The following is a 57,671-nucleotide window of genomic DNA, read 5'->3' as shown; positions in this document are numbered from 1 at the left end:
CGAGCCGGGCGGCGGCTCGCAGTTCCGGCTGACGCTGCCGCGCACCGCGGACGAGCCGCTGCGCGGTTCCCCGATACCACTGGAGCCGGAGGACTCGCGGCGCAACCGGGAGAGCCGCGAGCGCACCGGTACGCCGCCGCTGACCGGCGGCGGACACCGGCTGGTGTCCGTACCGAACCAGCCCGGTTCGACCGAGCGCCCGCCGCTGCCCGTGCCGGCGCGGGCCCCCGTGGCTCCGCGCCCGGCCCCGGCCTCCGTCCATCCGGCGGCGCTGCCCGGCAGTGGCGCGCGCGTCGTGGCCCGCCCGGCCGGGGAGCGTCCGGGCGGCGGCGCCGATACCGAAGCGCGGGAACCCGACCAGGAGGACACGACACGTGGGCACTGACCGTCGTCTGGGCGGCCATGGACGGGCGGTGCGCATGTCCGCGCTGCTCGGCTGCGGCATCGTGGTGCTGGCCGGCTGCGGATCGATGCCGGTCACCGGGGATGTGAAGGCCGTCGACGCCTCGCAGGCGGGCGATTCCCAGGTGCAGGTGTACGCGGTGCCGCCGAGGGAGGGCGCGGAGCCGAGCGAGGTGGTCGACGGGTTCCTGGAGTCGATGACCAGCGACGACCCGGACTTCCGGACGACCCGGCAGTACCTCACCAAGGAGGCGGGCCGTGCCTGGAGGCCGAGCGAGGGCACCACGGTGCTCGCGAAGGCCCCCAACCGGAGCGGGCCCTCGCTCCACGACAAGGAACGCAAGAGCGCGGAGACCTCCTACACGCTGACCGGCGAGAAGGTGGCGTCGGTCGACGAACAGAGCTCCTACCGGCCGCTCGCGCCCACCGACTACTCCCGGACCCTGCACCTCGTCCGGGAGAACGGGGCGGACGGCAAGCGCGAGTGGCGCATCGACATCGTTCCGGACGGCCTGGTGCTCGGGCAGTCCGACTTCAAGCGGCTCTACCGCTCCGTCAACAAGTACTACTTCGCCACCGGTCTCACGGACGGGCAGTCCACGCTGGTCGCCGACCCCGTGTACGTACGGAACCGGACCGATCCCGTCACCCGGATGGACACGGCGACCCAGACGGTCCGGACCCTGCTGGAGGGACCGACGGACTGGCTGCGCCCGGTGGCCGATTCCCGTTTCCCCGCCGGTACGGCGCTGCAGAAGAGGGTCACCTCCCTGGCGCCCGACGACCAGAACGTCCTGAGGGTGCCGCTCAACAAGAAGGCCGACAAGGCCGCCCCGGCCACCTGCCGCATGATGGCCGCACAGGTCCTCTTCACCCTGCGCGATCTCACATCCGCGCGGGTCGAACGGGTGGAGCTGGAGGGCGGCCGGGGCCGGCTGTGCGCGCTGAACTCCGACGAGGCGGAGGAGTTCGCCTCCGACAACGGGTCCGGTGCGCCCGACAGCCAGTACTTCGTCGACGACAAGGGCCGGGTGCTGCGGATCCCCGGGAACTCCAAGGGCAGCGGCGACCCGGAGCCGGTGACCGGGCCGCTCGGCACCGGAGCGGTGGCGATGAGCGCCGTCGGTGTGGCCCGTGACGAGCAGAGCGCCGCCGCGGTCTCGGGGAACCAGCAGAGTCTGTATGTGTCCTCCACGGTCGCCGAGGGTGAACTGGCGCTCCCCGTGGTGACCAGCAAGGCGAAGAAGGCCGCCGACCGGCTGTCGCCGCCGAGCTGGGACGGCCGGGGCGATCTGTGGGTCGCCGACCGCGACCCCGCGAACCGCAGGCTGCTGCGGCTGGCGAAGGGCGAGGGCAAGTCGCAGGAGGTGTCCGTCCCGAACCTGGACGGCGGGCGGATCGAGGAGCTGCGGCTGTCGGCCGACGGCGTGCGGATCGCCCTTCTGCTGTCGAAGGACGGGCATACGACGCTGAAGATCGGCCGCGTCGAGCGGAGCGGGCCCGAGGACGCGCAGACGGTCTCGGTCGAGGATCTGCGGCAGGCCGCACCGCAGCTCACGGACGTGACGGCGATCTCCTGGTCGGGCCGCAGCCGCCTCGTGGTGGTCGGCAAGGAGGAGGACGGCGTCCAGCAGGTGCGTTATGTGCAGGCGGACGGCTCCACCTCGTCCTCCGGTGTGCTGCCCGGGGTGAACCAGGTGCAGGCGGTCGCCGCGGCGGACGACGAGCTGCTTCCCCTGATGGCCGAGACCGTGGACGACGGAATCGTGAAGCTCTCGCCCGGCGACAACTGGCAGACGGTGCTCAAGGGCGGCACCTCGCTCGTCTACCCCGGCTGACCGGTGACCCGGGCGGCCGGCACGCGGGCAGGCACCCGGGCGGCCGGGTTTTCCACAGGCCTGGTCCGGGGTCCGCGAGCCCGGCACAGTTGACCCATGCGGGAATGGTGGCGGGAGATCACCGGCCTGGTCCTGCCGGTGGCCTGCGCCGGCTGCGGCCTGCCCCGTACGGAGCTGTGCCGGCCGTGTGCGGCGGCGCTGGAGGGCGCGCTGCCGCGCCGGGTGCGTCCTTCGCCCGAGCCCGCCGGGCTGCCGGTGGTGCGGGCCGCCGCCCCGTACGAGAACGCGGTGCGTGCGGTGCTGCTGGCCCACAAGGAGCGAGGTGCACTAGGGCTTGCCGGAGCGCTCGGACGGGCCTTGGCGGGCGCTGTGAGGGCCGGGGAGGGCCCGCCGGGGGACGGGGGACCCCTGCTGCTCGTGCCCGTGCCGTCGGCTCGGCGGTCCACCGGGGCGCGCGGCCATGATCCGGTGCGCCGGATCGCGCTGGCGGCTGCCGGGGAGCTGCGGCGCACCGGGGTACCGGCCCGGGTGCTCTCTCTGCTGCGGCAGCGGCGTCCGGTGGCCGATCAGGCGGGGCTCGGAGCACGGCAGCGGCAGGTGAACCTGGCGGGTGCGCTGGAGGTGGTGCCCGGTGGCGGGCGGCTCCTCGCGGGCGGCCGGGTGGTGCTGGTGGACGACCTGATGACGACGGGCGCGACCCTGGCCGAAGCGGCGCGGGCCGTTCGTGCCGTACCCGGTCCCCTCGGTGCCTCCCCGTATGCCTTTCCGCGCGTCACGCCGGGTGCCGCGGCGCGTTCGATCGAGCCCGCCGGGACACGGGGAGGAACGGGCCCGGGGGCGCCGCGCGCGGCGGTTGTCTCAGCCTCTCCGGCTGCCTTCGAAATAAACTGGAACTGTTAGCAAACTTGCATCGTTGCAGGTGGTGAGAGGGTAAAAGGCACTGAACGGAGGTACGGGCGAGTAGCGGGTGCCGACATCGTGGTGGGCAGGCTATGTTCGGTTGTGAGGAATGGTGAATGCCGGACCTCGATGAATGCACCGCCAGGTTTCGGGCAGGCAACTCACCGGTAGTTCAGTGGCACGCAAGTCGGTGGGGTGGTGACCTCATCGACGGGTGAGGAGGAGGTGTACGTCACCCAGTCCGAGGCCCCGGAGATCACCGGGGCCTGGTGCAAAAGGGAGATGCTCCGCCGTCGCAGCGGAGCGATCCGGGAACGGAGTTCTGCGTGGACATCGTCGTCAAGGGCCGCAAGACCGAGGTGCCCGAGCGGTTCCGCAAGCACGTGGCCGAGAAGCTGAAGCTGGACAAGATCCAGAAGTTCGACGGCAAGGTGATCAGCCTCGACGTCGAGGTGTCCAAGGAGCCGAATCCCCGTCAGGCCGACCGTTCCGACCGGGTGGAGATCACTCTCCGCTCCCGCGGGCCGGTCATCCGGGCGGAAGCGGCAGCAGGCGACCCTTACGCAGCGCTTGACCTGGCCACCGGCAAGCTGGAGGCGCGGCTGCGCAAGCAGCACGACAAGCGCAACAGCCGTCGTGGCAGCGGCCGGTTGTCGGCCGCCGAGGTCGGCGAGGTAGTGCCGGGTGCCGCCTCGTTCAACGGGGACGGCGTCCTCGCCGGCGAGGAATCGTCACCGTCCGTGCCCACCACCAGGATCGGTTCGCTCGAGGTACAGGGCGAGGGACCGCTGGTGATGCGCGAGAAGACGCACGTCGCAGCACCGATGACGCTCGACCAGGCGCTCTACGAGATGGAGCTGGTCGGGCACGACTTCTACCTGTTCGTCGACTCGGAGAGCAAGGAGCCCAGCGTCGTCTACCGGCGACACGCCTACGACTACGGTGTCATCCACCTGAGGACCGACCCGCTCGCCGCCGATGAGGCGGGCGGCGCGGGTGGCGCGCTCGGCGGCTGACGCCGCACCCCTCGTGGTGCCCCTGGAGCGTCTGTGCGCCCCCAGGGGCACCCGCGTGAGACCTCAGGATCACCGCTCCGGCGCCCGGACATGAAAGCATGGCCGTCCCAGGCCAATCGGTGTTCCGTGAACTGCCGTTGGCGGACCGTTCGAGACTTCAGGCCGTGGCTTTCAGGGGGAGGAACGATGGCGGACACCTTCGGGCCCGTGCGCGATGTGAGTGATGCCGGCGTGCACACCGGCCCGCATGCCGGTGCGGACATGGGCGGGGGCTCCCGCAAGGAGCCCATCCGGGTCCTCGTGGTCGATGACCACGCGCTGTTCCGCAGGGGTCTGGAGATCGTCCTCGCGCACGAGGAGGACATCCAGGTCGTCGGCGAGGCCGGGGACGGGGCGGAGGCCGTCGACAAGGCGGCGGACCTGCTGCCGGACATCGTGCTGATGGATGTGCGGATGCCCAAGCGGGGCGGTATCGAGGCCTGCACCTCGATCAAGGAGGTGGCTCCCAGCGCGAAGATCATCATGCTGACGATCAGCGACGAGGAGGCCGACCTCTACGACGCGATCAAGGCGGGTGCCACGGGCTATCTCCTCAAGGAGATCTCCACCGACGAGGTGGCCACGGCCATCCGCGCGGTCGCCGACGGACAGTCCCAGATCAGCCCGTCGATGGCCTCCAAGCTCCTCACCGAGTTCAAATCGATGATTCAGCGCACCGACGAGCGCAGACTCGTTCCGGCGCCCCGGCTCACCGAGCGTGAGCTCGAAGTCCTGAAACTCGTGGCGACGGGCATGAACAACCGGGATATCGCCAAGGAGCTGTTCATTTCCGAGAACACGGTGAAGAACCACGTCCGCAATATTCTGGAGAAGCTCCAGCTGCACTCCCGGATGGAAGCCGTGGTCTATGCCATGCGGGAGAAGATCCTGGAGATCAGGTAGGAGTTCCGCGAAGCCCCCGGCCACCGGCGCGACTGTCCGGGGCCGTCGGTGGAATGTCCGCGGCCGTCAGCGGAATGCCCGCGACAGTGCCTGGGCGATTTCCGCCATGAGCGGTTCACGCAGCTCCGGGGCATCGACGCGGTCCAGCCGGACGGTGGTGCAGCCGACCCAGGACGCCGCCCCCACGAGTGCCTCCGCCATCGGCGCCACGGCCTTGCGGCCCATCAGGGACACCTGCCGGGCGATCAGCGTGCCGCCCTCGCGCGCCGGGTCGACCCGGCCCTGCAGCTTCCCGCCCGCCAGCAACGGCATCGCGAAGTAGCCGTGGACCCGCTTGGGCTTGGGGACGTACGCCTCCAGGCGGTGCGTGAAGCCGAAGATCCGCTCCGTGCGCGCACGCTCCCAGACCAGGGAGTCGAACGGTGACAGCAGCGTCGTACGGTGCCGTCCGCGCGGCTCCGAGGCCAGCGCCTCCGGGTCCGCCCAGGCAGGCTTCGCCCAGCCCTCCACCGACACCGGCACCAGCCCCGAGTCCGCCACCACGGCGTCGAACTCCTCGCCCTTGAGCCGGTGGTAGTCCGCGATGTCCGCCCGGGTGCCGACCCCCAGCGACCTGCCCGCCAGCGCCACCAGACGGCGTCTGCACTCCGTATCGGTCAGGTCGTCGTGGAGCACGGTGTCCGGGATCGCCCGCTCGGCGAGGTCGTAGACCCGCTTCCAGCCGCGCCGCTCGGTGCACACCACCTCGCCGTACATCAGGGCCCGCTCCACCGCGACCTTCGACGCCGACCAGTCCCACCACTCGCCGCCGTTCTTCGCGCCGCCCAGCTCGGTCGCCGTCAGCGGGCCCTCGGCGCGCAGCTGCTTGATCACCGTGTCGTACGCGCCGTCCGGCAGGTCGTGGTGCCAGTGCGGACGGGCGCGGTAGGCGCGGCGGCGGAACGCGAAGTGCGGCCACTCCTCGACGGGCAGGATGCACGCGGCGTGCGACCAGTACTCGAAGGCCCGCCCGCCCGACCAGTAGGCCTCCTCCACCGTGCGCCGGCCGACGGCGCCGAGACGGGCGTACGGAATGAGCTCGTGCGAGCGGGCCAGGACCGAGATCGTGTCGAGCTGTACGGCCCCGAGATGGCGCAGCACGCCGGGCACCCCGGCACGGCGGTCCGGAGCGCCGAGGAATCCCTGGGCGCGCAGCGCGATCCGGCGGGCCTGGTCGGCGGAGAGTTCGACTGCGGGGGGCGGCGTCGCGGGCGTCATGCGTCGACCCTAAGGGGCGGCACCGACAACCATGACGGGATCCGGTGATCGGCTCCGTACCACCGGTTCGGGCCGTGCGGCCGGTGGCCGGTGCCTGGCGGGCGGCGGTTCCGTCAGCGGTCCGCGGGCAGGTACGGGTGGGTGCCGGGCAGGCCCAGGTCGCTGGGCAGCAGCGCGGCGATCCAGGCGTCGCGCCGTACCCCTTTGTTCAGGAGCGCGGACCGCTGCGCGCACTCCATCCGGAATCCGGCCCGCAGCGCGGACGCGCGGGAGGGGATGTTGCCGACCTCGGCCCGCCACTCCAGCCGGTCCGCGCCGAGGGAGGTGAACGCCCAGCGGGCCGAGCCGAGCACCGCCTCGGTCACATAGCCGTGCCTGCGGTGTTCCCGGGCGATCCAGAAGCCGACCTCGTACGTGCCCGGCAGGTTGCGGCGGTCGATGCCGAGCGCGCCGACGAGCGCTCCGCCCTCCCGCAGGACCACCGCGAAGTTGTACATCGAGTCGTCCCGCCAGCCGGTCGGCGAGAGCGTCCCGGTGAAGAGCTCCGCGTCCGCGCGCCGGTAGGGGGAGGGGATGACCGTCCAGCGCTGGATGTCCGGGTCCTGGCAGGCGGCGAACACCCGGTCCGTGTCCCCGGGCCCGAAGGGTCGCAGCAGCAGGCGTTCGGTGGTGAGGGTGATCGGCTCCATGCATGGATTCTGGTGAGCCGGCCCGCGCGGCGCGAGCACTTTTGGGGCTTCCCGGCACCTTCCGTGCCTTCCGGCCGTTGTTCTGTGGGGGTGCTGCGAGGTCCACGCGACAGCAGCCCTCCCGACGCGGTGGGGTCCTCGCTTACGATGGCCGTTGCGGTGGGGCCCACCTGCCGTGCCCGCGCCAGAGTCCATTACACGACCCAGTGCCAGGCCCGACCGGCAAGGAGACCAGCCTCAGTGTCCGTCTTCAACAAGCTCATGCGTGCAGGCGAAGGCAAGATCCTGCGCAAACTGCACCGCATCGCGGACCAGGTCAGCTCCATCGAAGAGGACTTCGTCAACCTCTCCGACGCCGAGCTGCGGGCGCTCACCGACGAGTACAAGGAACGGTACGCGGACGGCGAGAGCCTGGACGACCTGCTTCCCGAAGCCTTCGCGACGGTCCGTGAGGCCGCCAAGCGTGTCCTCGGACAGCGCCACTACGACGTTCAGATGATGGGCGGAGCCGCCCTGCACCTCGGCTATGTGGCCGAGATGAAGACCGGTGAGGGCAAGACCCTCGTCGGCACCCTGCCCGCGTATCTCAACGCGCTCTCCGGCAAGGGCGTGCACCTGATCACGGTCAATGACTACCTGGCCGAGCGTGACTCCGAGATGATGGGCCGGGTGCACAAGTTCCTGGGCCTCCAGGTCGGCTGCATCATCGCCAACATGACCCCGGCGCAGCGCCGTGAGCAGTACGCCTGCGACATCACGTACGGCACGAACAACGAGTTCGGCTTCGACTACCTCCGCGACAACATGGCCTGGTCGCAGGACGAGCTCGTCCAGCGCGGTCACAACTTCGCGATCGTCGACGAGGTCGACTCGATCCTCGTCGACGAGGCCCGTACGCCGCTGATCATCTCCGGCCCCGCGGACCAGGCCACCAAGTGGTACGGCGACTTCGCCAAGCTGGTCACGCGCCTCACCCGGGGCGAGGCGGGCAACCCGTTGAAGGGGATCGAGGAGACCGGCGACTACGAGGTCGACGAGAAGAAGCGGACCGTCGCGATCCACGAGCCCGGTGTCGCGAAGGTCGAGGACTGGCTCGGCATCGAGAACCTCTACGAGTCGGTGAACACGCCCCTCGTCGGGTATCTCAACAACGCCATCAAGGCCAAGGAACTCTTCAAGAAGGACAAGGACTACGTCGTCATCGACGGCGAAGTCATGATCGTCGATGAGCACACCGGCCGTATCCTCGCCGGCCGCCGCTACAACGAGGGCATGCACCAGGCGATCGAGGCGAAGGAAGGGGTGGACATCAAGGACGAGAACCAGACCCTCGCCACGATCACCCTGCAGAACTTCTTCCGCCTCTACGGCAAGCTCTCCGGCATGACCGGTACGGCGATGACCGAGGCCGCCGAGTTCCACCAGATCTACAAGCTGGGCGTCGTGCCGATCCCGACGAACCGGCCGATGGTCCGTGCCGACCAGTCCGACCTGATCTACCGCACCGAGGTCGCCAAGTTCGCCGCGGTCGTCGACGACATCGCCGAGAAGCACGAGAAGGGCCAGCCGATCCTGGTCGGCACCACCTCGGTCGAGAAGTCCGAGTACCTCTCGCAGCAGCTCTCCAAGCGCGGGGTGCAGCACGAGGTCCTCAACGCCAAGCAGCACGACCGGGAGGCGACGATCGTCGCCCAGGCGGGCCGCAAGGGTGCGGTCACCGTCGCCACGAACATGGCCGGCCGGGGCACCGACATCAAGCTCGGCGGCAACCCGGACGACCTCGCCGAGGCCGAGCTGCGCCAGCGCGGTCTGGACCCGGTCGAGCACGTCGAGGAGTGGGCGGCCGCGCTGCCCGCCGCGCTGGAGAAGGCCGAGCAGGCCGTGAAGGCGGAGTTCGAAGAGGTCAAGGACCTCGGCGGGCTCTATGTGCTGGGCACCGAGCGGCACGAGTCGCGCCGTATCGACAACCAGCTGCGCGGTCGTTCCGGCCGTCAGGGCGACCCGGGCGAGTCCCGCTTCTACCTGTCGCTGGGCGATGACCTGATGCGCCTGTTCAAGGCCCAGATGGTCGAGCGCGTCATGTCGATGGCCAATGTGCCCGACGATGTGCCGATCGAGAACAAGATGGTCACGCGGGCCATCGCCTCGGCACAGTCGCAGGTCGAGCAGCAGAACTTCGAGACGCGCAAGAACGTCCTGAAGTACGACGAGGTGCTCAACCGGCAGCGCGAGGTCATCTACGGTGAGCGCCGCCGCGTCCTGGAGGGCGAGGACCTCCAGGACCAGATCCGTCACTTCATGGACGACACGATCGACGACTACATCCGGCAGGAGACCGCCGAGGGCTTCGCCGAGGAGTGGGACCTCGACCGGCTGTGGGGCGCCTTCAAGCAGCTCTACCCGGTGAAGGCCACCGTCGTGGAGCTGGAGCAGGCCGCCGGGGACCTGGCCGGTGTCACGGCGGAGTTCATCGCGGAGTCCGTCAAGGACGACATCCACGAGCAGTACGAGGAGCGCGAGAAGACGCTCGGCTCCGAGATCATGCGTGAGCTGGAGCGGCGCGTGGTGCTGTCCGTCCTGGACCGCAAGTGGCGCGAGCACCTCTACGAGATGGACTACCTCCAGGAGGGCATCGGCCTGCGGGCCATGGCGCAGAAGGACCCGCTGGTGGAGTACCAGCGCGAGGGCTTCGACATGTTCAACGCCATGATGGAGGGCATCAAGGAGGAGTCCGTCGGCTACCTGTTCAACCTGGAGGTCCAGGTCGAGCAGCAGGTCGAAGAGGTTCCGGTGCAGGACGGTGCCGAGCGGACCTCGCTCGCCAAGGAGGGCGAGCCCGCCGCGGCCGCCTCCCGTCCGGAGATCCGGGCCAAGGGCCTGGACGCTCCGCAGCGGCCGGACCGGCTGCACTTCTCCGCTCCCACGGTGGACGGGGAGGGCGGCGTCGTCGAGGGCGACTTCGCCAACGGTGACGGCGCGCGCTCCGAGGCGGACGGCATGACGCGTGCGGAGCGGCGCAAGGCGCAGAAGGGCGGCGGCACCGGAGGGCGTCGGCGCAAGAAGTAGCGCGGGGGCGTGGGCCGCCGGTACGGAAGTCCGTACGGCGGCCCGCGCCGCATCTCCGCGCGGTACGGCCGGGGCCGGGCACCTTGTGGTGTCCGGCCCCGGCCGTGTCCGGGGGCGACGGGTCCCGTGCGGTGCGGGGGTCCTGTGCGCGGCCGGGGGCAGGGGCAAAGGGTGCGGCACGCGGCCGTGGCGCGTGCTCAGCGGACGGCCCGGCCCGACGGTTCCAGTTCCACCGCCGCACAGCGCCAGCGGAGGTCGGTGCCCTGTTCCAGGCGGAAGGCCATGGCCCTGACCCTGTCTCCCGCCGCGATGCTCGCGAACGCCTCGACGACGCCGGTCGCGGGCTGGGCGCCGTAGCAGCGGCGTACGACCGGGCGGCTGCCCCGGGCGGCCCTCAGCGGGGTGTCCGGGGCGAGCTCGGCGAGCTGGTCGTAGGCCTCGCCGATGGTGTGGCCGAGCATCCAGTGCACCGGACGCTGGCCGCTGAGGACCGCGAGCAGGCGTTCCGCGAACCACTGGTGCGGACGCGGTGGCTGCCGGGGCCGTTGCGGGGTCCGCTGCGGCGGTACGCGGCCGGGCCTGCGCTGGTCGCGCCGGCCGGTGGGCCGCCTGTTGTCCGTGCTCATGCTCATCGCCCCCGTGAACCCGGGCCCGGCCGAATACCGGGCAGTAACTTCTGCTGGGGTCCTTCTACGGGGACGGTCGGCAGCACCGCAAGGGCCCCCGCGGCACCGCCGCGCACCCGGTGGGTTCACCCATCAGTGGCACATGCCTTGGGCCGCAAGGCCTGTGACGGGGGTGACGCACGGTTACCGGTGGACGGGCGGGGTCGATCACCGGAACCCGAAAGGGGACGTCCACGTATCCTGAAGGCGTTTCCGACTACGAAAGCGGCCTGCCATGCGCGTGTACGTCCCCCTGACCCTTTCCGGGCTCGCAGCGGCGCACCGGGCGGGCGAGGTCGGGCCCGGACCGCTGACCGCCTACGCGGTGACCCCCCAACTGCGTGAGTGGTACGTCTCCGACGACATCGAGGAGCTGGAGTACGCGGCGCTCAGCCGGGCCGCCGCCGCCTCGCTCCGGATGATCGCGGGCATGCCCGGGGAGCCCCGCCGACGGGTCGTCGTCGCCGTCGACGTACCGGACGGGCACGCGGTCGCCGACCCCGATCACAGCCTGGACGGGTCGTCCCTCGGCGAGGTGCGGATCGCCTCCGCCCTGGCGCTCGCCAAGGCGGCCGCGGTGCATGTGGACGCCGATGACGCCGAGAAGGACGTGGCGGCCGCCGCGGCGGCGCTGGGGGCGGCGGACCTCGGTGACGACGACGCGCAGTTCACCGTGGACGGCGCCGAGGACCATGAGCTGCTGTGGTTCGGCATCCAGGAGATTCCTCACCTCATCGCGTGAGTGTCCTGCCGGGCGAGTACCGTTTTTCCGTATGGGGACACAGGGGAAGAACCGTACGCATCTGGTCTGGGACTGGAACGGCACGCTGCTCGACGACATCCACGCCGTGATCCACGCGACGAACGCCGCGTTCGCCGAGGTCGAGCTGGAGCCGATCACGCTGGCGCAGTACCGCGAGATGTACTGCGTCCCGATACCCCGTTTCTACGAGCGGTTCCTGGGCCGGCTGCCCACCCGGGCCGAGTGGGAGCGGATGGACGGCAGCTTCCACCGCTACTACGCGCAGCGGCGGCCCGGCTGCGGCCTCACCGAGGGCGTCGAGGAGCTGCTCGCCCGGTGGCAGGGCGCGGGCCGCAGCCAGTCGCTGCTGAGCATGTACGGGCATGAGCAGCTGGTCCCCGTGGTCCGGGGGTACGGCATCGAGAGCCGCTTCGTACGCGTCGACGGGCGCACGGGGCCGTCCGGCGGCAGCAAGGCGCAGCACATGGAGCGGCACTTCGCGGCGCTGGACGGGATATCCCCCGAGCACTCGGTCGTCATCGGGGACGCGGTGGACGACGCCGTGGCCGCGGCGCACGTCGGTGCGCGGGCGGTGCTCTACACCGGGGGCTCGCACAGCCGGGGCAGCCTGGAGGCGGCGGGGGTGCCGGTGGTGGACAGCCTGGCGGAGGCCGTGGCGCTGGCCGAGGTGTTCACGGGCTGAGGGAAGCGCCGGGCCGGGCGGCCCGCGCCGGCTCGGCGCGGGCTTCCGGGCCGCGGCGCAGGCCGCGCCGCGGGCGGGCGTGCGGGTCGGCGGCGCGGTGTTTCCGCCTCGGTCCGCCCGGCCCCTCGGCCGCGGACGCGCCGTCCGGCTCAGCTGCCGGACGGGCTGCCGGACGTGCCGTCGGGCGATCCCGAGGTCGCGCGGAGCACCTTCAGGAACTCACGCATCCAGGCCGAGTGGTCCGGCCACGCCCTGGACGAGACGAGGGTGCCGTCCACGACCGCCTCCGCGTCCTGGAACGTGGCCCCCGCGGTCTGCATGTCCGGCTCCAGCGCGGGGTACGCGGTGACCCTGCGGCCGCTGAGGCCACCCGTCGTGGCCGTGATGAGCGGGCCGTGGCAGATCTGGGCCACCGGCCGGTCGCCGTCGAAGAACGCGCTGACGATCTTGCGCAGCTCGGCGTTGTTGCGCAGGTACTCGGGGGCCCGGCCGCCCGGGACCACCAGAGCGACGTAGGCGCTGGGGTCGACCTCGGAGAAGGCCAGATCGGCCGGCCAGGTGTAGCCCGGCTTCTCCGTGTAGGTGTCGAAGCCCGGCTCGAAGTCATGGACCACGAAACGCAGCGTCTTGCGCTCGGGGGCCGCGATGTCGACCTCGTACCCCTCCTCGCGCAGCCGCTGGTACGGGTACAGGACTTCCAGGGACTCGGCGGCGTCGCCGGTGACGAGCAGGATCTTCTGTGCCATGGCGGGGCTCCCAGGCGTCGGCGTACCGGAAGGGCGGTGGGTCCTACGGCCCGCCAGCCTGCCCCGCCGTACCGGCTTCGCCAAGAGGGCGCGCGACGCACTGTCCAGAGTGTCAAAGTTCGCGGCCTTCTTTTGTACACATACAGCCCATGACGGTTGTGGGTGCGAGGGAGATAGCCTTGTCCCGTGATCAGCGCGATATGCCTCGGGGGCAGCGAAGCCCCCGGCCTGCGCCCGGAGTGCCACCGCACCCGGGCGATCCGCGATCTCCCCGGGGAATGCGCGCGGGCCGGGGCCACGGCCGCGACCCGCTGCACCGCCCCTGGCCCGGACCCGCTGCCGAAAATGGCCAATAAGGTCCCGGACATCTCTCATAGCGGCATAGCGTCGTCCCAGACCGGATACCCCGCGTCGTGGCGTTACGCCGTCTTTTTCACCTACGTCACGCAACGGCGCGCGACAGGAGCCAGAGGACATGCAGACCAAGCTGGACGAAGCCAAGGCCGAGCTGCTCGCACGGGCCGCCGAGGTAGCTGACAACAGCCCGGGTGGTGGTGCCGGTGGGCCGGGGGGTACCCCCAGGGTGCGCGCCGCCGCGGCCGGCACCGGGGACGAGGCAGGCCAGGGCGAGCGCCCGGCCCGGGACATGCTGCTCTCCTATCTCCAGCGCTACTACCTCCACACCGCTCCGGAGGACATCAGCGGGCGGGACCCGGTCGATGTCTTCGGCGCCGCGTCCTCCCACTACCGGCTGGCCGAGAACCGTCCCCAGGGCACGGCGAACGTCCGGGTGCACACCCCGACCGTCGAGGAGAACGGCTGGACCTCCAGTCACTCCGTCGTCGAGGTCGTCACCGACGACATGCCCTTCCTGGTCGACTCCGTCACCAATGAGCTGTCCCGCCAGGGCCGCGGCATCCATGTCGTGATCCACCCGCAGGTCATCGTCCGCCGTGACCTCACCGGCAAGCTCATCGAGGTCCTCACCGAGGGCCGCGGTGTCGCGACGAACCCGCAGGGCCGCAAGAACGCCAAGGGGGCCAAGGACGACAAGGCGGAGCTGCCGCACGACGCGCTCGTCGAGTCCTGGATCCACGTCGAGATCGACCGCGAGACCGACCGCGCCGACCTGAAGCAGATCACCGCCGATCTGCTCCGTGTCCTGTCCGACGTACGGGAGACCGTCGAGGACTGGGAGAAGATGCGCGACGCCGCCCTGCGGATCGCCGACGACCTTCCCGGCGAGCCGCTGGACGACCTGGCCGACGAGGAGGTCGACGAGGCCCGCGAGCTGCTGCGCTGGCTGGCCGCCGACCACTTCACCTTCCTCGGCTACCGCGAGTACGAGCTGAGGGACTCCGACTCGCTGGCCGCCGTGCCCGGCACCGGCCTCGGCATCCTGCGCTCCGACCCGCAGCACACCGAGGACGAGGCGCACCCGGTCAGCCCGTCCTTCGACCGGCTGCCCGCCGACGCCCGCGCCAAGGCCCGTGAGCACAAGCTCCTCGTCCTGACGAAGGCCAACAGCCGGGCGACCGTCCACCGCCCCAGCTACCTCGACTACGTCGGGGTGAAGAAGTTCGACGCCGAGGGCAACGTCATCGGCGAGCGCCGCTTCCTCGGGCTGTTCTCGTCCGCCGCCTACACCGAGTCCGTGCGCCGGGTGCCCGTCATCCGCCGCAAGGTCGCCGAGGTGCTGGAGGGCGCGGGCTTCACGTACAACAGCCACGACGGCCGCGACCTGCTCCAGATCCTGGAGACCTACCCGCGCGACGAGCTCTTCCAGACGCCCGTCGACCAGCTGCGCTCCGTCGTCACGTCCGTGCTCTACCTCCAGGAGCGCCGTCGGCTGCGGCTGTACCTGCGCCAGGACGAGTACGGCCGCTACTACTCCGCGATCGTCTACCTGCCGCGCGACCGCTACACCACCGCTGTACGGCTCCGGCTGATCGACATTCTCAAGGAGGAGCTGGGCGGCACCAGCGTCGACTTCACCGCCTGGAACACCGAGTCGATCCTCTCCCGGCTCCACTTCGTCATCCGGGTGCCCCCGGGCACCGAGCTGCCGCACCTCACCGATGCCGACGCCGACCGTATCGAGGGCCGGCTCGTGGAGGCCGCCCGCTCCTGGGCCGACGGCTTCCAGGAGGCGCTGAACGCCGAATGCGGCGAGGAGCGTGCCGCCGAGCTGCTGCGCCAGTACGGGCACTCGTTCCCCGAGGGCTACAAGGCCGACCACTCGCCGCGCGCCGCCGTGGCCGACCTGGTCCACCTCGAAGCGCTCAAGCAGGACGAGAAGGACTTCGCCCTCAGCCTGTACGAGCCCGTCGGCGCAGGCCCCGGTGAGCGCCGCTTCAAGATCTACCGGACCGGCGAGCAGGTGTCCCTGTCCGCCGTCCTGCCGGCCCTTCAGCAGCTCGGCGTCGAGGTCGTCGACGAGCGGCCGTACGAGCTGCGCTGCGCCGACCGCACCCACGCCTGGATCTATGACTTCGGGCTGCGGATGCCGACGTCCACGGGCAACGGCGGCTACCTGGCCGACGACGCCCGCGACCGGTTCCAGGACGCCTTCGCCGCCGTGTGGAAGGGCGAGGCCGAGAACGACGGCTTCAACGCCCTCGTGCTCGGCGCCGGGCTGAACTGGCGGCAGGCGATGGTGCTGCGCGCCTACGCGAAGTACCTGCGCCAGGCCGGGGCGACCTTCAGCCAGGACTACATGGAGAGCACTCTCCGTACCAACGTCCACACCACCCGGCTGCTGGTCTCCCTCTTCGAGGCCCGGATGTCCCCCGAGCGCCAGCGAGCGGGTACGGAGCTGACCGACGGGCTCCTCGAAGAGCTCGAAGGGGCCCTGGACCAGGTCGCCTCGCTCGACGAGGACCGGATCCTGCGGTCCTTCCTCACCGTGATCAAGGCGACCCTGCGCACCAACTTCTTCCAGAAGGCGGACAGCGGCAGGCCGCACGCCTACGTCTCGATGAAGTTCGACCCGCAGGCCATCCCGGACCTGCCCGCGCCCCGTCCGGCGTTCGAGATCTGGGTGTACTCGCCGCGCGTCGAGGGCGTCCACCTGCGCTTCGGCAAGGTCGCCCGCGGCGGGCTGCGCTGGTCGGACCGGCGCGAGGACTTCCGTACGGAGATCCTCGGCCTGGTCAAGGCGCAGATGGTGAAGAACACCGTCATCGTGCCGGTCGGCGCCAAGGGCGGCTTCGTCGCCAAGCAGCTCCCGGACCCGGCGCTGGACCGTGACGCCTGGCTGGCCGAGGGCATCGCCTCGTACCGGACGTTCATCTCGGCACTGCTCGACATCACCGACAACATGGTGGCCGGCGAGGTCGTGCCGCCCGTCGACGTCGTCCGGCACGACGAGGCGGACACCTACCTCGTCGTCGCCGCCGACAAGGGCACCGCGAGCTTCTCCGACATCGCCAACGAGATCGCCGTCGCCTACGGTTTCTGGCTCGGCGACGCCTTCGCCTCCGGCGGCTCCGTCGGCTACGACCACAAGGGCATGGGCATCACCGCCCGCGGCGCCTGGGAGTCCGTCAAGCGCCACTTCCGCGAGCTGGGCCACGACACCCAGACCGAGGACTTCACCGTCGTCGGGGTCGGCGACATGTCCGGTGACGTCTTCGGCAACGGCATGCTGCTCTCCGAGCACATCCGGCTGGTCGCGGCCTTCGACCACCGGCACATCTTCCTCGACCCGAAGCCGGACGCCGCCACCTCGTACGCGGAGCGGCGCAGGCTGTTCGACCTGCCGCGCAGCTCCTGGGCCGACTACAGCACGGACCTGCTCTCCGCGGGCGGCGGTGTCCACCCCCGTACCGCGAAGTCGATCCCGCTCAACGCGCACATCCGCGAGGCGCTCGGCATCGACGCGGGCATCGCCAAGATGACGCCCGCCGAGCTGATGCAGACCATCCTCAAGGCCCCCGTCGACCTCGTGTGGAACGGCGGCATCGGCACGTACATCAAGGCGTCGTCGGAGTCGAACACCGACGTCGGCGACAAGGCCAACGACCCGGTCCGGGTCAACGGCGAGGACCTGCGCGCCAAGGTCGTCGGCGAGGGCGGCAACCTCGGGGCCACCCAGCTCGGCCGGATCGAGTTCGCCCGCACCGGCGGCCGGATCAACACCGACGCGATCGACAACAGCGCCGGTGTGGACACCTCCGACCACGAGGTGAACATCAAGATTCTGCTCAACGGTCTGGTCCGGGACGGCGACATGACCGTCAAGCAGCGCAACAAGCTGCTCTCCGAGATGACCGACGAGGTCGGCCGGCTGGTGCTGCGCAACAACTACGCGCAGAACACCGCGCTCGCCAACGCCACCGCCCAGTCCCCGTCCCTGCTCCACGCCCACCAGCGCTTCATGCGCAGGCTGGGCCGCGACGGGCACCTGGACCGGGCGCTGGAGTTCCTGCCGAACGACCGGCAGATCCGCGAGCTCCTCAACGGCGGCAAGGGGCTGAGCCAGCCCGAGCTGGCCGTCCTGCTCGCGTACACCAAGATCACGGCCGCCGACGAGCTGATCTCCACCAGCCTGCCGGACGACCCGCATCTGCAGAAGCTCCTGCACGCGTACTTCCCGGAGGGGCTGCACGAGCGTTTCCCCGAAGCGGTGGACGGGCACGCCCTGCGGCGCGAGATCATCACGACCGTCCTGGTCAACGACACCGTGAACACCGGCGGCTCGACCTTCCTGCACCGGCTGCGGGAGGAGACCGGCGCCTCGATCGAGGAGATCGTGCGGGCGCAGGCGGCGGCCCGGGAGATCTTCGGCCTGGCGCAGGTGTGGGACGCCGTGGAGGCGCTCGACAACCAGGTCGCGGCCGATGTCCAGACCCGTATCCGGCTCCACTCGCGCCGGCTGGTCGAGCGCGGTTCGCGCTGGCTCCTGGGCAACCGGCCGCAGCCGGTCCAGATCGCGGAGACCATCTCCTTCTTCGGGGACGGGGTCGAGCAGGTCTGGAACGAGCTGCCCAAGCTGCTCATGGGCGCCGACCTCGACTGGTACCGGTCGATCCTGGACGAACTCACCTCGGTGGGGGTCCCGGACGAACTGGCGACCCGGGTCGCCGGGTTCTCCTCCGCCTTCCCGGCGCTGGACATCGTGGCGATCGCGGAACGGACGGGCAAGGCCCCGCTGGCCGTCGCCGAGGTGTACTACGACCTCGCCGACCGGCTGCGGATCACCCAGCTGATGGACCGGATCATCGAGCTGCCGCGGGCCGACCGCTGGCAGTCCATGGCCCGCGCCTCCATCCGCGAGGACCTGTACGCCGCGCACGCCGCGCTGACGGCCGACGTGCTGGGCGTGGGCAACGGGACCTCGACGCCGGAGGAGCGGTTCAGGGCGTGGGAGGAGAAGAACGCCGCGATCCTGACCCGTTCGCGGGCCACGCTGGAGGAGATCCAGAGCTCGGACGCGTTCGACCTGGCGAACCTGTCGGTGGCGATGCGGACCATGCGGACGCTGCTGCGCACACACGCGTAGGGCCGATGCCGTAGGCGGTCGGGGACGAGTGCGGGTACCGGCTCGTCCCCGACCGCCGTACGGGCCCGGTTACTTCTTCTTGGTGAACCGCTCGTAGGCGGCCACCACCTCCTTCGCCGGACCGTCCATGCGCAGCGTTCCCGCCTCCAGCCAGAGCGCCCGGTCGCAGGTCTCGGTGATCGACTTGTTGCTGTGGCTGACCAGGAAGACCGTGCCGGCCTCCTCGCGGAGTTCCCTGATCCGGTCCTTGCTGCGGCGCCGGAATCGCGCGTCACCCGTGGACAGCGCCTCGTCGATCAGCAGCACGTCGTGGCTCTTGGCGGCGGCGATGGAGAACCGCAGGCGGGCCCCCATGCCGGAGGAGTACGTCCGCATCGGCAGGGTGATGAAGTCGCCCTTCTCGTTGATGCCGGAGAAGTCCACGATCCGGTCGTAGCGCTCGCGGATCTGCCGGCGCGTCATGCCCATCGCGAGCCCGCCGAGCACGACATTGCGCTCGCCGGTCAGATCGCTCATCAGCGCGGCGTTCACACCGAGCAGCGACGGCTGTCCCTGGGTGTGGACGTGGCCCTCGCTCGGCGGCAGCAGCCCCGCGATGGCCTTCAGGAGCGTCGACTTTCCCGATCCGTTGGAGCCGATCAGGCCGATGGCCTCACCCTTGTACGCGGCGAAGCTGACCCCCTTCACGGCGTGCACCTCGCGTACGCCGGGGTTCTGCCGGCGCGAGGTGAGCCGGCTCAGGGCCGAGGTCGCGCTGCCCCGCCCGGTACGGGCCCCGTGGACCTTGTAGGTGATGTGGACCCCGTCGACGACGACGGTGGGGACCCGGGTGTCGGGTGCGCCGGGGGTTGTGGGTGCGCCGGTCGGGCCGGGTGCGCCGGGGCCTGCGCCGGATGCTTCGCGTGCGCTGGTCGCGCTGGATGTCTCAGCCACGTCCGTACTGCTCCTCCGCCTGCCAGAAGTACACGAATCCGGCCACGCCGCACAGGAGGGCCCAGCCCGCCGCGACCGCCCAGACGTGCGGGGGCAGCTGGTCGCGGGCGAAGCTGTCGATGAGCGCGTAGCGCATCAGGTCGATGTAGACGGCCGCCGGGTTGTACTCCAGCGCCACCATCACGAAGTGCGGGACCCGGTCGCCCTTGAGCAGGCTGTCCAGGCTCCACATGACGCCCGAGGAGTACATCCACGTGCGCAGCACGAACGGGGTCAGCTGCGCGATGTCCGGGGTCTTGGCGGTGAGCCGCGCCACGGCCATCGACACGCCGGTGTTGAACACGGCCTGCAGCATCAGCGCGGGGACCGCCAGCAGCCAGGAGGGCCGCGGGTACTGGCCGAAGACGAGCAGGATCAGGAACAGCGCGCCCATCGAGAAGAGCAGCTGCTGGAGCTGTTGCAGGGCCAGCGCCACGGGCAGCGAGGCGCGCGGGAAGTGCAGGGCCCGGACCAGGCCGATGTTGCCGCTGATGGCCCGGGTGCCCGCCGTGATCGAGCTGCTGGTGAAGGTCCAGATGAAGACGCCGGTGACCAGGAACGGGACGAAGTCGGCGACGCCGTGCTTCGTGTTCATCAGGACGCCGAAGATGAAGTAGTAGACCGTCGCGTTCAGCAGCGGGGTCATGATCTGCCAGATCTGGCCGAGCTTCGCCTGGCTGTACTGCGCGGTCAGCTTGGCGGTGGCGAACGCCGTGATGAAGTGCCGGCGCCCCCAGAGCTGCCGGATGTACGCGCCCAGCGACGGCCGGGCCCCGCTGACGGTCAGCCCGTGCCGGGCGGCCAGCGCGGCCAGCTCGCCCGGGGCGTAGACGGGCGGCTGGGGGGAGGTGGGTGCGGTGGGTGCGGGTGCGGTGTCCACCGGGGGCGGTGGAGCTGCTGTCTGGCTCACCACGATCGCTTTCGACGGAGGGGGGTGAAACGTCCGGGAGGAACGTCGGACGGCGGGGCTCGGGAGGGGTGGGGAGGGGTCGGGACGACACATCCCGATCGACGGGACGGAACCGTATCGTCGCAACGCTGAGAGTAGGACGCTCCGACGTCGCAACGCAACCGTTTCGTCGTTACGGACTATCATTCGGCCATGACCACTGAACGGGGATCCCGCCGCCGCGCCCCGGCAGGCGCCGCCGTGCTGCGAGAGGACGTGACCGACGCCATCCGCGCCGCCGTCTTCGAGGAACTGGCCGCCTCGGGATTCGCCCGGATGTCCATCGAGGGCATCGCCCGGCGGGCGGGCGTCGGCAAGACCGCCGTCTACCGCCGCTGGAAGTCCAAGCTCCACCTCGTCCTGGACCTGGTCTCGGCAGTCGCGGTCCAGGGCATGCCGGCCCCGGCCACCGGTTCGCTGCACGGGGATGTGCGAGCCGTGCTCGAACTGGCCGCGTACGCGCTGCGCCACCCCCTCGCCTCGCAGGTGATCCCGGACCTGCTCGTCGAGGCGGCACGCAATCCGGAGATCTCGGACGCGATCAAGGCCGCCCTGCTCGACCCCCAGCAGGGCGTCGCCGCGGTCGTCGTCCGGGCGGCGGTGGCCCGCGGCGAACTGCCGGAGGGCAGCGATCCGGGCCGGGCCCTGGACCAGATCGTCGGTCCGCTCTACTGGCGGCTGGCCGTGGTCCGCGGTGACCTGCCCAAGGGGTATCTGGACGATCTGGCCGCGTCGGCGGTCGCCGCGCTCAAGAACACCTGATCGGCACGGACCACCTGCTCGGCACAGACCCTGATCCACGTGGGTCAGCGTGGGCGTCGCCGTCGCCGTCAGCTGTCGTCAGTCGCTGTCAGCTGTCAGATGTTGTCAGTCGTCGTCGGTGAGCAGCCGGTCCGCGACCCGGCCCGCCGCCCCGCCGTCGTCCAGGTCGCAGAAGTCGCGCCGGAAGCTCTCGTACGCGTCCGCGTGCCGGGCGGTGAGCGCCCCGGTGTCCCGCAGCGCCAGGGCGACCTCCTGTGTCGTGACGAGCAGCGGACCCGGGGCCCTGGTCTCGAAGTCCAGACAGAAACCGCGGACGGTGTCGCGGTAGTGCTCCAGGTCGTAGGTGTGGAAGAGCATCGGGCGGCCGGTGAGCGCGTAGTCGAACACCAGGCCCGCGTAGTCCGTGACCAGGACATCGGCGATCAGCAGCAGCTCGGCGGTGTCCGGGTGCCCGGAGACGTCGAGCACGGCGGGCCCCTGCGGCACGCCGCCGGTCACCCGGGGATGCCTGCGGACCAGCACCGTGTGGCCGCCGCCGAGCGACCGCGCGAGGCCGTGCGCGTCCAGCGCGGGGTCCCAGCGGTACAGGGCGGGGGAGTGCGCGGGGAGTGCGCCCGGCGCATGGGCCAGCTGGTCGCGGTACGTCGGCGCGTACAGCACCACGCGGTGTCCGTCCGGGATACCGAGGCCGCGCCTGACCCGCTCGGCGGTCTTGTCGCGGTCGGGCGAGAGGAGCAGGTCGTTCGCGGGTGAGCCGGCCTCCAGCACCTCGCCCCCGTACGCCAGTGAGCGGCGCAGCAGGGGCGTGGCGAAACGGCTGGGGGAGACCAGCACGGACCACTGGGACGAGCGGTGCGGCAGGGTGGCGAGGTCGTGATGGTCGGCGTAGAGGGTGTCCGTCAGGCCGGTGCCGAAGCGGCCGAGCGGGGTGCCGTGCCAGGTCTGGACAACGGTCTGTCCCGGGCGGCGCTCGAACCAGGCGGGCAGCTGTTCGTCGGTGACGATCCGCCGGGCCCGCGCCAGCGCCTCGTACCAGTCGGCGCTGTGCGCGAGGACCGGGCGCGCGGCGGGCGGTACGGGTGCGGCGCGCCCGGGGACGGTGCCGGTGACGTAGAGGTGCTCGGTGTCGGTGGAGCGGCGCACCAGCTCGGCGTGGACGGCACGGGGGGAGTCGCCGCCCGCGTAGAGGACGGCGTCGCGGAGCGGGAGCGTGCGCCGGTCCCGGTAGTGCGTGGTGCGCAGACGGCGCTGGCGGTACGCGCCCCGCTCGGCGGGGGCGAGGGACGGGCCGATGTACACGGTCAGCCGGTCGCCGTGCCGCCGGTCGAGCACCGGCTCTGCGTGCCGGTTCTGGTGCCGACTCCCGTTCACGGTCTCCTTCCCGCTCTCGTTCCGGTTCTCGTTCCGGTTCTCGTTCCGCTTGTCGTTCCGGAGGGGGAGACGGGCGGCGAGGGAGGCGAGGACGCGGACCGGGGTGTCGTGGAGGTACAGGTCCCACCGGCCTTCCGGGAGAGAGCCGGGGATCAGCGCGGTGAAGCGGCCCGCCCGGCGCTCCATGGGTAGGGTCACCGTCTCGCGCAGGGTCTCGTGGCGGAGCGTGAGGGAGTCACCGGTCCCGGTCCCGGTCTTGGTCCCGGTCCCGGGACCGGATTCCGCCCCCGCCGCCGTCCCTGCTGCCGCCCCCGCCCTTGCTGCCGTTCCCGTGATGCGCAGCCCGCCGCCCTCCGCCCACTCCGCCCCGTCCGCGAACGGCTGCCCGTTCACGTCCACCACCAGCTCGCCCGCCGCGTCGGCGAGGACCGGAGGCGGCAGGTCCGGGGCGGCGGCCAGCGGGGCCCGCGTTCCGTCGGCCATGACCAGCCGGGCCCGCCAGCGCACACCGGATTCCGGTTCGACCTCGATGGGGGCCAGGTGCGGGGCGGGCGGTACGGCGGCGAGTTCCGCCAGGGGAATGCGCGCCGAGAAGACCGCGCCGCCCTCCGCACCGCCCTCGACCCCGCCGTCCCCCTCGCCCCCGCCGTCCCCGCACACCACCGGACAGGTCCACTCCGCCCCGGGGCCTTCCGCCGCCCCGTCACGGGTCAGGAGCAGGGTGGCCGGGCGGGCCGCCCCGTACACCCGGCCGGTCACCTCAACGGTCCCTCCGCCTCCGTTTCCGTTTTCGCTTCCGTTGCCGTCGTGAGCCTCGGCCAGCGCGGGCACCTGCGACACGGTCAGCACGAGGCGGCCGCCCAGGTAGCCGAGCACCGCCCGCCGCCCCCCGCCCAGGTCGTGGACCAGGGGCTGCGCGGCGGCGGCGTCCACGGCGCGCACGGCCACGCGGCGGGCCACACCATGACCGGCGACCACGATCCCCACCAGCCAGCTGCCCGCCCGCAGCCGGTGCGGGTCGAGGACCATCTCGAAGCCGGAGTGGTCGTAACAGTGCGGCTCCTGCCCCGAGTCGACGGTCGCCCCGGGCATCGGGACGGACCGTACGGGCACGGTCCGCAGCCGCCGGCCTTCGGCCGAGCGCACCATCCCCACCTTGAGCGAGTGCCGCGCCGCCCCCGCCGCGAGGTTGCGGATGTACGCGTACCCGCGCAGCCGGAGCTTCCCGTCCTCGCCCCAGGACGCGTCCGACAGTCGTGCCACGGCGGGCAGATCGGTACGGGACAGCCGGGCGCTCGCGCCGTCGACACCGGGGAACACCGCCCGCCGCCGCCCCGGCGGCCCCTCGACCGCGAACGTTCCCGCGCCGTTCGTCCGCTCGAAGGCGAGGACGGCCAGCAGCTCGTCCAGCCGGCGTTCCCGTACCAGCCGCCACTTGATGCGCAGCTCCACCGGCAGCCCGTCCAGGACACCGTCCCCGGCCCGGTCCAGGAAGGCGCCCGCGTCCGCCAGGAACGCCGTGCGGTAGGCCGTGCCGCCCATCGGCAGCCCGTCCATGAAGTACACGAAGTCGTCGCGCAGACAGGACGTGTCGTACGCCCGCCGCTGCGCCGGGTCCCGGCCCGCCAGGAACGCGCTGACCTGTTCGCACGCGGCGATCCGGTCCCGTACGCCCTGCACGTCCGTACGCCGCCGGGTGATCGATCCCTCCCGCACCCGCCAGTAGTAGACATGCTCGTGCAGGACGTCGGCGGACCGGGCGAGGTGGTGCGCCGGGATCATCACCGGGGTGTCCTCGTAGAGCCTCCCCTCGGGGAAGGCGAACGAGTGCCGGTCCCAGAACGAGCGCCGGAAGACCTTGTTCCAGGCGACCCGGTCCGCGAGCAGGCGCGGATCGCGGGTGATGTGGGTACGGCGGTGGGTGCCCGTCAGCCAGCGGTACTGCCAGGCCTGCTGCCGCCCCCGCTCGTCGAGCCGCCACACATTGCCCGTCACCAGGTCGGAGCCGGTCGACTCCAGGGAGGCCAGCATCCGTTCGTAGGCGTCGTGCACGACGATGTCGTCGCTGTCGGCGAACGCCAGGTACGGGACGCCGGGAGTGGTGTGGCGGACCCCGGTGTTCCGGGCCGCGCTGAGCCCCGCGTTGGGCTGGTGCACGAAGCGGAAGCGGCTGTCCCGTGCCGCGAACTCCTCCGCGATACGGCGGCTGCCGTCCGTCGAGCCGTCATCGACGAGCACCACCTCGATCGCGTCGAGGGTCTGTCCGGCCACCGATCGCAGGCACGCCCCGAGGAAGTCCTCGACGTTGTGGACCGGGACGACGACGCTGAGGAGTGGCTTCATGCCCTGCCTCAACCGGGGTGGGGCCACCGGGTCACCGGCGCTGCCCCGAACGGGTGAATGGGGTGACCGCCGTGCGTACGGGCGCGATTACGCTCGGCTGCCATGCTGCTCAGTGTCGTCGTGGCCCTTCACCGTTCCCAGGGATATCTGAGGGCGGCCCTGGACTCCGTGTGCGGGCAGGTGGCGGGTGCGGGGGCGTGCGCGTGGGAGCTGATCGTCATCGATGACGGTTCGGCGGACGGCGGCGCGGCCATCGCCGCCGAGTACGCGCGACGCGATCCCCGGGTACGGGTGCTGGCACCGCCGGACGGGCGCCGGGGAGACGGGCGCCGGGGAGACGAGCGGCGGGGAGACGGGCGCCGGGGAGACGGACCGGGTACGGCGTCGGCCTCCACCCCCGGTACCGGTGCGGCCCGTAATGCCGGGGCGGCCGTGGCGCGGGGCCGGTATCTCCTCTTCCTGGACCCCGAGGATCTGTTGCTGCCGGGCGCGCTGGAGGCGATGGCGGAACGGCTGGACGCGCACGGGCCGGACGCGCACGGGCCGGGCTGGAAACGGTGGGACGCGGACGGGCCGGACGCGCACCGGCCGGAAGGGGAACGGTGGGACGGGGCCGGGGGCGGGTCGGACGAGGACCGGACGGCTGCACACCTGCCGGACGCACAAGGACCGCACGCGCACCAGCCGGACGCGCACGGGCCGGATGTCCTGTGCCTCGGCCATGACCGTGTCGACTGGTGGGGGGATGTCCGGCCGCCGGACGAGGCGCCCGCCCCCGGTGCCCAGCTCTTCCGCCGCGCGTTCTGGACGGCCCACCGGCTCCGCTTCCCCGACGGTCCCTACGAGGACGTTCTCCCCGTCCACCGCGCCCGTCTGCTCGCCGCCGGCTCCGGCACGCTGGACCGGCTCGACCGGCTCTGCGTCCGCCACCGCCTGCGCCGCGCCGGAACGTTCGCCACCACGCCGGGCCGCGCGCACTTCGCGGTCATCGACGCCTACACCCGCCTCCTCGCCGAGACCGGCGACGACCCCCGCGTCCACCCCCTCCGTACCGCGCATCTGCTTGCCGTCCTGGCCGACCCGGGCCGGATCCGGCCCGGCGACCGGGCGGCCTTCTTCCGGGCCGCCGGGCTGCCGGGCGGATACGCCGCCCACCGCGCCCGGCAGGCCGCCCGGACCGGCCGCGCCCGGACCCGGGACGCGTCGGCGCGGAGCAGGAAGGCGCTGCGCACCCGGGTCATGAGGGCCGCCTACCGTGCCGACCTGCACCGGCCGCTGGACCCGGACCTCGCCGTGTACGGGGCCTACTGGAACCGGGGCGTCGCCTGCAACCCGGCCGCCATCCACGCCGAGGCCCGTGCGCTCGCCCCGCACATCCGCGGCCTCTGGGTGGTCTCCTCCCGGTACCGCGACCGCGTCCCCCCGGACATCGAGTACGTCATCGAGGGCTCGCGCGCCTACTGGCGGGCCATGGCCACCGCGACGTACCTCATCAACAACTCCAGCTTCCCCGGCGGCTTCACCAAACGCCCCGGACAGCGCTACCTCCAGACCCACCACGGGACCCCGCTGAAGACCATGGGCCTGGACCAGCGGAGCTACCCGGCCCTGACCAACGGCATCAGCTTCGAGAAGATCCTCGCCCACGCCGACCAGTGGGACTTCAGCCTCTCCGCCAACCCGCACACCACCGAGATCTGGGACCGGGTCTACCCGTCCTCGTACGAGCACCTCGACCTCGGCCAGCCGCGCAACGACATCTTCTTCACCGCGACCGGGGAACGGGTCGCGACGCTGCGCGCGGACCTCGGCATCGCCCCCGGGCAGACCGCCCTGCTGTACGCCCCGACCCACCGCGACTACCGCAAGGGCTTCGTCCCGCGGCTCGACCTGGACCGGTTCACCCGTGAACTGGGGCCCCGGTACGTGGTGCTGGTGCGGGCCCACTATTTCTACGGGCGGTCGGCCGGGCTCGAAGGATCCGGCCGCGCCATCGACGTCACGGGCCACCCGAGCGTCGAGGAACTCTGCCTGGCGGCCGACGCGTTGATCACCGACTACTCCTCCCTGATGTTCGACTACGCCTGCCTGGACCGCCCGATCATCAGCTACGCCCCCGACTGGGGTGCCTACCGGGCCTCGCGCGGAACGTACTTCGACCTGCTCTCCGGGCTCCCCGGCGACACCCCGGGGGCCGTCGCCACGACCCAGGACGAACTGCTGGAGGTGGTGCGGTCGGGCGAGTGGTGCTCCCCTCGGACGGCCGCCCTGCGTACCGCGTTCCGGGAGCGGTTCTGTCCCTACGACGACGGGCACGCGGCGGAACGTGTCGTGCGGCGGTTCTTCGGCACGGGGTGAGGGGCCGGGCGGTACGGGGAAGGCCGCGCCGCACCGGGTGAACGCCCGCGCCGGGCAAGGTGAGCGGGCACGGTGAGCGGGCAAGGTGAGCGGGCAAGGTGAGTGGGCAAGGTGAATGGGCGCGCCACTCGAACGGCGCAGTGTCCGCGGCCGGTGCGACCCCTCTGCCCGGCCCCGTCGTTGTCCTCAACAGCTCGCGCACACGGCAATGTTGGGAGAACGTCCATGCACCGGTCCGCCTACGAGCAGATGGCACTCTGCATCGAGGAGTATCTGCCCACCTCGACCAGGCACCGCGTCGTCGACCTGGGCTCGCGCGTCTCCGGGCGGCAGACCCGTACCCACAAGGGGCTGCTCGCCGGGCACGACATCGACTACTTCGGGGTCGATGTGCTCGACGGACCCAACGTCGACGCCGTGATGACCCGGCCGTACCGCATCCCCGCCAAGTCCGGCAGCGCCGATGTCGTGCTGTCCGGGCAGGCCTTCGAGCACATCCCGTTCTTCTGGGCGACGATGCTGGAGATCGCCAGGGTCCTGAAGCCCGGCGGGCACGCCTTCATCACCGCCCCCTCGCGCGGGCACGTCCACGACGCCCAGGACTGCTGGCGCTACTACCCCGACGGGTTCCGTGCCCTGGCCGCCCACTCCCGGCTCGAACTCCGCGAGGCGTACACGGACTTCCCGCCGGTGAAGGGCATCTGGCACGACTACCGGGCGATCGACGGGAAGGCCGCCTACTGGGGCGACTCCGTCGGCGTCTTCCGCAAGCCGCGGCGCTATCCCCGGCTGACCATGTTCGCCGTACGGGAGCTGGCCGTCTGGTGGGCGAACCGGGTCGGCGGGGTCGAGGGCGTTCCGCTGCCCCGGACCCTGGAGGGGCGCGAGCGGTGCGGCCGTCCCGAGGAGGTCCCCGCTCCGGTGCCCGGGGAGTCCCCGGCCGCGGCCCCCGGAGGCGTACCGGCGCCGACGGCGCCCGGGGACGCTCCCGCGCAGGCCGGGGCCGGTTCCTGACCATGGGGCAACAGGGGCGAATCAATGGCAGGTTGACGAAAGATGACATGTGCCGCAAATCGCGCGTACTGTCCCGGGGCATGGCTTGGCGCAACGCCGTCAACGGCGTCCTTCAGCAGCTCACCGGATATCAGCTCAGGCGCGTGACGGTGCCCGCCGCCCGTACCGCCCCGGCGGAACCCGCCCCCGAACCCGTCGCGGCCCGTACGGAGCGGGCCCCCGGGCCGGCGGCGGAGGCGAAGCCCAAGCCGAAGCCGAAGGCGGGCGCGCAGTACCCGGCGGACTACGACGACGAGGCGAAGGAGATCATCCGTGCGGTCAAGCCGTACTCGATGACGTCTCCCGAGCGGCTCAACGCCTTCATCCTGGCGACCCGGCACATCGTCCGGCACGACATCCCCGGCGACATCGTCGAGTGCGGTGTGTGGCGCGGCGGTTCCATGCAGGCCTGCGCCAAGACCCTGATGTCGCTCGGCGAGACCGAGCGCGAGCTGTACCTCTTCGACACGTTCGAGGGCATGACCCCGCCCACGGCGGAGGACCTGCGGCGCGATGGCAGGTCGGCGCAGGAGCTGCTCGACGCCCAGGGCAAGGACCGGCCGATCTGGGCGGTGGCCTCGCTGGAGGACGTCATGGCGGGCTTCGGGACCGTCCCGTACCCGAAGAACCGTATCCACTATGTGCGGGGCAGGGTCGAGGACACCCTCCCGGCGAACGCCCCGGAGCAGATCTCGATCCTGCGCCTCGACACCGACTGGTACGCCTCCACCAGGCACGAGCTGGAGCACCTCTACTCACGGCTGGTGAGCGGGGGAGTGCTGCTGATCGACGACTACGGGTACTGGCAGGGGTCGCGGCAGGCCGTCGACGAGTTCCTGGAGAAGACCGGCGAGCGGCTGTTGCTGCTGCGCATGGACGAGGGCCGGATCGCCGTCAAGCCCTGAGCGGCGGCACCTGACGGATTCCCCGCAGGCGAGGTCGCCCGGCACCCCCGGAACGGCCGGCACCGCCGACACGAGCCCCGTTCCGTACCCGGTGCGGGGCTCGCCCGCGTCCCGGGTCACTCGAATGGCTCCCATCGGGTGACCGGTCCCGGCGCCGAAGGTTGTTACCCCGTAGACCAGTTGATGTCGTCCGACCGGAAGGATCGTGCGCAGCGATGGCACCCCGTCTCACCGTCGTCGTCCCCCTTTACAACGTCGAGGAGTATCTCGGTGCCTGCCTGACCTCGCTCGCCGCACAGACCATGGCGGACCTGGAAGTCGTCATGGTCGACGACGGATCCACCGACAACAGCGCGGGCATCGCGGGGGAGTTCGCCGAACGCGACCGGCGCTTCAGACTCGTCCGGCAGGAGAACGCCGGGCTCGGCGCCGCCCGTAACGCGGGGGTCCGTGAGGCCCATCCGGACGCGGAGTACCTGACGTTCGCCGACAGCGACGATGTCGTACCGCCCGGCGCCTACGAGCGGATGACCGCCGAACTCGCCCGGTCCGGCTCGGACTTCGCGACCGGCAACGTTCTCAGGCTGCGCGCGAACGGGGTGCTCGAACAGTCCCCGATGTTCCGCAGGCCGATGGAGAAGGCCCGTTCGGCCACCCATGTGACCCGGGACTGGATCCTGCTCGGCGACCGGATCGCCTGCAACAAGGTCTTCCGCAGGTCCTTCTGGGACGAGCACGCCTTCGCCTTCCCGACCGGTGTGCTGTACGAGGACATCGCCGTCGTCCTGCCCGCCCACTTCCTGGCCCGTTCGGTCGATGTCGTCGAGGAGCCCGTCTACCACTGGCGGGACCGCGACGGCTCGATCACCACCCGGCGCGCGGTGGCCAAGGGCATCCGCGACCGGGTCACGGCCGTGACCACCGTCAGCCGCTTCCTCGCGGAGCGGGGGCTGTCCGATGCCAAGCGGAGGTACGACGCGCACGCCCTCTCCGGCGATCTGTGGCTGTTCATCGAAGCGCTCCCCGAGGGCGACACCGAGTTCCACGAAGCCTTCCTCGCGCACGCCAACGCCTTCGCCGCCACCGTCGAACCGGCCGTCCTGGACGGGCTGCCGCTCCATCTGCGGGTCAAGTGGCAGCTCATCCGCGAACGCCGCACGGTGGAGCTCCTCGCCCTCCTCGCCGACGAGAAGACCGACCGCGACACCTTCCACGTCCGAGGTCTCCTGCGGCCCCGCGCCCAGTACCCGGCCGTCCAGGGGCCGTTGCCGCCCGCCGTCACCGCGCTGTCCGGCGCGGACCTCCCGGTGCACGCCCATCTCACCGAGGCCGTGTGGCGGGACGGGCTGCTGCACCTCACGGGGTACGCGTACGTCCGCAACGCGCCGGGCAGGTCGGCCGGGGCCGGCTGGCTCCGGTCGGGGCGGCGGCTGATCCCGCTGCGGGTGCGGTCCCTGCCCACGGACGAGGCCGCCGCCCGGTCGGGGCGCTCGCTGCACCGCTACGAGCGGTCCGGGTTCGAGGCCGTCGTCGACCCGCGCAGGCTCGCCGCCAGGGGGCCGGGCCGAGGTGGCCGCACCACATGGAAGCTGGAGTCCGTCGTCCTCGGCGGCGGACGGCCGCGCCGCGGCCCCATGCGGCTGCTCGGCAGCCCCGCCCCGCCGGCCGTCGTGCATACCGACGAGCGCACCCGGATCGTCCCCGTCCTGTCGGGCAACAAGCTGGAGCTGCGGACCGAGCGCGTCGATGCCCTCCTCACCGCGCAGAGTGCGTCCGGCGGCGCGGTGCGGCTGGAGGTGAAGGTCCTCGTGGACGACGGGCCGGCCGCGCTGCGGATCCAGGAGTGGCGCACCAAGGAGACCCGGGAGTTCCCCCTGCGGGGATCGGCGGGCTCCCGCGTCGCCGACATCCCGCTCAGCGCCTTCCGCGGCTGCGACGACGTATGGGGCGTTCAACTCGTGGGCGGCAAGCGCAGGCTGACGGTCGCCGCCCGGCCGGACGGCGCGGCGGGACGGTATCCGCTGGCCGGCGGCCGTGAGCTGTACGCCGCCGCCAACCCGTCCGGCGACCTGGTGCTCACCGACCGGGCCGTGCAGCCCGTCATCACCTCGCTCGGCCGGACCGGGACCGGGGGGATCGTCATCACGGGCGAGTACCCGGTGACGCCCGGCCGCTCCCACGAGCTGGTCCTGCGGCACGGCGGCCACCACGAGGAGGCCTCCCTCGCGGTGGTGACCGGTGCGGCGGCGGACGCCGCGGCCGCCGACGGCGGGGCCGCGGGCGCCGGGGCCGGGTCCGCCGCGTTCCGTGCCGTGCTGGCGCCCGCCGCCGTCGAGGGGCCGGGCGGCACGCTGCCGCTCGCGGAGGGGCGCTGGCACCTCTTCCTGCGCGAGCGGGGGGAGAGCGACCCGGAGCAGTACCGTCCGCTCCGGCTGCGGACCCCGCTGCACGCGGACCTTCCGCTCCACCGGGAGGCGGGCGGACGGCGCTTCACCCTCCAGCGGCGCTTCCACGACCGGCTCGTCCTGGAGTCCGGCAGCGCCCTGCCCGTCACCGAGCGCGGGGCGTACGGGCAGCGCCGCCGGCGCGAGCGGTACGCGGCGCTGCGCACCGGGGGCGCGGACCTGCTCCGCACGGTGCTGTACTCCAGCTTCGACGGGCGCCAGTACTCCGACTCGCCCCGGGCGATCCACCAGGAGCTGGCCGGGCGCGACCCCGGCATCGAACACCTGTGGGTGGTGCGCGACCAGCAGACCGCCGTACCCGCCGGGGTCCGCGCCGTGGCCCTGCACAGCGCCGAGTGGTACGAGGCCCTGGCCCGCAGCCGCTGGATCGTCACCAACACACAGCTGCCCGAGTGGTTCGAGCGGGCCGAGGGCCAGTACGTCGTCCAGACCTGGCACGGCACCCCGCTCAAGCGGATCGGCCGCGACCTCGCGGGCACCCCGAACGCCGATACGGCCTATATGGCCTCGATGCCCGCGCGCGCGGCGCAGTGGAGCGTGCTGATCTCGCCGAACAGCTTCTCCACGCCCATCCTGCGCCGCGCCTTCGGCCACACCGGGGAGGTCCTGGAGTGCGGCTACCCGCGCAACGACCTCCTGCACGCCCCCGACCGGGCGAAGGTGGCCGCCGCCGTCCGGGAGGGCCTCGCGATCCCCGACCACAAGCGCGTCATCCTGTACGCGCCCACCTGGCGCGAGGACCGCCCCCGGCAGGGCGGCCGCTACGGGCTCGACCTCCAGCTCGACCTGCGCCGGGCGCGGGAGGCGCTCGGCGACGACCATGTCCTGCTGGTGCGGCGCCACTACCTCGTCGGCGGCAGCATCCCGCAGAGCGACTTCGTCCGCGATGTCTCGCGCTACCCGGACGTCACGGAGCTGCTGCTGATCAGCGACTGCCTGGTCACCGACTACTCCTCCCTGATGTTCGACTTCGCGCGCACCGGCCGCCCGATGCTCTTCCACACCTACGACCTGGAGCACTACCGCGACACCCTGCGCGGCTTCTGCTTCGACTTCGAGAGCCGGGCGCCGGGCCCGCTGATCCCCACCTCGGCCGGTGTCGTCGCGGCCCTGCGCGACCCCGGGACCGCCACGGCGGCCCACCGGGGGGCGTACGCCCGCTTCCGCGAGGCGTTCTGCGACCTCGACGACGGCACCGCGGCGGCGCGGGTCGCCGATCTGATGCTCAAGGAGGAGCACGCGTGAGCGACTTCAGCTGTGTCGTCACCGAGGGCGGCGGAGAGGCCGCGCTGCGCACCTCCGTGGAGTCCGTGCTCGGCCAGTCCCTGCGCGCCGGCGAGGCCGTCGTGGTCCTCGCCGCGCAGGGCGACCCCGCCTCCCGCGCCACTGCCCGCGCGCTGGCCGGGAGCGCCCCGGACCGGGTCCGGGTGATCGTCGCGGGTCCGGAGGCACGTTCCACCGCGGCGCTGCGCAACGCCGGTCTGGACGCCGCCACCGGCCGCTACGTCCTGGTGCTCGGCACCGGCGAACGCCTCCAGCGGCACGCCTGCCGCAACCTGTGGGAGGCCGGCGAGCGCACCCGCGCCGATCTGGTCGCCGGGCGCTGGAGCCGGGTGACCGCGGAGGGCGGCAAGGAGCAGGAGCCGCCCTGGCAGGAGCAGTTGTACGCGCGCTCGCGTACCGTCGGCCGCTGGACCGAGGCGCCCGAACTGGCGGTCAGGGACGCCCTGGTGACCGGGTTCTGCCTGCGCCGCGAGGCCGTGGAGCGGCACGGTCTGCGCTACGCGGAGGACCTGGGCCACAGCGAGATCCTCTTCGGCCCCGTGGCCGCCGCGGCGGTCGGCCGGATCGCCCTGGTCCGCCGGCTGATCGTGTCCGGGCGCGCGGTGCCCGACCGGGGCCGGGACATCGCCGCGCTGGCCGAGGCGCACCGCAGGGCCGTGGACGTGCTGGTGGCGCAGGGCCTGCACGGGCTGCGGTCCGAGCGGGAGCGGGCCTTCGCACGGGACCATCTGGTGCCGCTGGCCCGGACGTTCCCGCGGCTGCCGGCCGCCGAGCGGGCTCGGGCCGCCGCGGCCGCCGCCGGCGCGCTCGGCGGCCCCGTCCCCCCGGACCTGCCGCCCCTCGAACGGGTCGCCGTCCAGCTGCTGGCGCGCGGCGACGCGGACGGGCTCCTCGCGGCGGCGTACGCGCTGAGCAGGCCCGGCACCGTCGCGGCCCCGCTCGCCGCGGGTGAGGACGGACGGGTGTACTGGGAGATCCCGGGCGGGGGAGGACACGGGCCCACCCGGGTCGACGTCGGCGAACTGGGCCACCAGTACCGGGAGTTCGGCGAGATCCGGCTGATGAACCGGCTCACCCGCTGCACCGGCGACGCGGGCCGGCTGCTGCTGGAGGGGCACCTCGTCCTGCCCTCGCACACCGGTCCCGATCCGGCGCGGCCCCTCACCGCCCGGCTGGAGTTCCGGGTCCGGGGCGGCACCCGCGCCTTCACCCTTCCGGTGGACGAGCTGCGGCGCGGGCCCACCGGGATCGCCTGGCGGACCCGGGCCGACCTCACCCGGGTCCTGCGGCCGGTCGGCGGGCGCGACACGGTGTGGGACGCGCGGATGACCGTGGAGGCCGGCGGCACCCGGTGCGTCAGTGATCTCTTCGCGCCGCAGGACCTCACGGACGGCGGGGCCGGTGCGGACGGCCCGGTGCGGTTCCGCGCCCGCCCCCGGCTGGGCCCGCTCGCCGGGGAGACCTGGCAGCCCTATGTCACGGTCAAGGACCACCTGGCGCTCCGGCTCCTGGCCCGCCGCCGCCCCGCCCGGGTGACGCGGCACCTGGTCCACTACGCCACCCACTTCCGCCCCGCCCGCCGGGTCAAGCTCCTTCGGCGCGCCCTGCGCGGGCGGCTGGAGCGCTACCGCTCCCGGGGATTCAAGGCCCCCTTCTACAACACCTGGCTCTGCCGTCTCCCGATGCGCAGGGGCTCCGTCGTCTTCGAGAGCCACATGGGCAAGTGCTACGGCGACAGCCCGCGCGCCGTCCACGAGGAGATCCGCCGGCAGGGGCTGCGGCTGCGCCCCGTCTGGTCGTACGAGAACACCCCGACGGGTTTCCCCGGCGACGCGCGGCTAGTGCGCCGCTGGTCGTGGCGGTACCTGTGGGCGCTCGCCCGCGCGGAGTACTGGGTCGACAACCAGGGCTTCCCGCAGCACCTGCGCAAGCCCGCCCGCACCACGTACCTCCAGACCTGGCACGGGTCCGCGTACAAGCGCATGGGCTTCGACGAGACCCGGGTGCGGATGCAGAACGCCCCGCAGCGCCACCGGCTCCAGGAGGCCGTGCACCGCTTCGACCACTTCCTCGTCCGCTCCGAGCACGATGTGCGCACCCTCGCCCACGCCTACCGGATCCCCGAGGAGCGGCTGCTGCGGACCGGCTACCCGCGCAACGACGTCCTGTTCGCGGAACGGGCGCGCGACGAGGCGGAGGGCCGGCTGCCGCGCGGGCCGCTCGCCGAAGCCCTCGGACTGCCCGACCACCGCAGGACCGTCCTGTACGCGCCCACCTTCCGGGGCGGCCCCGGGAAGTACCGCAAGCGCCGTCTGCCGCTGGACATCGCGCGGTTCGCCGAGCGCTTCGGCGACGAGTACACGCTGCTCGTGCGCGCGCACTACCTGGAGGAGGCGAAGCTGCCCGCCTGCCCGCCCGGCACCGTCCTGGACGTCTCGCACCATCACGATGTCGGCGAACTCCTCACGCTCGCCGACGTACTGATCACCGACTACTCGTCGATCATGTTCGACTTCGCCCTGCTCGACCGGCCCATCGTCCTGTTCGCCCCCGACCTCGATACGTACACGGCGACCCGGGGCAGCTACTTCGACCTGCGGAAGAAGGCGCCGGGGCCGGTGACCGGGACGCAGGAGGAGCTGTTCGCCGCGCTCGCGGAACTGAAGGAGGCCGATACGGAGTCCGGCCCGGCCCGCGCCGCCTTCGCCGCCGAGTTCGGCGGCTACGACCGGGGCGACGCGGCCCGGCAGGTCGTCGGCACCGTGTTCGCCCGGCACACCATCCGCCACCAGGAGGCCGGCCGATGAACCGCGACGTCTTCATCGTCTCCAACAGCACCGACGAACTCGGCGGAGTCACCGGCTGGATGCACCAGACGGCCCGGCTCCTGACCCGGCAGGGCCACCGGGTGCACGCCATCGGCATCCACGCCTCCGACCTGACGATGGCCCTGCCCGACCCGCCGGGCCACCCCGTCACCGCCCTGTACCCGGCCCATCCGCCGACCCCCTGGGCGCCCGAGGGCGTCCGGGACCGCTTCCGTATCCCCTCGCGGCGCCGGGAGGCGGCGCGGGCGGCCGGGAAGCGGCGTGCGGTGCGGCGGCTCTCGGAGCTCTTCCGTGCCGCGCGGCCCGGTGCCGTGGTGATCGTCACCCAGGTGTGGGCGATGGAATGGGTCGGTGAGGCCGACACCACCGGGATGCGGGTGATCGGGATGAGCCACGAGTCCTACGACTACTCCCGCGCGAGCCACCGCTACCGGTGGATCAAGAACCACTACAGCGACCTCGACCACTGGCTCGTCCTCACCGAGGAGGACGCCGACATCTGGGCGGGCGACGGCATGAACAACGTCGGCTTCATGCCCAACGCCCTGTCCCGGCTGCCCGAAGTGCCCTCCCCGCGCAGTGAGCGGACCGTGGCGAGCATCGGCAGGATCTGCGACCAGAAGGGCATCGACCTGCTCCTGGACACCTGGGCCCTGGTCGCCCCGCAACGCCCCGGCTGGCGGCTGCGGATCCACGGCGCGGGCGAGGACGAGGCGGAGATGAGGGCGCGGTGCACCGCGCTGGGGCTGGACGGCTCCGTGCACTGGATGGGCCGTACGGACGATGTCGAGAAGGCCCTCGCCGACGCCTCCGTGTTCGTGCAGTCCTCGCGCGGCGAAGGCTTCCCGCTGGCACTGCTGGAGGCGATGGCGAGCGGGGTGCCGTGTGCCGCGTTCGACTGCGCGCCCGGGGTGCGCGAGATCGTCAAGGACGGGGAGGACGGGCTGCTCGCCCCCGCCGGGGACAGCGGTGAACTCGCCGACCGGCTGCTGCGGCTGACCGGGAACCCCCGGCTGCGGGACGCGATGGGGAACCGGGCGCGGGTCAATGTGCAGCGGTTCTCCGAGACGGAGATCCTCCGGCGCTGGGAGGAGCTGTTCGCGTTCCTGGAACGGTGAGACCCGCGCGGGGTCGGGCCGTCGCGCGGTGAGCGCCGGCCCGGCGGCCCGGCGGGGACCGGGAAGTCCGGACGGCGGGCTTCCCGGTCAGCCGCTGAGGTACTGCCGGGCCGACTCCTGCGCGGGCACGGCCGGGAGCGTGGGCCGCCGCTCCTTGACCGGTACCGGCAGCGGGAGCCCGGCGCTCTCGCCCAGGAAGACCCGGCGCACCACCCGCTCGGCGGCGTACCCGTCGTCGTACGGACAGAACCTCGCCCGGAACGCCGCCCGCAGCCGCGCGGAGCGGGCGCCGCGCCACTGGTCCGTGGCGAAGACGCCGAACAGCTCGTCCTGACCGCGGGCGACGATGCCGGGCGGGAAGGCCGCCAGATCGAAGTAGGTGCCGCGGGCCGCCTCGTACGCCTCGCTGTTGTCGAGGTGCACGACGATGGGACGGTCCAGGTTGGCGTAGTCGAACATCAGCGACGAGTAGTCCGTGATCAGCGCGTCCGAGGCCAGGGCGAGCGTTTCGAGGGACGGATGGGCGCTGACGTCGATGATCCGCGGATGCGGCGTAGGGCTGCCCGCCGGGGCGGGACCGTACAGATAGTGCGAGCGGGCCAGGATCACGAAGCGCGGGCCGAGGACCTTCAGGAACCGCTCCAGGTCGAGTGCGCTCTGCTCGGTGCGCCGGTAGTCGCGGTGCGTCGGGGCGTACAGCAGGGCCGTGCTGCCGGCGGGGATGGACAGCGACTCGCGCAGCCGGGCCACCTGGGCGGCGGAGGTGCGGTGGTAGACGTCGTTGCGCGGATAGCCGTACTCCAGCGTCGTGTACGCGGACGGATAGGTCCGCTCCCACACGAGGGTGGAGTGCGGGTTCGCCGACAGGGAGAAGTCCCACTTGTCGACGTTGCGCAGCAGCTGCGCGAAGTCCGTGTCGCGGGACGCCGCCGGACGGTCCAGGAGATCGGTGCCCATGGTCTTCAGCGGGGTCCCGTGGTGGGTCTGCACCAGGATCTGGCCGCGCCGCTTCACGAGCCGCCGGTCGAAGTTGACGTTGTTCACCAGGTACTTGGAGCGGGCCAGCGCCGTCCAGTAGCCGAAGGTGCCCGGGGTGAGCCGGCGGGTGGCGGTCGGCACGGTGTGGGCGTCGGCGGGACGGCAGATCCAGGCGGTCCGCAGTCCGGGCACCAGCTCGCGGGCCTTCGCCTCGACGGCCGCCGGATTGCAGGCGTAGCCGCGGTGCCAGTACGCGGCGAACACCGCGTCCCGGGGCCGGACCGGCAGCCGCAGCTGGACGCGGTAGTGCAGCTGGAGCACGGCCCCGCGCACCGCCCGGAACACGGCCGCCGCGCCCTCCCGCGCCCTGCCGCGCAGCCGCTGCGCCGCCCACAGGGTCCGGTAGGTGCGCTGCGCGCCCAGGCGGAACAGGCCGTGCCGCAGCCGGGCGCGGTACGGGACACGGGCGCCGGGGGTGCGGTAGCGGCGGCAGTGCGCGTGGGCGCGGCGGAAGAACGCGGCGCGGCTGCGGCGCGGCAGCCTCCCGGGAGAGGTGAACAGGGTGGAGAAGTGGTCGAGCATCCGCCGGTACAGCACCGGCCGCCAGGCGGCGAGCCCGGGGCGGGCGTCGATGAACGCGAAGACGCGGTCGTACTGGTCGAAGACGTCGAAGTGCTTCTCGCTGGTGGTGGAGAGGATGTTGCCGCGGCGCCGCTGCCGGTAGGAGACGCAGACCCGGTCCAGGACCGCGATCGACCCGGCGGCCATCAGGACCGGGTAGGTCCAGGGGGTGTCCTCGTAGTAGCCGGGCGGGAAGGTGAAGCCCTCGGCCTCGATGAACTCGCGGCGGTACGCCTTGTTCCAGACGACCATCAGGACCTTGAGCAGCTCGGGCCGGTCGGTGAGCCGGAAGGAGTCGGGGCCGTTCTCGTCGAGCGGGGCGGCGTACGCGTTGCGCACCCGCTCGCCCGACCAGTACACCCGCGCGTAGTCGTAGACCAGCACATCGGGTCCGCCGGTCGCGTCGATCCGGTCGGCGACGGCCTGGAGGGACTCCGGTACGAGGGTGTCGTCGCCGTCCAGGAAGAGCAGGTAGTCGCCGCTCGCGCGGGCGATTCCCGCGTTGCGGGCCGGGCCGAGTCCGATGTTGCGGGGCAGATGGAGCGCGGTGACCCGGTGGTCCCGCCCGGCGTACTCGTCGGCGATCGGGCCGCAGCGGTCCGGCGAGCAGTCGTCGACCACGATGATCTCGTAGTCCTTGAAGGACTGGCTCAGCACGGAATCCAGGCACTCGTGCAGATACGCCTGGACCCGGTACGCGGGCACGATGACACTGAACCGGGGCACTACACATCCAGGGGTCGTTCGCGGGCTGCGGGTGGCCCGCAAACGGCCGATGGAGTGACCGGGTTACGCCGTACGTGGCATTCGAGGGAAAGAACACGCGGAAGCGGCCCGGTTCCGGGGAACCGGGCCGCTCCTGGTTGACGTACAGCAGTGCGTGCGGCGCTACTTGACGGCGCCCGCCATCACGCCGGAGACGAACTGCCGCTGGAAGGCGAAGAACACGGCCAGCGGGATCACCATCGACACGAAGGCGCCGGGCGCCAGTACGTCGATGTTGTTGCCGAACTGGCGTACCTGCTGCTGGAGCGCCACGGTGATCGGCGGCGAATCGGAGTCCGCGAAGATCAGCGCGACCAGCATGTCGTTCCACACCCACAGGAACTGGAAGATCCCGAGCGAGGCGATCGCCGGACCGCCCAGCGGCATCACGACCCGGGTGAAGAGCCGGATCTCACCCGCCCCGTCGAGCCGTGCCGCCTCCAGGAGCTCGCGGGGGATCTCCGCGAAGAAGTTCCGCAGGAGGAAGATCGCGAACGGCAGGCCGAAGGCCGTGTGGAACAGGATCACGCCGAAGGTCGTCTCGAAGATCCCGATGGTGCCGAAGAGCTCGGACACCGGGATCAGGGCGACCTGTACGGGCACCACCAGCAGCCCGACGACCAGCAGGAACCACCAGTCGCGGCCGGGGAAGTCCATCCAGGCGAAGGCGTATCCGGCGAGCGAGCCGATCACCACCACCAGGACGGTGGACGGCACGGTGATCATCACCGTGCTGAACAGGGAGTCGGTGATCGTCGAATTGTCCAGCAGGCGCTGGTAGTTGTCGAAGGTCAGCTCGGACGGCGCGGTGAAGATCTTCCACCAGCCGGTCGCCGCGATGTCGTCCGCCCCGCGCAGCGAGGAGAGCAGCAGGCCGATCGTCGGCATCAGCCAGAACAGGGCGACCAGCAGCAGGAAGACCCGCATGACGCCGCCGCCCGCGCGCGTCGCCAGCCGCGCACCGAGGGACTGATTCTTCTTCGCGGCGGTGGATGCCCCGCTCATCGGCGCCCCTCCTTCCGTATCCGGCGGATGTTGAACAGCATCACCGGGATGACCAGCAGCAACAGCAGTACCGCGATGGCGCTGCCGATGCCCAGGTCCGCGTCCGTGCCGAACGAGGACCGGTACAGCTGGAGCGCCAGTACGTTGGCGTCGTCCTGGGAGGAGCCCGGCGCGATGATGAAGACCAGGTCGAAGACCTTCAGGACGTTGATCATCAGCGTGACGAGCACCACCGCGAGGACCGGTGCGAGCATCGGGACCGTGATCCGGCGGAACACCTGCCACTCGTTGGCGCCGTCCACGCGGGCCGCTTCGAGGAGTTCGCGCGGCAGGCCGGCCAGACCCGCGGCGATCAGCACCATGGCGAACCCGGCCCACATCCATACGTAACTGCCGATGATTCCGGGCGTCACCAGGGACGGGCCGAGCCAGTCGACACCGTTGTACGGCTCCCTGAAGTTGTCGGCGGGGAGCCGGAGCTGGGCTCCGTCGGCCGAGGCGGGCAGCGTGAACACGCCGTCCGCGCCGGCGGTCGCGGAGGCGATGACCTTGCCGTCCTTGACCGCCTCGACCTTGATGCCCTTGAGGCCGAGCTCCTCGGGGTCGACGACATTGGGCTTGCCGCCGCCGCCCCGGGTGAAGTCCAGCCAGGCGGTGCCCGTGATCTGCCCGCCGGAGGCCGTGGGGGCCTTCGCGGGCTTCGCGTCGCCGGGCATCTTCGCGGGGGCCACGCCCACCAGCGGCAGCATCACCGGATCGCCCGCCCGCACGGTCTGCTTCGTGACGAAGGACCCGGCCTCACCCGCCTTCAGCGGATGCACGGGCAGCGGATGCGCCTTGGGGAAGCCGGCCGACTCGTTGAACGTGTCGTGGACACCGACCCAGACGGCGTTGGCGACGCCGCGCTCCGGGGCCTGGTCGTAGACCAGCCGGAAGATGATGCCCGCGGCGAGCATCGAGATCGCCATCGGCATGAAGACGATCAGCTTGAACGCCGTGCCCCAGCGGATCCGCTCGGTCAGCACCGCGAAGATCAGGCCCAGTGCGGTGGAGACCGTGGGGGCGAGCACGACCCAGATCGCGTTGTTCTTCACCGCCGTGCGGATGGTGCCGTCCGAGAACAGCGCCTTGTAGTTGTCGATACCGGCGAACCCGGTGCCCGCCTGGTCGAAGAACGACCGGTAGACGGAGTACACGATGGGATAGACCACCAGCGCGCCGAGCAGCACCAGCGCGGGGAGCAGGAACGCCGCGGCCAGGAGCCTGCGGGTACCGGTCACGCTCCGGCGCGGTTCGTGGGGGGAAGTGTTCGGACTCTTGTCGGCGGGGGGCGCCGCTCCGGCGCCCCCCGCGGTGGCTGTGGTCACCGCGTCAGCTCTTGTACGCCTTGGCCGCGTCGGACTCCAGTTTCGCCTGGGTCCCCGCGATGTCCTTCGGGTTCTTCAGGAAGTCCTGGAGGATCTTCCACTCACCCTTCCCGGGCGTCCCGCCGAACGACTGCGGGGCCTGGTCGGACATGTCGAAGCGGACGTCGTCACCGGCCGCGATCAGTGCCTCGGCCATCTTGCGCTGCACCTCGTTGGGGTACGCGGCCGCGTCCAGGCCCTTGTTCGGGGAGATGAACCCGCCCGCCTCGGCCCAGATCCGCGCCGCGTCCGTCGAGGCCAGCCAGGTCAGCAGCGCCTGCGCGCCCTTGCTGTCCTTCAGGGCCACGGCCGCGTCGCCACCGGTCACCACGGGGGAGTCCGCGCCGACCGCCGGGAACGGGAACACCTTGGCGTCCGTACCGATCTCGGCCTTGGTCTGCGCGATGTTGACGGAGACGAAGTCGCCCTCGAAGACCATGGCGCCCTTGGGCTGGTCGCCACCGGTGAACGTCTGGGTGACGGAGGCCGGGAACTCGGTCTGGAGGGCGCCGTCGGCGCCGCCCGTGATCAGGTTCGGCTTGCCGAAGAGCTCGGCCAGCGTGGTGAGCGCGTCCTTCACGGACGGGTCCGTCCACTTGATCTCGTGCTTGGCGAGCTGGTCGTACTTCTCCGGGCCCGCCTGGGAGAGGTAGACGTTCTCGAACCAGTCGGTGAGGGTCCAGCCGTCCGCGCCGCCCACCGAGACGGGGGTGACACCGGAGGCGGAAACGGTCTCCGCGGTGGCCAGGAAGTCCTTCCAGGACTTCGGCTCGCTCGCGCCCGCGTTCTCGAACGACTTGGCGTTGTACCAGATCAGGGACTTGTTGGCGGCCTTGAAGTAGACGCCGTACTGGGTGCCGTCCACCGCGCCGAGGTCCTGCCAGACCTTCGCGTAGTTCTTGGACAGCTGGGCCTTGGCCTCGGCGCCCACCGGCTTGGCCCACTTCTTCGCCACGGCCTGCTGGACCGCACCGACCTGCGGGATCATCGCGACGTCCGGCGGCTGGCCCCCCGCGATCTTCGTACCGAGGAAGTTCACGATCGGGTCCTGTGCCGGGACGAAGGTCACCGTCGCGCCCGTGCGCTTCTCGAACTCGTCCAGCACCTTGGTGAAGTTGGCCTGCTCCGGTCCGGTCCAGACCGCGGCGACCGAGACCTTCTCGCCGTTCAGCTTCGGCAGCGTGACGCTCGACGGGCTCTCCTTGTCCTTCCCGGAGCCGTCACCTGCCTTGTCCTTTCCGCCGCTGTCGTCTCCGCAGCCGGTCAGCGCGAGAGCGCCTACCGCGGTGAACACCAGTGCGGCCCTACGTATCCGAAGGGTTGTGCGCATTCCTGCCCCGTCTCTTTACCTACGTGCCCGGCCACGTCTCTGTGCGCGGGCTACGTCGTCCATGCCTCCAGTCCTACGCCGGGCACACGGGTGCCGCAATACCGCCCGGGGGCTCAACCCGCCTATCGTTGTGGGCTCGTGACGTCACATCAGTGCAGGAGAAGGGACGTTTCCGCCTGATCTTCAGGAAGGGAACGGGATGAGCGGAGGGAGTCGTTCAGCATTCACCGAACGGGCCGCCCGCTCCAGCGCGCTGGCGAGCAGCGCCAAGTCCGTGGGTCCATTGCCCAGTTCGCGGACGGGGCGGCGGGTGGGCGGATCGCCCATCCGGTCCCACTCCAGCGGAACGACGGTGGGGCGCAGGGTCGCCGTACGGGGAATGCGGCCGGTGACCCGGCCCCCCTGGAACGGGGTCACCCGGCCGTCCGGATGCCCCAACCTGCCACGTCCTGGCGCCGGTTCGTCCGGAGAGGGCGGCAGCACAGGCGCGTCCAGCACGATCCGCAGCCGGGCCCCGCGGGCCAGCTCCGTGTCCTCGGTGCGGTCCGGGCGGGCGGAGGTGGCGACCAGATGGACGCCGAGCCGTCCGCCGTCCCTGGCGACGGCCTCCAGCGCCCGTACGACGGAGCCCGCGGCCGGCCGGCCGGGGCTGCCGAGCGCCGGGGCGACCAGGGCGTCGAAGTCGTCGGCCAGGACGACCAGCCGGGGCAGCGGGGAGGGTCCCGGGTCCGTGGCACGCGCGGCGGCGGGCCGCAGCCGCAGGGTGCCGCTGGCCGGGGACTCCAGGTCGCCGCGCTGCTCGGCGGCGCTCGGCGGACGCTGGCCGACGAGTCGCCGGGAGGCCTCGTGCTGGGCGTGCCACTCGGCGAAGTCCATGGTGCCGAGCAGTTCCGCCCGCCGCTTCAGTTCGCCGCCCAGCGCCTGCGCGAACCCGCGCATCCGGACCGGGTCGGAGGCCATCAAGTGTGTGAAGACATGCGGCAGTTCCGTACAGGGACGCAGGCCCTCGCCGCGCTCGCCGTGCTCTCCCGCCGCCCCGTCGACCAGCAGAATGCCGAGCCGGTCGGGCCGGGCGGCGGAGGCGAGGGAGGCGGCGACGGCGCGCAGCAGCTCGGTGCGCCCGCTGCCCGCCGGTCCCTCGATCAGGAGGTGCGGCCCTTCGTCGGCGAGATCGACGCTGAGGGGCCCCCGGGGCCCGGCCCCGAGCACCAGCACCGGACGCCCGGCGTGGACGGCGGCACCCGACGCCGCCTGCGGGGTGGCCCGGGGTGCGGTCCGGGGTGCGGCGGCGGGATGGGGCGTACGTTCCGAGCCCCGGCCGGCGGTGCCGAAATACGGGGTGTGGTCCGACCCGCTGCCGGGGTACGGGGTGCGTCCCGAGCCCCGGTTGTCCGAGGCGGGGTACGGCGTGCGCCCGGAGTCCCGGTTGTCCGTGGCGGGGTAGGGGGTGCGTCCCGAGTCCCGGTTGTCCGTGGCGGGGTACGGGGTGCGCCCGGAGCCCCGTTCCTGGGGGTGGTGGTACGGGTCGGAGCCCGTGCGCTGGGCGCCCACGCGGGGGCCCGTGCTGAGGGTGCGGCCCGAGCCGGGGGTCTCCAGGTCCGACCTGGAGGGGGCCTGCGCGGCGGCGGGCCGGACCGTGGCGCCCGGCTGGTCCTCCGCCGTGGAGGCCCAGCGCGCCATCAGCGACGCCGGGGTGGCGCGGGCCAGGCCCAGCTCGTCCAGCAGGCGGGCGGAGGGCGGCAGCGCCGCGGCCGTCGGCCGGCCCGGCAGCGCGGCCGCGCCCTCGTCGCGCAGCGGCGCCAGGGCCCGTCCGAACCTCTCGGCCCAGGCGGCGGACACCGCGTCCACCGTGGCGACCGTGCCATGGCCCGCGGCCTGCCCGCCCGCGGTGCGCAGCAGCCGCAGCGCCGTCGCCACATCGCCGCTGAGCATGGCGACCGCCCCGCACTCGCGGAAGGCGATCGAGGCCTGGCAGGCGGCCTCGTAGGTCGCGGCGACGGGTGAGGTGGGCGACGCGGCAGGGGTCTCGGCCAGACAGATCAGATGGATCCCGGCCGCCGACCCCGCACCGGCCAGCCGGGCCGTGGTCTCGCGCAGCGCCGAGGAGCCGGGGTCGCCGTCGACGATCACCACCGTGTGCGGCCCCGTATGGGCGCGGGCGGCGTCGGCGACCGCGGACCGGTCCACGCTCGGCCAGCCGGGGCCGAGCGGGCCCTCGTCCAGCCGGCGGACCAGCTCCGCCGCACGGGACATGGCCTGCTCGCGGTCGTACGCGAGAAGGAGCCGGCAGTCCTGGCCGTGCGAGGGGCGCAGATGCGGCAGCCACCCCAGCCAGGCCCAGTCCCGCCGCCGCTCCTCCGCGGAGCGGGCCCGGTCCGTGCTGATCAGCACGATCTCCAGGTCGAACGGGGAGTGCAGGGCGGCGAGCTGCGCCACCGTCGAGCGGGCCAGCCCCAGCAGCCGGGCGCGCGGCCCGGCCAGGCCGAGCGAACCGGCCTCCCGCAGCCCCACGGTCACCGGCACGGCGGGCAGCTCGGCCCGGTCGGTCGTCCCCAGCCGCACCACCAGCGCTTCCGGGTGCGAGGCGGGGCGCTCCCACAGACGGGGGCCGGGGCCGAGCGCGGTCAGCAGCACGGCCGCCGGATCCGGCCAGGTCCCCTCGGGCGCGGAGGGCAGTCCGACGGAGGAGGAGGGGGAAGGGGAGGAGCCCGGGGAAGAAGAGGGGTAGGCGGAGTGCGGGCCGTACGAGCCCCGTACGGCATCCGGGGATGCCGCCCGCCGGTCCGCGCCGCCCGCGCCCGGGTCCTGCGCCGGTTCGCCCCTGCCGCCCGTGAGCCGCCGGGCCCAGGCGCCTATGCCGCCGCGCCGGGGCGCCTCGCTCTCGCCGTACCGGGCGCCGCGGGCGTGCGTGGAGTGCTGCCGCCGGAGCGCGTCCGGTCCCTCCGCGCCGTCCCGCTCCGGGTCCGGCCAGTGGCCGTCGTGCCCCGTGGGCCCGGGGTCGCCGTGGGAGGGGGCCCGGCTGTACGCGTGCCCGGAGCCGTCCGGGTCCTCCTCGCCGTGGCCGCCCGCGAAGCCGTCGGCTCCGGCGACGGGGCCCGTGTCCGGCGCGGCGGGCTCCGCCCGGGTCACCCGCAGATGCCCCTCGCCGTCCGGCGCGGTCGGCAGGGGGACGGTGCGGGACCCCGCGGCGAGCCGGAGCGTCGATTCGCCGAGCCGCAGCAGCGCGCCGGGGACCAGCGGGACAGGACGCTCGCGGACCTCCGTACCGTCCAGCGAGGTGCCGTTCGTCGAGCCGGGGTCGGCGACCGCGACCCGGCCGTCCTCGGAGACCGTCACCGTGCAGTGCAGCCGGGACACGTCCGGGTCGTCGAGCGGGACATCGGCGTCGGCGGAGCGGCCGATCAGGATCTGCCCGCCGTGCAGCAGATGGACGCCGCCCGCGTCGGGCCCGGCGACCACATGCAGCTGCGCCGGAACGGTGGCGTCCGCCGCCTCGTCCTCGCCGGGTACCTGGAGGGAGAGCACCGCGCCGTCCACGAGGGGCGGATCGCCGAGGGCGATGCGCTGTGCGTCGAGCCGCTCGTGTCCGGCGAACAGCACCACCGCTCCACCGCCCAGGGAGCCCTCGGGCCCCGAGACGGCCGCGGCCAGGCCGGAGGCGACGGCGGCGAGCGCCGTCCCGGCGGGGGCGGTGACGAGCACGTCGCAGGCGCGCGCCGGGGTCTGGCCGCTGCGCGGCGCGAGGACGGTCAGCCGGATCTGCATCGCCGTCAGCGGTCCCTTCTGCGCGGGGTGCCCGGCAGGGGAAACGCCCTGTGATGTCCCCCCACCCGGCACGGACGCGTCGTCCGGTTCAGGTCGTCACGGACCGCGAGGTTCCCGACCCCAGGGTTCCGTGCTGGAAGGCATCCTCGCACCTGCCACTGACAACACGCCCGGGGGCCACCTTCAAATGATCTTGAATGGCCGAGTGTGGTCGTAAAAACGCCTGCTTGGGTCTGGTTCGAGCTGTTCGGGGGCGTCGTCCGCCCCGCATCGGAAAGGCGTGGGGAACGGTTGTTCGGCAACCGTCGGCAACCTTCTGTCCGGTGTGTGCGTCTTCCTCCGGACACGGCCGGAATCCCGCGCGGCATCCGCCCGGCGCCCGTCGCGACGCGGCGGGAACAAGACCGGAGGACGACCGGCCGGTGGCCCGTTCGGCGGCACTAGAGTGGGCCGGAACATCCGGGCGGGCCCGGGGGACCGCAAGCACCACGATCAGCAGGGAGCGCATGACGTGCGGCCGGTAGGCAGCAAGTACCTGCTCGAGGAGCCGCTCGGACGCGGCGCCACGGGCACCGTCTGGCGAGCCCGCCAGCGGGAGACCGCGGGCGCCGAGGCGGCCGTCGCCGGCGAGCCCGGCGAGACTGTGGCGATCAAGGTCCTCAAGGAGGAGCTCGCCAATGACGCCGATGTCGTGATGCGGTTCCTGCGGGAGCGCTCCGTGCTGCTGCGGCTCACCCACGAGAACATCGTGCGCACCCGGGACCTGGTCGTCGAGGGTGATCTCCTCGCCCTGGTGATGGACCTGATCGACGGTCCCGACCTGCACCGCTACCTGCGCGAGAACGGCCCGCTGACCCCGGTCGCCGCCGCCCTGCTCACCGCCCAGATCGCGGACGCGCTCGCCGCCAGCCACGCGGACGGCGTCGTCCACCGCGACCTCAAGCCCGCCAACGTGCTGCTCGACGAGCGCGACGGCCAGATGCACCCGATGCTCACCGACTTCGGCATCGCGCGGCTCGCCGACTCCCCGGGGCTGACCCGGACCCACGAGTTCGTCGGCACCCCCGCCTATGTCGCGCCCGAGTCCGCCGAGGGCCGCCCGCAGACCTCCGCGGTGGACATCTACGGCGCGGGCATCCTGCTGTACGAGCTGGTGACCGGACGCCCGCCGTTCGCCGGGGGCACCGCTCTCGAAGTCCTGCACCGGCACCTCAGCGAGGAGCCCCGCCGCCCCGGCACCGTCCCCGCGCCCCTGTGGACGGTCATAGAGCGCTGCCTGAGCAAGGACCCCGACCGGCGGCCCAGCGCCGAGAACCTCGCCCGGGGGCTGCGTACCGTCGCCGCGGGCATCGGCGTGCACGCGAACTCGGCCCAGATCGCCGCCGCCGACGGCGTGGGCGCCCTGCTGGCCCCCGACCCGGCGCCCGCCGCGGTCCCCGGGACCCCGGGTGCGGCCGACCCCACCCAGATGCTGCCGGGCAACGTGGGCCCGTACGACCCCGCGGCGCCGACCAGCGTCATGCAGCAGACCCCGGGCCAGACCCCCGGCCAGGGCGGATACGGCCAGGGCGCGGGCGGTCAGGCCGACCCGACCGCCGTTCTGCCACCCGTACCGCAGCGCCCCGACGGCCCTCCGCAGCCCGACGGCCCGCACCCCTGGCAGTCGCAGCTCCAGGCCGCCCGGGACCGCAACGAGCAGACGCAGGTCCAGTACCTCGACCCGAGCGAGGACCCGCTGCGCCGCCGGCCCCAGCGCCAGCAGCCGCCCCAGCAGCCACCGCAGAGGCAGCAGCCGCCGCAGCACCAGCAGCGGCCTCAGCACCAGCAGTACCCGCCGCAGCAGCAGCACCCCCAGCGCTACCAGCAGCCGCAGCCGCCCCAGCAGCCGCAGCGACAGCAGTACGCGCCCCCGCAGCAGCCGCCGCCCCAGCCGCCGCCCCAGCAGCCGGCCCCGCGCCAGCCGAGGCAGCGCAGTGCCAACCCGATGCGCATCCCGGGCCTCGGCTGCCTCAAGGGCTGCCTGTTCACCGTGGTGCTGCTGGTCGTCGCGGGCTGGCTCATCTGGGAACTGACGCCGCTCCAGGACTGGGTCGCCCAGGGCAAGGGCTACTGGGAAGCGATCGGCGACGCCATCAGCGCCGTGAGCGACTGGGTCTCGAAGCTCGGCGACAGCGGCAGCGGCGGCAGCAGCGGCGGCGTCTGAGCGGCCAACTCTGTACCTTTGTCGACTTCTCCGGGCCTATTTGGTCCGGAGAAGTGAAGGTTGGCGCCATCCAGGGCACGTGACACCCCGAACGCCGCGTAACTTTGTCGACCGGGGGGTCCAACGCCAGCCGCTGAGGGAGCAGTCTTGGCACGGAATATCGGCAGCCGGTACACCGCCCACCAGATCCTGGGGCGCGGCAGCGCCGGCACGGTGTGGCTCGGCGAGGGGCCCGAGGGCCCCGTCGCCATCAAGCTGCTCCGCGAGGACCTCGCGTCCGACCAGGAGCTCGTGGGCCGCTTCGTGCAGGAGCGCACCGCCCTGCTCGGGCTCGACCATCCCCAGGTGGTCTCCGTCCGCGACCTCGTCGTGGACGGCAACGACCTGGCCCTGGTCATGACGCTCGTACGCGGAACGGATCTGCGCACCCGCCTGGACCGCGAGCGCCGCCTCGCCCCCGAGGCCGCCGTCGCGATCATCGCGGACGTCGCCGACGGGCTCGCCGCCGCGCACGCGGCCGGGGTGGTCCACCGCGACGTCAAGCCGGAGAACATCCTGCTCGACATGGAGGGGCCGCTCGGCCCCGGCGGTTCGCACCCCGCGCTGCTCACCGACTTCGGCGTCGCGAAGCTGATCGACACCCCGGGCCGCACCAAGTCCACCAAGATCATCGGCACCCCGGACTATCTGGCCCCCGAGATCGTCGAGGGCCTCCCGCCGCGCGCCGCCGTGGACATCTACGCGCTCGCGACGGTGCTGTACGAGCTGCTCGCCGGGTTCACACCCTTCGGCGGCGGCCACCCCGGTGCGGTCCTGCGCCGCCATGTCACCGAGACCGTCGTCCCGCTCCCCGGCATCCCCGAGGAGCTCTGGCAGCTCCTGGTCCAGTGCCTGGCCAAGGCCCCGGCCTCCCGGCTGCGCGCCTCGGAGCTGGCGCTGCGGCTGCGCGAGCTGCTGCCCCTGCTGTCCGGGATACCCCCGCTCGACGTGGACGAGCCGGATGCCGGGGAGGCCGAGCCGCAGTCCCCGGCCTACGACGAGCAGCAGTACACCCCGGCCGAGGAACCCCGCCGCCGCGGCGCCGTTCCGCTGGTCCCCGGCTCCTCGCCGGACTCCAACCGGGACACCCACACGAGCATGCGCGTCCCGGCCCCCGACGAACTGGCCGGCGGCCCCCTGGGCACCGCCCGCGCCCCCCGGGCGCCCGGCCGCCCCCGCCCCGGCTCGGCCCGCAACAAGTCCGCGGCGGTCCGTAAGCGCCGCATCACCCTGGGTGCCGCGGCGGTCCTCCTGTGCGCCGCCGTCGCGGTGGGCGGCTGGCTGGCGACCGGCGGCGAGGACGCGGACGCGACCCCCCAGGACACGGAGAACTCGGCTCCCGCCTCCCCCTGAGGGCCGCTGACCGGGGCCGGAGGGCGCCCGGAACCGGTCCGGGAAGCCGCCCGGAACCGATCAGGTTCCGGGCGAGGGCAAGCTTCACCCGCCCAGCCGTTACGCTGGACCCGTGGCAGTCGTCGATATTTCCGAAGAGCTGAAGTCCCTCTCCTCGACCATGGGGTCGATCGAGGCCGTCCTGGACCTGGATGCGCTGAGGGCGGACATCGCCGCGCTTGAGGAGCAGGCGGCGGCGCCGTCCCTCTGGGACGACCCGGAGGCGGCGCAGAAGATCACCAGCAAGCTTTCGCACCTCCAGGCCGAGGTCCGCAAGGCCGAGGCCCTGCGCGGCCGCATCGACGACCTCGAAGTCCTCTTCGAGCTCGCCGAGGACGAGGGCGACGCCGATGCCCTCGCCGAGGCCGAGGCCGAGCTGGAGTCGGTCCGCAAGGCGCTGGACGAGATGGAAGTCCGCACGCTCCTCTCCGGCGAGTACGACGCCCGTGAGGCCCTCGTCAACATCCGGGCCGAGGCGGGTGGCGTGGACGCCGCCGACTTCGCCGAGAAGCTCCAGCGCATGTACATCCGCTGGGCCGAGCGGCACGGCTACAAGACCGAGGTCTACGAGACGTCGTACGCGGAAGAGGCCGGCATCAAGTCGACCACCTTCGCCGTCCAGGTGCCGTACGCCTACGGCACCCTCTCCGTCGAGCAGGGCACCCACCGCCTGGTCCGGATCTCACCCTTCGACAACCAGGGCCGCCGCCAGACGTCCTTCGCGGGCGTCGAGGTGCTCCCCGTCGTCGAGCAGACCGACCACATCGAGATCGACGAGTCCGAGCTGCGCGTCGATGTGTACCGCTCCTCCGGCCCCGGCGGCCAGGGCGTCAACACCACGGACTCCGCGGTGCGCCTGACCCACCTGCCGACCGGCATCGTCGTCTCCTGCCAGAACGAGCGCTCGCAGATCCAGAACAAGGCCTCCGCGATGAACGTCCTCCAGGCGAAGCTCCTGGAGCGCCGCCGCCAGGAGGACCAGGCCAAGATGGACGCCCTCAAGGGCGACGGCGGCAACTCCTGGGGCAACCAGATGCGTTCGTACGTCCTGCACCCCTACCAGATGGTCAAGGACCTCCGTACGGAGTTCGAGATCGGCAACCCGGAGGCGGTCTTCAACGGGGAGATCGACGGCTTCCTGGAGGCCGGCATCCGCTGGCGCAAGCAGCAGGAGAAGTAACTCCGGCCGTACGTCGGTTGAGCCCGGACAGGCGACTGTCCGGGCTCAACCGCGTTCTGCCGCCGTTCGCGTGGGCCGACGGGAAGTTGCGGGGGAGTCGTGCCCAATGCGTCACAGTCGTGATTCCGAATAGCCGTCAAGAAACCCCATAACGGTGCGTATTGCACGGAACGGCCTTGACGTAATCCTTAACTCTGGCCAGGGTGCTAATGCAGCATGCGTATGTCTGGGACGGGTGTGAACCGGGGGGCGGGCGGGATGGACCACGGTATGACGTGGCCCCGCCGAGAGCGAACCCCTAGGGCCGTGGCCCCGCATATATGGCTGCTCCACTGACGAGATCGGCTACTGGGGGTAGCAACAGATGACCAAGAAGACGCGCATTCGCGTCGCGCGGATAGCCGCTGGTGCGGTTATTGCCGCGGGTGCCTCGCTGACCGCGGCCGGCGCGGCACAGGCCGTCGGCATCGGCATCGAGATCGGTGTTGACGGTGAGGACGGCGTCAGTGCCAAGGCCGCAGTGAACGGCAACGAGAACCCGGCGGGCGGTGCTGACCAGGGCGGGACGTCCGGTGAGAACCCCATCGGTGGTGCTGACGGCGGCGCTGACGGCGGCGCCGATGGTGGTGCCGATGGTGGTGCTGACGGCGGCGCCGATGGTGGTGCCGATGGCGGTGCCGATGGTGGCGCTGACGGCGGCGCCGATGGTGGTGCCGATGGCGGTGCCGATGGTGGCGCTGACGGTGGTGCGGACGGCGGCGCTGATGGCGGTGCCGATGGCGGCGCTGATGGCGGTGCCGATGGTGGCGCTGACGGTGGCGCTGATGGCGGTGCCGATGGTGGCGCTGACGGTGGCGCTGATGGCGGTGCCGATGGTGGCTCGGGCAACAACGGTGGCTCGGGCAACAACGGCGGTTCCGGTAACAACGGTGGCTCGGGCAACAATGGTGGCTCGGGCAACAATGGTGGCTCGGGCAACAACGGCGGTTCCGGCAACAATGGCGGCACCACGGACGGCGGCGGCGACAACGGCGGTTCCAGCAGCGGCACCTCCGGCGGCAGCGGCACTTCCGGCGGCAGCGGCACCTCCGGTGGCGACGGCGCCGGTACCTGCACGGTGGACCTCGACGGTGCCGAGTGCGCCGACAACACCGACACCGACAGCGTCGGCAACCAGCCGGTCGAGCAGGGCAAGGGCAAGGACGAGCTCGCCGAGACCGGTGCGGCCGAGACCACGTTCCTGCTGGTCGGCGCCGCGACGATGATCGCCGGTGGCATCGGCTTCCGTATGCTGCCGCGTCTGGTCGGCGGCGGTCGTACGGTCGCCTAAGGGCCCGTACGCGCACGGAGAAGGGCCCGGGGAGGCCGCTACGGCCTCCCCGGGCCCTTTCGCGTATCCGACCGCTCCGCGGCCCGTACGCGGGCGTATCGGCGCCCGCGGGCCGCTGCGGACAGCGGGGACCGGGTGACGGGTCAGACGGCCTGGTGCGCCAGCAGGGCGAGCGCGGCCACCAGGATCACCATCAGCGCGATCAGCATCGCCGGGTTCAGACCGGCCAGCGGCCCCTGGTCCTGCTGCTCCTGCATCTGCTGCCGCACGGCACGGCACACCCGGCAGCGCCCCTCGGCCACGGGTGCCGCGCAGTTCGCGCACACCAGTCGGTCATAGGTCATGCGCTTTCCTCCTCCCGCGCGGCGGAGCCGCTACTGCTTTCTCTCCGCACAACGCTTCCGGAAACGCAACCGTTCCCCCACCACTGTGCCAGCTCGCGCGGAATTCGGCGCGGCCCGCCGGACAAGGTCCGGCACGACCCGTTTCGTTCCGACCGGGGTTCTGCCACAAATCACCCATTGCCGGACGCCGCATGCACGCGTGAGCCCGGTTCGCGTATGGTCACGCTCACCTACTCCCGGCCGACCGTGGTGCATCCGTGATCCGATTCGACAACGTCTCCAAGACCTACCCGAAGCAGACCCGCCCGGCTCTGCGCGATGTCTCTCTCGACATCGAGAAGGGTGAGTTCGTCTTCCTGGTGGGCTCCTCCGGCTCCGGCAAGTCGACCTTCATGCGGCTGATCCTGCGCGAGGAGCGCGCCAGCACGGGCATGGTCCATGTGCTCGGCAAGGACCTCGCGCGGCTGTCCAACTGGAAGGTGCCGCAGATGCGCCGCCAGCTGGGCACGGTCTTCCAGGACTTCCGTCTCCTGCCCAACAAGACCGTCGCCGAGAACGTGGCCTTCGCGCAGGAGGTCATCGGCAAGCCGCGCGGCGAGATCCGCAAGGCGGTGCCCCAGGTCCTCGACCTCGTCGGCCTCGGCGGCAAGGAGGACCGGATGCCCGGTGAACTCTCCGGCGGTGAACAGCAGCGCGTGGCCATCGCGCGGGCCTTCGTCAACCGCCCCATGCTGCTGATCGCGGACGAGCCGACCGGCAACCTCGACCCTCAGACGTCCGTCGGCATCATGAAGCTGCTGGACCGGATCAACCGGACCGGCACCACCGTGATCATGGCGACCCACGACCAGAACATCGTCGACCAGATGCGCAAGCGCGTCATCGAGCTCGAGCAGGGCCGTCTCGTACGTGACCAGGCACGCGGCGTGTACGGCTACCAGCACTGACGAGGGCCCGGCCCTTCGAGCATCGAGTATGGAAAGGACGCCATGCGCGCCCAGTTCGTCCTGTCGGAGATCGGCGTCGGTCTTCGTCGCAACCTCACGATGACCTTCGCGGTCGTGGTCTCCGTCGCCCTCTCGCTCGCCCTGTTCGGCGGCGCGCTGCTCATGCGCGAGCAGGTCAGCACGATGAAGGACTACTGGTACGACAAGGTCAACGTCTCGATCTTCCTCTGCAACAAGAGCGACGCCAAGGACGTACCCAAGTGCGCCAAGGGTGCAGTCACTCCGCAGCAGAAGAAGGAGATCAAAGCCGATCTCGAAGAGATGGACGCCGTCGAGAAGGTCAGCTTCGAGACGGTCGACGAGGCGTACAAGCACTACCAGGAGCAGTTCGGCGACTCGCCGATGGCGGGCAACATCACGCCCGACCAGATGCAGGAGTCGTTCCGGGTCAAGCTCGACGACCCGAAGAAGTACAAGGTCGTCGCCACCGCCTTCGCGGGGCGCGACGGGGTGCAGTCCGTCCAGGACCAGAGAAGCATCCTGGACAACCTCTTCGGGCTGATGAACGGCATGAACGTCGTCGCGATATACGTGATGGTGCTGATGCTGGTCATCGCGCTGATCCTGATCGTGAACACCGTCCGGGTCTCGGCGTTCAGCCGCAGACGTGAGACGGGCATCATGCGGCTCGTGGGCGCTTCCGGCTTCTACATCCAGATGCCGTTCATCATGGAGGCGGCCGTCGCCGGACTGATCGGGGGCCTGCTCGCCTGCGCCATGCTGCTCGGCGGCCGGTACTTCCTGATCGACGGCGGACTGGCGCTCAAGGACAAGCTGAACCTGATCGACTTCATCGGCTGGGACGCGGTCCTCACCAAGCTGCCGCTCGTCCTCGCGATCGGGCTTCTGATGCCCGCCGTGGCCGCGCTCTTCGCGCTCCGCAAGTACCTCAAGGTGTGACATGCGCCCCCTGTGGCGCACGGCCGATCGGCCGTGCGCCACAGGGGGCTTGTCCTAGACTCGTCCGCATGCCGGGCCCCACGCACCGCTTCGGGCCCCGCGGTCTCTGCCGCGGGGCGGCCCTGACATTGGTCTTCGGGTGCGTCCTCGCCACGGCGGCGGCCACCGGCTCACTGCCCCACGACCCGGAGGCGGGAGGGGACATCCAGGCCCGCGCCATCGCCTCCACCGTGGCCCCCGTGGACCGGGCCGAGATCGAGGACGCCGCCGCCGAGGCCGAGGCCGACGGGAAGTCCGGCACGGAGGCGGCCGAGGAGGTCGTCAGCCGCAGCGGTGACCGATGGGGCGCGGTCTACGACGAGCGGGAGTACGAGGAGTTCGAGCAGGCCCTCGACGGTTCGTACACCGGCATCGGCCTCTCCGCCCGGCGCACCTCCGGCGGCAGTGTCGCCGTGGCCCGGGTGCAGAGCGGGGGCCCCGCGGACCGCGCCGGCATCCGCGCGGGGGACCTGCTGCGCACGGTCGACGGCGGTCGGGTCGACCGGCGGCCCGTCGCCGAGGTCGTCGCCCTGCTGCGCGGCGACGGCACGGGAGCGGCCGAGGGCAGCACGGTGGTTCTCGGGCTCGAACGGGGCGGGCGCGCCTGGACCGAGACCCTGGGCCGGGCCCGGCTCACCACCGAGGCGGTCACCGTCCGGCGGCTGGGCGACGAGCCCTCCGCGGCGGTCATGGTCAAGGTCGCCGCCTTCACCAAGGGAGCCGGGGCCGAGGTCCGGGACGCGGTGCGCGCGGCGCCGGGCGACGCCGGCATCCTGCTGGACCTGCGCGCCAACTCCGGCGGCCTGGTCACCGAGGCCGCCGTCGCGGCCTCCGCCTTCCTGGACGGCGGCCTGGTCGCCACCTACGACGTGCGCGGTGAACAGCGCGCCCTGTACGCCGAGTCCGGCGGCGACACGGACCGGCCCGTCGTGGTCCTCGTCGACGGCGGCACGATGAGCGCGGCGGAGCTGCTGACCGGTGCCCTCCAGGACCGGGGCCGCGCCGTCACCGTCGGATCGCCCACCTTCGGCAAGGGTTCCGTGCAGATGCCCAGCAAGCTCCCGGGCGGTTCCGTGGCCGAGCTGACCGTCGGGCACTACCGCACCCCGGCCGGGCGCAGCGTCGACGGCACGGGCATCACACCCGACCTCGTGGTCGACGCCGGTGCCCAGGAACGGGCCGAAACGGTATTGAGTGGCCTCGGGGGTGGGTCGTAGTGCGAAAATGACCGCACTATGGCCAAGGAAAAAGACACCGGGCGCAAGATGATCGCGCAGAACAAGAAGGCGCGGCACGACTACCACATCCTCGACACCTATGAGTGCGGGCTCGTCCTCATGGGCACCGAGGTCAAGTCCCTGCGGATGGGCCGGGCCTCGCTGGTGGACGGGTTCGTCCAGATCGACGGCCACGAGGCGTGGCTGCACAACATCCACGTCCCCGAGTACGTGCAGGGCACGTGGACCAACCACGCGGCCAAGCGCAAGCGCAAGCTGCTGCTGCACCGTGCCGAGATCGACAAGCTGGAGTCGAAGTCGCAGGAGACGGGCCACACCATCGTGCCGCTCGCGCTGTACTTCAAGGACGGCCGGGTGAAGGTCGAGATCGCGCTGGCGAAGGGCAAGAAGGAGTTCGACAAGCGTCAGACGCTGCGCGAGAAGCAGGACACGAGGGAGACGAACCGTGCGATCGCGGCGGCGCGCAGGCGTCAGCGGAGTGCCTGAGCAGGAATACGCTGGCATCGCCCGGCGTTGGTCACGTACGATGGGCCGTGCACCTCACAGCGGGTGCACGTTTGAAAAATCAACATGGGGATGATCGGTTTCGACAGCGGATGTCGAAGCAGGGGAAGCGAGTCGAGGAAGCGGCAATGATCTCGTAAACCATATGTCGCAAACAATAATCGCCAATTCCAAGCGCGATTCCTCCGCCTTCGCCCTCGCTGCCTAATTAGCAGCTAGCGAAGACTCTGCGGAGTGTCAGCCCGGGGGTGATCCCGACCCGGATCCTGGCATCAACTAGGGATCTAAACTTCTCGGCCCGGTCACGGGGCCGAGAAGGAAATCAAACAGTGACTGAGCCTGTCGGAGGCTTGTTCGTGTGACCTCCGGGGCTGAGAAAAGCGCAGCGAACTGCACTCGGAGAAGCCCTGGTTCTGCACCGTTGGACGCGGGTTCGATTCCCGCCATCTCCACCACCCCATGTAAGCCTCCGCCCCGCGAGTTCACTCGCGGGGCGGAGGCTTTTTCGCTGCCGGAATCCGGCTGCCGCACGCCGTTCGGCGTGGGCGGCCGCCGTGCTGCACGACCTGAACCAGGCGGCGCGCTACGGCACCCATGTCATCGCCATGAAGGACGGCTAAGGGCTGTCCCGCCAGGGATGACGGGACAGCCCTTAGAGCTCGTAACACGATCTTGTTGAAGTGTGCTGGTGGGGCGTAACCGGTGTGACGATTCGGCCGTTCGTGAGGGTGTGGGTACTCGACCGTGG

At 71.9% G+C, this 57,671-nt stretch carries 37 protein-coding genes, 1 other RNA gene and 1 pseudogene (1 of these 39 running past the window's edge); 26 read left to right on the top strand and 13 right to left on the bottom strand.

Translation table 11 applies throughout. The features are described from left to right. The 5 genes from mtrB to ACIGJO_RS34400 form a co-directional block, all read left to right on the top strand. Positions 1-385 carry the 3' portion of an MtrAB system histidine kinase MtrB gene (mtrB, locus tag ACIGJO_RS34420; protein ID WP_399965100.1) on the top strand. The gene continues 1,652 nt to the left of window position 1, outside the view, so only the last 385 of its 2,037 coding nucleotides appear in the window; its start codon lies beyond the left edge, outside the window; its stop codon occupies positions 383-385. A 34-nt stretch (positions 386-419) separates the two neighbouring features. Then, positions 420-2,240, top strand: a complete 1,821-nt coding sequence (locus tag ACIGJO_RS34415; protein ID WP_399965117.1) for an LpqB family beta-propeller domain-containing protein — start codon at positions 420-422, stop codon at positions 2,238-2,240. Between the two features lie 96 nt (positions 2,241-2,336). After that, entirely contained in the window at positions 2,337-3,140 is an 804-nt protein-coding gene (locus ACIGJO_RS34410) for a ComF family protein (protein WP_399965098.1), read from the top strand. A gap of 326 nt (positions 3,141-3,466) precedes the next feature. After that, entirely contained in the window at positions 3,467-4,156 is a 690-nt protein-coding gene (hpf, locus tag ACIGJO_RS34405; protein ID WP_399965096.1) for a ribosome hibernation-promoting factor, HPF/YfiA family, read from the top strand. A gap of 186 nt (positions 4,157-4,342) precedes the next feature. Continuing rightward, positions 4,343-5,098, top strand: coding sequence for a response regulator (locus ACIGJO_RS34400; RefSeq protein WP_399965093.1), 756 nt, complete (start codon positions 4,343-4,345; stop codon positions 5,096-5,098). Between the two features lie 66 nt (positions 5,099-5,164). Here the strand turns inward: ACIGJO_RS34400 and ACIGJO_RS34395 are convergent, their stop codons facing one another. Further along, entirely contained in the window at positions 5,165-6,355 is a 1,191-nt protein-coding gene (locus ACIGJO_RS34395) for a winged helix-turn-helix domain-containing protein (protein ID WP_399965091.1), read from the bottom strand. A 113-nt stretch (positions 6,356-6,468) separates the two neighbouring features. Continuing rightward, entirely contained in the window at positions 6,469-7,044 is a 576-nt protein-coding gene (locus ACIGJO_RS34390; protein WP_399965089.1) for a GNAT family N-acetyltransferase, read from the bottom strand. Positions 7,045-7,284: 240 nt separating this feature from the next. On the opposite strand from ACIGJO_RS34390, the gene secA reads away from it, so the two are divergent. Then, entirely contained in the window at positions 7,285-10,110 is a 2,826-nt protein-coding gene (secA, locus tag ACIGJO_RS34385; RefSeq protein ID WP_399965087.1) for a preprotein translocase subunit SecA, read from the top strand. A gap of 197 nt (positions 10,111-10,307) precedes the next feature. Here the strand turns inward: secA and ACIGJO_RS34380 are convergent, their stop codons facing one another. Then, complete coding sequence (locus ACIGJO_RS34380; protein ID WP_399965085.1) at positions 10,308-10,736, bottom strand: Rv3235 family protein; 429 nt, start codon at positions 10,734-10,736, stop codon at positions 10,308-10,310. A 274-nt stretch (positions 10,737-11,010) separates the two neighbouring features. Here ACIGJO_RS34380 and ACIGJO_RS34375 point away from each other — a divergent pair, with 274 nt between their 5' ends. Both ACIGJO_RS34375 and ACIGJO_RS34370 read left to right on the top strand, forming a co-directional pair. Next, entirely contained in the window at positions 11,011-11,517 is a 507-nt protein-coding gene (locus ACIGJO_RS34375; RefSeq protein ID WP_399965083.1) for a DUF6912 family protein, read from the top strand. A 31-nt stretch (positions 11,518-11,548) separates the two neighbouring features. Further along, positions 11,549-12,220 carry an HAD family hydrolase gene (locus tag ACIGJO_RS34370; protein ID WP_399965080.1) on the top strand — a complete coding sequence of 224 codons (672 nt, stop codon included), beginning with the start codon at positions 11,549-11,551 and terminating at the stop codon, positions 12,218-12,220. Between the two features lie 149 nt (positions 12,221-12,369). On the opposite strand, the gene ACIGJO_RS34365 is transcribed toward ACIGJO_RS34370, so the two are convergent. Continuing rightward, positions 12,370-12,966 carry a DJ-1/PfpI family protein gene (locus tag ACIGJO_RS34365; protein WP_399965078.1) on the bottom strand — a complete coding sequence of 199 codons (597 nt, stop codon included), beginning with the start codon at positions 12,964-12,966 and terminating at the stop codon, positions 12,370-12,372. Between the two features lie 475 nt (positions 12,967-13,441). Here ACIGJO_RS34365 and ACIGJO_RS34360 point away from each other — a divergent pair, with 475 nt between their 5' ends. Continuing rightward, positions 13,442-18,469 carry an NAD-glutamate dehydrogenase gene (locus tag ACIGJO_RS34360; protein ID WP_399965076.1) on the top strand — a complete coding sequence of 1,676 codons (5,028 nt, stop codon included), beginning with the start codon at positions 13,442-13,444 and terminating at the stop codon, positions 18,467-18,469. 69 nt (positions 18,470-18,538) lie between these two features. On the opposite strand, the gene ACIGJO_RS34355 is transcribed toward ACIGJO_RS34360, so the two are convergent. Both ACIGJO_RS34355 and ACIGJO_RS34350 read right to left on the bottom strand, forming a co-directional pair. Beyond that, positions 18,539-19,264, bottom strand: a complete 726-nt coding sequence (locus ACIGJO_RS34355; RefSeq protein ID WP_399965115.1) for an ABC transporter ATP-binding protein — start codon at positions 19,262-19,264, stop codon at positions 18,539-18,541. A 130-nt stretch (positions 19,265-19,394) separates the two neighbouring features. Beyond that, positions 19,395-20,354 carry an ABC transporter permease gene (locus ACIGJO_RS34350; protein WP_266931565.1) on the bottom strand — a complete coding sequence of 320 codons (960 nt, stop codon included), beginning with the start codon at positions 20,352-20,354 and terminating at the stop codon, positions 19,395-19,397. 189 nt (positions 20,355-20,543) lie between these two features. Here ACIGJO_RS34350 and ACIGJO_RS34345 point away from each other — a divergent pair, with 189 nt between their 5' ends. Continuing rightward, a complete protein-coding gene (locus ACIGJO_RS34345; protein ID WP_399965073.1) occupies positions 20,544-21,152 on the top strand; it encodes a TetR/AcrR family transcriptional regulator in 609 nt (202 codons plus the stop codon). A 105-nt stretch (positions 21,153-21,257) separates the two neighbouring features. On the opposite strand, the gene ACIGJO_RS34340 is transcribed toward ACIGJO_RS34345, so the two are convergent. Beyond that, entirely contained in the window at positions 21,258-24,866 is a 3,609-nt protein-coding gene (locus ACIGJO_RS34340) for a CDP-glycerol glycerophosphotransferase family protein (protein WP_399965071.1), read from the bottom strand. Positions 24,867-24,968: 102 nt separating this feature from the next. On the opposite strand from ACIGJO_RS34340, the pseudogene ACIGJO_RS34335 reads away from it, so the two are divergent. From ACIGJO_RS34335 to ACIGJO_RS34305, 7 genes and pseudogenes are all read left to right on the top strand, one after another. Next, a pseudogene (locus ACIGJO_RS34335) lies at positions 24,969-25,451 on the top strand (glycosyltransferase family 2 protein); the annotation flags it as partial. Positions 25,452-26,105: 654 nt separating this feature from the next. Then, positions 26,106-27,224: a CDP-glycerol glycerophosphotransferase family protein gene (locus tag ACIGJO_RS34330; protein WP_399965113.1), complete on the top strand. Its 1,119-nt coding sequence runs from the start codon at positions 26,106-26,108 to the stop codon at positions 27,222-27,224. A gap of 225 nt (positions 27,225-27,449) precedes the next feature. Then, positions 27,450-28,238 (top strand): methyltransferase domain-containing protein, encoded by a 789-nt coding sequence (locus tag ACIGJO_RS34325; protein WP_399965069.1) that lies wholly within the window; start codon positions 27,450-27,452, stop codon positions 28,236-28,238. Between the two features lie 47 nt (positions 28,239-28,285). Beyond that, positions 28,286-29,182 (top strand): TylF/MycF/NovP-related O-methyltransferase, encoded by an 897-nt coding sequence (locus ACIGJO_RS34320; RefSeq protein ID WP_399965067.1) that lies wholly within the window; start codon positions 28,286-28,288, stop codon positions 29,180-29,182. Between the two features lie 215 nt (positions 29,183-29,397). After that, the gene (locus ACIGJO_RS34315; RefSeq protein ID WP_399965065.1) at positions 29,398-32,892 is read left to right on the top strand and encodes a CDP-glycerol glycerophosphotransferase family protein; all 3,495 of its coding nucleotides are present in this window, start codon (positions 29,398-29,400) and stop codon (positions 32,890-32,892) included. Continuing rightward, positions 32,889-35,738, top strand: coding sequence for a CDP-glycerol glycerophosphotransferase family protein (locus ACIGJO_RS34310; protein WP_399965063.1), 2,850 nt, complete (start codon positions 32,889-32,891; stop codon positions 35,736-35,738). The genes ACIGJO_RS34315 and ACIGJO_RS34310 overlap by 4 nt, the downstream gene beginning before the upstream one ends. Further along, positions 35,735-36,877: a glycosyltransferase gene (locus ACIGJO_RS34305; RefSeq protein ID WP_399965061.1), complete on the top strand. Its 1,143-nt coding sequence runs from the start codon at positions 35,735-35,737 to the stop codon at positions 36,875-36,877. The genes ACIGJO_RS34310 and ACIGJO_RS34305 overlap by 4 nt, the downstream gene beginning before the upstream one ends. Positions 36,878-36,964: 87 nt before the next feature. Here the strand turns inward: ACIGJO_RS34305 and ACIGJO_RS34300 are convergent, their stop codons facing one another. The 5 genes from ACIGJO_RS34300 to ACIGJO_RS34280 form a co-directional block, all read right to left on the bottom strand. Continuing rightward, positions 36,965-39,202 (bottom strand): CDP-glycerol glycerophosphotransferase family protein, encoded by a 2,238-nt coding sequence (locus ACIGJO_RS34300; RefSeq protein WP_399965059.1) that lies wholly within the window; start codon positions 39,200-39,202, stop codon positions 36,965-36,967. A gap of 162 nt (positions 39,203-39,364) precedes the next feature. Continuing rightward, complete coding sequence (locus ACIGJO_RS34295; RefSeq protein ID WP_399965057.1) at positions 39,365-40,246, bottom strand: carbohydrate ABC transporter permease; 882 nt, start codon at positions 40,244-40,246, stop codon at positions 39,365-39,367. Next, the gene (locus ACIGJO_RS34290; protein WP_399965054.1) at positions 40,243-41,613 is read right to left on the bottom strand and encodes a carbohydrate ABC transporter permease; all 1,371 of its coding nucleotides are present in this window, start codon (positions 41,611-41,613) and stop codon (positions 40,243-40,245) included. Before ACIGJO_RS34290 ends, ACIGJO_RS34295 begins: the two co-directional genes overlap by 4 nt. A gap of 4 nt (positions 41,614-41,617) precedes the next feature. After that, complete coding sequence (locus tag ACIGJO_RS34285; protein WP_399965052.1) at positions 41,618-42,982, bottom strand: ABC transporter substrate-binding protein; 1,365 nt, start codon at positions 42,980-42,982, stop codon at positions 41,618-41,620. A gap of 183 nt (positions 42,983-43,165) precedes the next feature. Beyond that, complete coding sequence (locus ACIGJO_RS34280; protein WP_399965050.1) at positions 43,166-46,747, bottom strand: FHA domain-containing protein; 3,582 nt, start codon at positions 46,745-46,747, stop codon at positions 43,166-43,168. Between the two features lie 511 nt (positions 46,748-47,258). Here ACIGJO_RS34280 and ACIGJO_RS34275 point away from each other — a divergent pair. The 4 genes from ACIGJO_RS34275 to ACIGJO_RS34260 all read left to right on the top strand — a co-directional run bounded on the left by ACIGJO_RS34275 (position 47,259) and on the right by ACIGJO_RS34260 (position 52,891). Next, positions 47,259-48,950 carry a serine/threonine-protein kinase gene (locus ACIGJO_RS34275; RefSeq protein WP_399965046.1) on the top strand — a complete coding sequence of 564 codons (1,692 nt, stop codon included), beginning with the start codon at positions 47,259-47,261 and terminating at the stop codon, positions 48,948-48,950. A 147-nt stretch (positions 48,951-49,097) separates the two neighbouring features. Next, on the top strand, positions 49,098-50,342 hold the full coding sequence (locus ACIGJO_RS34270) for a serine/threonine-protein kinase (protein ID WP_399965043.1): 1,245 nt from the start codon (positions 49,098-49,100) through the stop codon (positions 50,340-50,342). A 112-nt stretch (positions 50,343-50,454) separates the two neighbouring features. Next, positions 50,455-51,561, top strand: a complete 1,107-nt coding sequence (gene prfB / locus ACIGJO_RS34265) for a peptide chain release factor 2 (protein ID WP_399965040.1) — start codon at positions 50,455-50,457, stop codon at positions 51,559-51,561. A 364-nt stretch (positions 51,562-51,925) separates the two neighbouring features. After that, positions 51,926-52,891 carry a hypothetical protein gene (locus ACIGJO_RS34260; RefSeq protein ID WP_399965038.1) on the top strand — a complete coding sequence of 322 codons (966 nt, stop codon included), beginning with the start codon at positions 51,926-51,928 and terminating at the stop codon, positions 52,889-52,891. A 143-nt stretch (positions 52,892-53,034) separates the two neighbouring features. On the opposite strand, the gene ACIGJO_RS34255 is transcribed toward ACIGJO_RS34260, so the two are convergent. Then, entirely contained in the window at positions 53,035-53,235 is a 201-nt protein-coding gene (locus ACIGJO_RS34255; protein WP_399965036.1) for a hypothetical protein, read from the bottom strand. A 257-nt stretch (positions 53,236-53,492) separates the two neighbouring features. Between ACIGJO_RS34255 and ftsE the strand changes: the two genes are divergently transcribed. The 5 genes from ftsE (at position 53,493) to ssrA (ending at position 57,378) form a co-directional block, all read left to right on the top strand. Beyond that, complete coding sequence (ftsE, locus tag ACIGJO_RS34250) at positions 53,493-54,182, top strand: cell division ATP-binding protein FtsE (protein ID WP_073723825.1); 690 nt, start codon at positions 53,493-53,495, stop codon at positions 54,180-54,182. Between the two features lie 42 nt (positions 54,183-54,224). Then, positions 54,225-55,142: a permease-like cell division protein FtsX gene (gene ftsX, locus ACIGJO_RS34245; RefSeq protein ID WP_266931541.1), complete on the top strand. Its 918-nt coding sequence runs from the start codon at positions 54,225-54,227 to the stop codon at positions 55,140-55,142. A 68-nt stretch (positions 55,143-55,210) separates the two neighbouring features. After that, positions 55,211-56,398, top strand: coding sequence for a S41 family peptidase (locus ACIGJO_RS34240; protein WP_399965034.1), 1,188 nt, complete (start codon positions 55,211-55,213; stop codon positions 56,396-56,398). Positions 56,399-56,416: 18 nt separating this feature from the next. Then, positions 56,417-56,905, top strand: a complete 489-nt coding sequence (gene smpB / locus ACIGJO_RS34235) for an SsrA-binding protein SmpB (RefSeq protein WP_266931538.1) — start codon at positions 56,417-56,419, stop codon at positions 56,903-56,905. An 86-nt stretch (positions 56,906-56,991) separates the two neighbouring features. Beyond that, positions 56,992-57,378, top strand: a transfer-messenger RNA (tmRNA) gene (gene ssrA, locus ACIGJO_RS34230). The last annotated feature ends 293 nt before the right edge of the window (positions 57,379-57,671 follow it).

The organism is Streptomyces sp. NPDC079020, from assembly GCF_044542225.1.
Lineage (GTDB): Bacteria > Actinomycetota > Actinomycetes > Streptomycetales > Streptomycetaceae > Streptomyces.
The sequence above is the reverse complement of the archived record's forward strand: the minus strand, read 5'-3'. Positions and strand labels throughout refer to the sequence as shown.

Coding starts and splice junctions, on each gene's coding strand:
- ACIGJO_RS34255 (WP_399965036.1), bottom strand. CDS start 53,235: ATGACCTATGACCGACTGGTGTGCGCGAACTGCGCGGCACCCGTGGCC.
- ACIGJO_RS34240 (WP_399965034.1), top strand. CDS start 55,211: ATGCCGGGCCCCACGCACCGCTTCGGGCCCCGCGGTCTCTGCCGCGGG.
- ACIGJO_RS34410 (WP_399965098.1), top strand. CDS start 2,337: ATGCGGGAATGGTGGCGGGAGATCACCGGCCTGGTCCTGCCGGTGGCC.
- ACIGJO_RS34360 (WP_399965076.1), top strand. CDS start 13,442: ATGCAGACCAAGCTGGACGAAGCCAAGGCCGAGCTGCTCGCACGGGCC.
- ACIGJO_RS34395 (WP_399965091.1), bottom strand. CDS start 6,355: ATGACGCCCGCGACGCCGCCCCCCGCAGTCGAACTCTCCGCCGACCAG.
- ACIGJO_RS34390 (WP_399965089.1), bottom strand. CDS start 7,044: ATGGAGCCGATCACCCTCACCACCGAACGCCTGCTGCTGCGACCCTTC.
- ACIGJO_RS34380 (WP_399965085.1), bottom strand. CDS start 10,736: ATGAGCACGGACAACAGGCGGCCCACCGGCCGGCGCGACCAGCGCAGG.
- ACIGJO_RS34320 (WP_399965067.1), top strand. CDS start 28,286: ATGTGCCGCAAATCGCGCGTACTGTCCCGGGGCATGGCTTGGCGCAAC.
- ACIGJO_RS34260 (WP_399965038.1), top strand. CDS start 51,926: ATGACCAAGAAGACGCGCATTCGCGTCGCGCGGATAGCCGCTGGTGCG.
- ACIGJO_RS34330 (WP_399965113.1), top strand. CDS start 26,106: ATGAGGGCCGCCTACCGTGCCGACCTGCACCGGCCGCTGGACCCGGAC.
- ACIGJO_RS34365 (WP_399965078.1), bottom strand. CDS start 12,966: ATGGCACAGAAGATCCTGCTCGTCACCGGCGACGCCGCCGAGTCCCTG.
- ACIGJO_RS34285 (WP_399965052.1), bottom strand. CDS start 42,982: ATGCGCACAACCCTTCGGATACGTAGGGCCGCACTGGTGTTCACCGCG.
- ftsX (WP_266931541.1), top strand. CDS start 54,225: ATGCGCGCCCAGTTCGTCCTGTCGGAGATCGGCGTCGGTCTTCGTCGC.
- ACIGJO_RS34295 (WP_399965057.1), bottom strand. CDS start 40,246: ATGAGCGGGGCATCCACCGCCGCGAAGAAGAATCAGTCCCTCGGTGCG.
- ACIGJO_RS34305 (WP_399965061.1), top strand. CDS start 35,735: ATGAACCGCGACGTCTTCATCGTCTCCAACAGCACCGACGAACTCGGC.
- ACIGJO_RS34375 (WP_399965083.1), top strand. CDS start 11,011: ATGCGCGTGTACGTCCCCCTGACCCTTTCCGGGCTCGCAGCGGCGCAC.
- ACIGJO_RS34400 (WP_399965093.1), top strand. CDS start 4,343: ATGGCGGACACCTTCGGGCCCGTGCGCGATGTGAGTGATGCCGGCGTG.
- ACIGJO_RS34325 (WP_399965069.1), top strand. CDS start 27,450: ATGCACCGGTCCGCCTACGAGCAGATGGCACTCTGCATCGAGGAGTAT.
- smpB (WP_266931538.1), top strand. CDS start 56,417: ATGGCCAAGGAAAAAGACACCGGGCGCAAGATGATCGCGCAGAACAAG.
- ACIGJO_RS34315 (WP_399965065.1), top strand. CDS start 29,398: ATGGCACCCCGTCTCACCGTCGTCGTCCCCCTTTACAACGTCGAGGAG.
- ACIGJO_RS34370 (WP_399965080.1), top strand. CDS start 11,549: ATGGGGACACAGGGGAAGAACCGTACGCATCTGGTCTGGGACTGGAAC.
- ACIGJO_RS34415 (WP_399965117.1), top strand. CDS start 420: ATGTCCGCGCTGCTCGGCTGCGGCATCGTGGTGCTGGCCGGCTGCGGA.
- ACIGJO_RS34280 (WP_399965050.1), bottom strand. CDS start 46,747: ATGCAGATCCGGCTGACCGTCCTCGCGCCGCGCAGCGGCCAGACCCCG.
- ACIGJO_RS34345 (WP_399965073.1), top strand. CDS start 20,544: ATGACCACTGAACGGGGATCCCGCCGCCGCGCCCCGGCAGGCGCCGCC.
- ACIGJO_RS34340 (WP_399965071.1), bottom strand. CDS start 24,866: ATGAAGCCACTCCTCAGCGTCGTCGTCCCGGTCCACAACGTCGAGGAC.